This window comes from Filimonas effusa (genome assembly GCF_004118675.1).
Classification (GTDB): Bacteria; Bacteroidota; Bacteroidia; order Chitinophagales; family Chitinophagaceae; genus Filimonas; species Filimonas effusa.
The window spans coordinates 1,095,759-1,153,429 of record NZ_SDHZ01000001.1; the positions used below are offsets into that span (position 1 = coordinate 1,095,759).

Sequence of the window (57,671 nt, forward strand, 5' to 3'; positions counted from 1 at the left end):
CACTGTAATAAGGATATTGCTGTTGAGCATAGCTGGTGCCCAAAGCACAGATGCAGATAATGACAGCTAAAATTCTTTTCATGACAAATTGGTTAATAGTTTCGCTTTAGCATATAGTGTTTAAATGCTATCAACTTACCCCATCATGAAAGTTAAAAATTTTACCTGGAACTGCGGGTACGCATAATAATAGTGCTACTGTCCCGTTTCACTACTTCCGTATTCAGTATGGTCGAAAGAACAAAGAGGGCGTCGTCAAGCGTAGAGATAAGAATAGGGCCGTTCACGGTCCTGTTGCTTAACTCCCGGTCTTCTATAACGATCTTCTTGCCAAAATTGTCTTCCAGGTAAAGGAGTATCTCACTCACCTTGGGATCCTGTAAAATAAGCCGGCGGTTCTTCCATGCACTGAACTTTTCGGGCGAAGTGCTGTCGGTAAATGATCGCTCATCCCGGTCACTGTATGATACGATCTGCCCCGGGGTCATGATAATATCCTGCTGTTTGCCGTTGACGAAGGATAATTTTATTTTCCCGCTTTCCAGCACAATTTCGGTTTTGCTGCGCCTTTGCCTGATATCGAACACGGTTCCCAGAACTGTAACAGTAAGTGCCCTGGTATGTACAAGAAACTGCCTGGCTGTATGTGCCGGGTTGGTAATGTGTTTTACGTTGAAAAGCGCTTCCCCTTCCAGCCAAACCTCCCGGCTGCCGCCTTTATCCCAGTTATTACGGTAACTGATCTTTGAATTGGCATTCAGGTCAACCTGCGACCCATCCGGCAGCACTACCTGTTTTATTTCTCCGAAACCGGTACTGGCAACAATTTGCGCACCGTGTCCCTTGTTCAGCATAAACCAGGCGCCGACAACAAGCAATACACCCGTTACGGCTGCCGCAACCCTGAACAATACCCGGCGTGAAAGAATACGCACATTAACCGATGATTCCGGTAAGGCCTGTATGAGCACTAAATGCTTCTGCCAGCTTGTTTCTACCGCTTCTTCCGTTGGAGTATGGTTTACAAACGACAGATTTTTCAGGTATAAGCGGGCGTTTTCTATGGTTTCCTTTTGCTGGGGAATGGTGTCTATTACACGCTGCCAAAATGCTTCGCTATCCAACGACGGCTGGTACACCCATTCCTGGAAATAGGAATCCGCAAGAAAATCGCTTTCCTTATATTGAACATATTTATATGTTATCGATTCTCTTTTCATTCTATTATATAGTACCCTTTGTCGCCTGTTTTACCCCAAACAGTTTTATAAATTTTATATAAACAACAAATATTAGAAAAATAACAATAAGATCATAACCTGTTCTTTTAACGCCAAAAGACTCCTCGCTACTATCTTATAAGTGGCTTTAACCGATATATTAAGAATAGATGCAACTTCTTTATAAGATAACCCTTCGTAATATCTAAGGAATATGGCTTCCAGCTGGCGACCCGTCAGCGTCTTAACCGCTTTGCGCAGTTTGGCCTGCAATTCTTCATCCAGCTCCCGGCCCATGATCACATGTTCACTCGAAAACTCGTACTCTTCTTCTGCCGCCTCATTTAATACCATTTTGTCATGTTGCCTGATCTTTTTGATAAGGACGTAGCGGAAGGAGGAGTAGAGATAAAAATTAGGTGACGCTACGTGTGAAAGCTTATTCCGCCTATTCCACAGATCAAGGAAAACCTCTTGTATACTGTCTTCTATAAGGTGACTATTGCTGGTGAACTTTCTTCCGTAGTTGTAAAGCCGTTTATAATATTCTTTGTACAATCCGGAATAGGCATCAATATCGCCATTCATAATATGCTGAAAAACCGGATTGTCCATTTTAAATAAATAGTTATTGGAGTGGGTGCAAAAGTATCAAAAAAGAATACCACTTTCAGATAGCCTCTCTTTTAAAGAGGCTTTACTATGTTAAGTAATTGTTTCCTGGGAATAAACAATACTATAGCAAAAATAAATAATATAATTTTAATTGTCTGATTTTCAGACATTTGCATAGAGTTGTTTTGGGGGTTGGTTATAAGTGCCTTTTGTTGGCTTCTTAGTGCGGCGAAAAAACTATCATACAGTTGGGGTAAATTTTTCGATCCTCAACACTTCATCTGCAAACGGAACAAATCCTACTTTAAACAAACAAAAAAAGTCAACTATGACGCTGCGTTATTTTAAGCAGTTGCTTGTGATCCTGCTACTGGCGCTCACAGGTCAGTTGTATGCACAAAAAACTGTACCTGTAATCGATGCCTTGAAAGCTATTACCCGCGAGTACAAAACCGATTTTGTCTATGACCCGCAGATTGTAAAGAAAAAAACGACTACTTACAACGTCGGTAACCTGGCGGGAAAGAAACTGGAAGACGTATTAAAAGGAGTGCTCTATCCTAATGATCTCGTATTCCTTTACGTAAAACCTAACTATTACGCTATCGTAGAAAAAGATAGGGTAGGAGAATACCAAACGCCCGTAAAGAAGACAAACGACGAGAACAGGCAGGCTGTCCAGGCTGCTCCTGTTGCTCAAAGAATTAAGGTAAGCGGAATAGTGACCGATGGCGCGCTGCCTGTTTCTAATGTCGTTGTATTGGAAAAGGGTACCGGTAATGGTACACTTACTAAACCCGACGGCAGTTATTCCATCATTCCTTCAGGCCCCGATGCCACGCTGGTTTTTACACTTGTTGGTTTTGCCTCCCATGAAGAAATTGTTGGAAAGCGTACCAGCATCGATGTAAAGCTCGAAGCCGCCGCCGCAGAACTGAGTGAAGTAGTAGTAACTGCACTGGGCGTAAAACGTGACGAAAAAGCGTTGGGTTATGCTACGCAATCCGTAAAAGGCAGCAGCATGCAAACCATCAAAGGAGTTGACCTGGGAACTTCTCTTACCGGACAGGTGGCCGGTCTTACCATCAAGAACTCTACTGAGTTCAACGGTATGCCCAAACTGGAAATGCGCGGCGAAACCCCGCTGCTGGTGATAGATGGCGTTCCTTATGGTAATATGACCATGCGCGATATTCCAACAGATGATATTGAAAGCATCAACATGCTGAAAGGCCCTACCGCTGCCGCCTTATATGGCGCCCGGGGTGCAGCTGGCGCGGTAATGCTTACCACTAAACGCGGCAAAGAAAATCGCCTTACGGTCGATGTAAACAGCAATACCATGTTTAACCTCGGTTACCTGGCATTGCCCGAAGTGCAAACTTCTTATGGCCATGGCCTCGATGGTAAGATCGCTACCGATTATGTTTGGGGCCCCAAGCTTGATATAGGTCAAACTGCTACCCAATGGAATCCTGTTACCAAACAGAATGAAACAATGCCACTGGTTTCAAGCGGCAGAGATAACCTCAGGAATTTCATGCAAACAGGTATCATCACCAACAACAGTATCAGCGTTACCAAAGGTGGTCAGAATGGTTTCTTCAGGGCAGGGCTCAACCATATCTATAACAAAGGTCAGTTCCCCAACCAGAAACTCAACATCCTCAACTATACCATGAGCGGTGAACTGAAAGCAGGTGATAAATTTACCCTGGAAAGCCATATGGGATACACCCGTACTACCGCTCCTCAGCTCTGGGGCAGTGCATACGACCAGCAGGGTTATATCTACCAGATCCTTATGTGGACAGGCCCGGATTACGATATCCGCCAGTACAAAGATTACTGGGTAACGCCAAACCAGAAACAGAACTGGTTGTACACTGCCTGGTACGATAACCCTTACCTCATCGCTTACGAAAAACTGAGAAGCACAGAGCAGAACAAGCTTAACGCAAGCCTCACCATGAACTATAACTTCACCAAAGACCTGAAGCTGATGTTCAGAAATGGTTACGACTATTACAAGAACGAAGATATCATCAGGAACCCTGCCGGCATCAACTCTACAAGGGGTATGACAATCGGAAACACCTTCGGATTCGACTTCAGCGGTAAAGGTTTATATGGCCAGAACCAAAGCTGGGGTAACAGTATCAACAGCGACCTGTTACTCACCTATAACAAACAGGTAAGTAAATGGAATTTCGATGTATTAGGTGGTGCCAGTATCTTCTACTATAAACAAAGAGAACAGGGCGCCAAAACAAGAAACGGACTGGCTGTTCCGGGGTGGTATTCCCTCGCCAACGCAGTGCCTTCCACCACGGCCGGTGTTGATGGTATCATCACCAACTACGGCACCTGGGCAAAACAAACCAATTCTGTTTATGGAAAAGCAACAGCTTCCTGGAACAACGCAGTATTCCTGGATGTTACCGGTAGAAACGACTGGAGCTCTACCCAGGCAGAAAATCAGCGTTCTTATTTCTATCCGTCTGTTGCCGCCAGCGTGCTGATATCTGAGTTTATCAAAATGCCCAAATGGATCGATATGTGGAAAGTCAGAGGTTCATGGACAATGACCAAAACGCCGCTCGATGTATATGCCAACAACCTGGCCTATACCATTAACAACAGCTGGGGTACGCTTAGCGCTACAACGCCCGATAACCTTACAGGAAACAGCCTGTTGCCTACAACTTCAAGAACCTGGGAATTTGGTACAGCCGGCTACCTCTTAAACAAACGCCTGCATGTTGATGTGGCTTACTTCACCAAGCTATATTACAACAACCAGATCAAACAAAGCGTAGCGCCTTCTTCAGGTTATGCCACCACCCTTATCAATACAGGCGAAACCTATGCACGCCGCGGTGTTGAAATTACCTTAGACGGTGCAATCATCAACAGAGGTAAGTTCAAATGGAATGCTATGGTCAATTTCTCTACTCAGAACAGGTACTATGTAAATATTGACCCGATGTATTCCGCGAAGAACCTTTGGACAAAAGCAGGCGGCCGTATGGATGTATTGGCTTATACACAGAAAGCCCTTAGAGATCCCCAGGGTAATGTGATCCATCAGGCTGGCCTACCCATGCTGAGCAGCTATACAGAACAGTATGGTTATACCGACCCTAAATTTGTATTCGGATTTATCAACAACTTTAGTTACGGTAACTGGACGCTTGGTATTGGCCTCGATGGTCGCATCGGCGGCCTCATGTATGATTATGTCTGGGCTAAAATGTTCGACACAGGCGCGAACCCTGAAACTGATAACAACAACCGTTACGATGAAGTTGTAAATGGTCTGAAGAACTATGTTGGCCAGGGTGTGAAAGTAGTTAGCGGTACAGTAGCCTACGACAACAACGGGAAGATCACCAGCGATACCCGTCAGTACGCACCAAACGATGTGGCAGTAAGCTACCAGGCATATGCACGTAAATGGGGCAACTCCTACGAAAACGGCGTAATGAACAAAAGCTTCGTAAAAGTGCGCGAAATATCCATCGGCTACAGAATCCCACAAACTTGGTTAGGCAAATCAGGTATCAAAAATGCATCAGTAGCGTTAACAGGACAAAACCTGTTCCTGTTTACGAAATTCAAGTTCTCAGATCCCGATGTCGACACCGAAAACATGAACGCGCCTGCACAACGTATGGTAGGCTTTAACGTTAAGGTTGGCTTCTAAAAATATACTAATATGACTAAGCATATCTCTAAAATAGCAGTTATAGCGCTGGCCGCCGGTATAGGTTTCAGCAGCTGTACTAAAGATTTCGATAGCATCAATACCAATCCCGATAAAGCAACTTCCGCTTCATCAGAATGGCTGGCCAACAATATCCTCACTTCCATAACGTCGAAAGATATTTCGTTTAACAATAACTTCCGCCAGCCTTTTACCCTTGGTAAATATATAGGCTGGACAGAGAAGGTGAGTGAATACCAGTATAACAAGATGGTTCGGGTCGATTTCGGCCGGCTACTGGTACTGCGTGATGTAGAACCCATGATTAAAAATGCGACCACGGCAGAACTGAAAAATACGTACGAAGGCTTTGGCCATTTCATCCGCGCATGGCAGTTCTTTCAAACTACCATGCAGGTAGGTGATATCCCTTACTCCGAAGCAATACAAGGCGCCACGGGAATGATCAAAGCGAAATACGATACACAGAAAGATGTTTTCAAAGGCATCCTGAAAGAGCTCGATCAGGCAGACGAACTATTAGCGAAAGCCGTAAACTTTACCGGCGACTTCATTTACCAGGGCGACGTCGACAAATGGAGAAGACTGGCCAACAGCTTCCAGTTGTACGTATTGATCAACCTTAGCAAAAAGACAGGTGACGCCGATCTGGACGTGATCAATAAATTCAAGACAGTTGCCGCCCGCCCGCTGATGAGGGATTATACCGACAACTTCGCAGTAACTTATACAGCATCTGCAGGTTACTGTTATCCCTGGAGCAATACGGCTGCGCAGCTGAACTCTTTCCTCGATTACCCGGTACTTTCCAGCTACCTGTTAGATCCCATGAAAGCAACAGCCGACAAGCGCCTGTTTTATATGGCAGAACCTTCGAAGGCACAGATCGCGGCAGGTAAAACAGCATCCGATTACAGTGCTTACCTTGGTATCGATCCGGCTGATGAGTTGGGTGTGATCGTAACAAATAAAAATGCCGGTAAATCCTGCGCCGTGAACAAACGTTACGAAGAAATGTACAATGCCGAACCAGTTGGTTTGTTGAACCATTGGGACATCCAGTTCATCCTGGCCGAAGCAACTGTTCGTGGCTGGATCTCCGGTACCGATGCACAAACCTATTATGCCAACGGTATCAAAAGTCACATGAACTTCCTGGCGAAATACACACCTGCATCATATACGCATGGCATGGCAATGGATGCCACCTACATCAACGCCTTTCCCGCAACAGTGGCATTGACCGGTTCTGCCGACAACCAGATCAAACAGATCATCACCCAGAAATATATTGCAGGTTTCTTTCAGGATGCAGATTACAACGCCTGGTACGAAAACAGGCGTACTGGATATCCTGTGTTTACACTTAACACGCTTACCAATCAAAACACTCCTGCCTCTGTATTTCCTTTGAGGTGGATGTATCCCCAAAAAGAACTGGATTATAATGCTGAAAATATCACAAGATCATTAGCTGATCAGTTCAGCGGAAATGATGACCCGAGTCTGGCAATGTGGTTGCTGAAATAGCCCCTTAAAAAGTAAAGGAGCCGCCCAGGTTAACAGGGCGGCTCCTTCTTTATTTTAAAACACCTTATTGCTTATCGCGAATAGCCTTGAATTCAGAACCAGCCTTCCATTGCGCCATCTTCTCCTCAAACGCCAGTCTTTTACCTACACGAAACAGCAGTTGCAGGTCATCCACTGCACCGGATAGCATATAAGTATCCGCATGATATTCATCGGAAGGGCGGTGGTAATGTTTCTCACGGAATTCTTCATCCAGTTTCTGGCCATAACCTTTGCCTTTACCAAAAACGTCGATACCCGTTTCCGTATACAGCGCAGGAATACCCACTTTCGCAAAGTTGAAGTGGTCCGAACGGTAATAATATCCTGCTTCCGGATGCGGTTCATACGCTACATAACGTCCTACCCTGGTAGCTTCTTCTTCCAATAGATCTTCCAGGTCCGATTGTCCGCGCCCTACCACTACAATATCTTTGGTTTTGTCGTGCGTGCTCAGCATATCCATATTAATGTTGGCCACAGTGCCGGCAACAGGATATACCGGGTTTTGCGCATAATAAGCCGATCCCCATAATCCCTGCTCTTCGGCAGTGACAGACAGGAATACGATCGTTCTTTCCGGCTTGGGATTAAGGCTTTTAAAAGCGCGGGCCAGCTCCAGTAACCCGGCGGTAGCGCTCGCATTGTCAGCAGCGCCATTATAAATAGAATCACCGGTAGCATCAGGCTTGCCAATGCCAAGATGATCCCAATGCGCCGAATAAATGATATACTGATCAGGATGTTTACTGCCGGTGATCTTGCCGATAACATTGTGCGACACATTATATTCTGATCGCACCTGTATACTGGCGGATATTTTAGTATTTAAGGCAACGCCCTTAAAGCCACGTTGATCTGCTTTGGCAAGCAGGGAGCTATCCTGTCCGGCAGCGGCCAGCAACTTATTGGCAGCGGGGCCTGATACCCAGCCGATCATATCACAATACTGCTGTGGCTTGCTCCGGTTGTCGAGATGGAATCTCGATCCGTTCCAGTTGTTCTGCACCACTGCAAAAGGGTAGCTGGCTGCATGGGTATTATGAACAATCAAACAACCTTTGGCGCCCTGCCGGGCTGCTTCCTCAAATTTATATGTCCAGCGCCCGTAATAGGTCATGGCCTTCCCTTTAAACAAGGTAGAGTCGCCGCTGTTATAGCCGGGATCGTTTACCAGTACCAGCACCACTTTCCCTCTAACATCCAGCCCGGCATAGTCGTTCCAGTTATATTCAGGAGCTACTACACCATATCCCGCGAAAATGAGCTCACTATTTTTGAGGCTGATAACTGAGTCGGTTTTATCGGTCCAGATCACATAGTCTTCAAATCCTTTCAACGTAAAATTACCTTTGGCCGATTGCACCTGCATGGCAGGGGAGGCCATGGTGGAGATCTTTACCATAGGTACCTCCTGGAAATAACCATCCTTATTACCCGGTTCCAGTCCCGCCACCTGAAACTGTTCTTTCAGGTAATTAATAGTTCTGGTTTCGCCTTCGCCAAAAGGTTTACGGCCCAGAAACGAATCCGATGCCAGTACTGCAAGGTGTTTGCCAAGGCTGTCGGTATTAATGACATTCACACCATCATCAGCGGCAGGTTTATGGTTGCCACACGATGTAGCCATTAATGTCATTACAGCCAATGAAGCCGGTAAAAGTGATCGACGCATAGTTAGTACATGGTTTAAGGCAGAAAAGTTACAGTAAAATTGGCAAAGGCAATTATCCGGAGAGGCGTAGCGCTTCTTTGACGCGACTGCTTTTTAACAGGGAAACCACCAGTGCATGGAATAAAGTTTGCCCTCTTTCAGGAATAACCTGATCTGTCCGTCTGAAACATTGTTGTTATCTTCTCTTAATTGAATTACCTGTAATTTGCCATGTTCATACACCTCCATTATGCTCATGTGAGCCACTGCATTTGGAAATAGCTTCCGCAGATCGTCAACTGTGGTGCCCGCGTTAAGAGAAACCTGGCGATAGATGATAAAGTCGCCATGGGTAAAACTAATTTCATCAATGGCTACTTTATCCTTCGCATGCTCGTACCTTGATCCGTTTTTATACAGGTAACTGGCCATGGGATCAACAGAACCATCTGCCTCCTCAAAAATAGTGGTGCAAGGCTCCTCATCACGCAGCAGTTTGGTGCTGTCCGGTTCACCAAGTACAGCCCGGAATTGGGTTAGGCTAAAGTATCGTTTCAATTTGCCATTCAAACGTATTTCTTCGGCATTTAATACCTCGATGGCTGTGTCACCCGTTGCTGTTGCCTGCCTCTCCGGCTGCAGTAAAGGGCCTGTCAGGGCAGCCGCAGTGTCTTTATCCAATGTCGCTTTTTGCAAACTTTGCTGCGTACTGTTACAAGATGCCGATAGCAGGCAGGTTATAAACAGGAACCCGACTGTGGTAAGGCAGTTGAAAAGGGGTGGTGTTTGTATCATAGTTGCGAATAGGTTGATTTCAACAGGAAAGAAAAAGCCTCTTTTATCTCAGCACGGCCCGATTCTTCGTTAACATTTATTCCGCAAAAGGTACTGCCGTTTACGGCGCCATAAAGGTTCAGGTAATAAGCGCCGGAGATAAGTATGGCCATAATGGCCCGGAACCTTGCCCACTGGTCGCCGAAATGCGGATCGGTAATATCCTGAAGCAGTACTTCTCCATTTGCCTCCTGTGCATCTGTTAGCTTTTGCAAAACGTCCCGCTTTTCGGTTAGCCGCCACAATAATACTTTCTGAAAGGCGCTATCCCGGAATACATAATCAAACTGCGATAACAGCATTTGTTCTACGAACTTGTGCCCTCCGTCACCAATCGAAGGCGGTACTTTCTCTCCCTTGACATTACTCCAGAAGTCTTTAGACAGGATGTACGCATCGATCAGCTGATCGGCGCCGCCAAAATATTTATAGATAAGCTTTTTATCCAGTCCGGCAACTTTGGCAATGTCGTTCACCTTAAGTCCGGCCACTCCTTTCGTGATAAGGATCTCTTCCACGGCGTCCATAAATTTTTGCCTGCTTTGCACTTTATTGCCACGGGAGCCTTTTGTTGAACTGTTATCCATAGTTATGCTTTCCTTTTCATTCCGGTAAGTGTAAAAATAAAACAATCTGCTTCCCGGTGACAGCCCACAGTAGGCCGCGTAGCTTAAACATAAAGTTAATGGAAATGGTCACCATTTGGTGACTTAGGCATTGTATTTGTTCCACGCTTTAATATCAATACTTATCTGTTAACCATTTGCTAGTTGTGTATGATGAAAAAACGCCAATTCAGTAAAAATCCGCTGCACTACGTGTACGCGCTTATCTGGCTTTCTCTTTTTGTAGCATTTGCCGTGTATATTTTTTCCGGAAAGATGTTTCTGCCCGATGAAAACGGGAAGATCAGCCTGGTAGCCATCCTCGTCGGATGGGTAGCAGAGTACCTGACGCAGGTGGGCACAGGCATATTGGTTGTTCTGATTGGATTATATGTGGCTTTTAAAACGGCCACAGAGAAAAAGGTGTAATAAACGATGCAGTTAAATTACTTCATGCTCATTTTTGCCGGCTTGTACCTGGCGGGAACAGGGTTTTATGATGCCTTTGCAAAACGTAAAGGCATTGTTTTCAGGTACAAACCCATTACACTGCTTATCGTGGCATTATTATTCCTGGTTGCATTATATGGTGTAATAACAGGTAAGCCATTTAATGAAATATTGCCTTTTATAAGGTAACTGTTACCCTGCAATAAAACGAAACGATGAAGATAATTTTAACGTTAATTTCCTCTGTGGTACTGGGATTAACGGCAACTGCTCAGCTTACAGAAAAAAACATGCGCTATAAAGAATATGCCGGCAGATATGGCGGTAACGACGGCATCTGCCTGTTTGATGATGGCAGGTTTATGATCTACGGTTACGCCACCGCCGTTTTTGGAAACTACCTGTTCGAAAAGGATCATATGCTTTTCTATCCCGATAAAGAAGATAGGTTCAACGTATTCGCCACCCACAATAAAAGCATAGGAGATACTGCCCGGATCAATTTCGCGGGCTTCGACAGGGGAGGAGCTACCTTTGTTCGTTTTGATACAAACAGTGTACGCCGTGTTTTCAATAAAGACGCCAATTGTTTTAATGGCCCCTTTGTATATGAGCTTGCCTATACACCTGCAACATTTACTTTAATTGGCGTAACAGACGACGATGGCTGGTACCGCGGCAATAAACTGGAGGCATGGACTTTCGAAAACACCGAAGGATATAACGATTTCGTTTTCTCCTATATCGCCCCCAAACTGGAATACGAAGATTTCAGCGGAAATATTTCAGCTGAGGGAAACAGGGCAGTTATCAGGCTCTCCAATTACGGTGGCGACCGCGGATACGTTAAAAATACGCCCGATGAAGAGGAACAGCGCCAATGGAACGAGATCCTTGCTATGAAAGCCGGATACGACCTGCAACGGAAAACGGTTATTAACAGCATCTATGCCAATAGACATTACCGTGTGTTTTTCCCGGATAGCAGCAGTTATAATTTCGATAAGGGAACCAACCAGTATATCAGTCGCGATGCCGCCGGAAATGAAGACTATTTCCGGGCTAACCCTTATAACGATGACAGGTATCTGCGTCGTTATAGTAAACTGAAGTACGCGGCGCGAAACAGCAAAAAACTGGCGAGCAATGAAGTGGCCGATACCAGTATCTTTTTTACCACTTGTGGGGAAGGTTCAGAAAGGTCGTATCGTTACAAACACCTGCAATACGATTCCGTGGAAAGGTACGATGAGCCTATACGTACCCTTAAACCCGCCCCTATCCCCGAAACGCTGGCGCCCGGTAAAGTTATAAAGGAATACATCAAAGATGGGCTCAGGTATTCCGAAGAGTATGAAAAGGGAGAACTGGTACGACGCGAAGCCTGGGATACGGATAAAAGCAAGTCTACGGTTCAGTACTTCAAAAATGGTAAGCTTGATAAAAGGGAAGAAATTACCAACCGTTATAACATCCCCGGAGAAGTGATAAGAACCTATGATAAAAACGGAAAGCTGCTGCAGCGCAAGGTGGCATCGTTCGAAAATGGTGCTGTTATTTACCACATCTACGATGCGAAAGGAAAATTACTAAAAGTGGATCGTCATTTACAATAAACCAGCAACGAATGCTGGCTGTGAACACTAACAGCAAATGACGTTAACTTATCAGAGCAAAAGGTGGAACCTATGGCGCGAAACACTGTAATGCTTCGGCACCCCGTAAAGGATCAATTGCACTCGTTCCAATAGTAACTATCAGGCGTTGGCCTTTCCCCGAAAATGGCGGTACCAACGCGTATAATAGTTGCACCCTCAGCAATCGCAATTTCCAGGTCGCCACTCATACCCATGGAAAGCTCCTGCATATACACTCCTTCTATCTGCAACCTGGCTACCTGCTGTCGTATATCCCTGAGCAGTCGGAAACATTTACGCACCTTTTCACCTTCTGCGCTTAACATGCCTATGGTCATTAAACCTTTTATGGTTAAGGTGTCCAGCCGGGCAACCTGTTTTACCAGGTCTATAGCCTTATCAGGACTTACGCCAAATTTGCTTTCTTCAAACGAAGTGTTCACTTGTATCAGCACGTCCATTGTTTTGTTTTCAAACTGTAAGCGCTGGTGAAGTTTTTCAGCTAAATCTAAACGGTCCAGGGACTGAATGCACGAAACATCATGTTTTAGCAGGTCTTTGATCTTATTGGTCTGCAAATGTCCTATGAAATGATTGGTGTGCGGAATCTCCCGTAACATTTCGTGCTTTTCTTTCAGCTCCTGGACCTTGTTTTCAGCAATGAGCGTATATCCTGCCGCCAGCGCTATTTTAATACGTGCTGCTGGTACGGTCTTGGTGGCTAATAATAACTTTATATCATCAGGGTTCCTGCCATACCTGGTACAGGTATTATTTATCCTGTTGTTTATAACAGCAATATTTGCTAAAATATCTTTGCTCATGCATCTGCTTGGTTAATGAAATGTTCTGAATGCTGCGGTCGTTACTTCCACCAATAGTAATAATTGTGCAAACCATCGTATTCAAAACCACAACGCGGATACAGTTTGTTGCCGGTATCATTCGTTTTTTCGGTTTCAAGCATCAGCCCGCACGCGCCGGTTTCTTCGCACCACTGTTTACTGCGGTCGATCAAAGCAACGGACAGTCCATTGCCACGGTAATCAGGATGAACAAATAAGTCACTTAGCAGCCACTGCTTTTCAAGTTTAATGTAATGGTAAAGCTTATAGAGTTGAACAAACCCAACCGCCTTGCCACTCGCATAAGCAAGGAAGATATGCGATTGTTCGTTGTTCAATCGTTCCTGTAGAAACCTTTTACATTTCTCATAATCATCCGCCTGGCGATAAAAGACCCGGTAAAGATTAAATAATTCCGCAGCGGTGTCTAGGTGCTCAAGACCTGCCTTCCTGATTTCGTAATTCATACCTTGAATATTTTTGTTACTGAGCGCAAAAGTATGAGCCGGCAGGACTACATTCGTGATCCAGATGCTATATAAAAGGTAGTCCAGATGTTTCCATACGAACACACGATACACATCAAGAAAGAAAGCAAGATCCCGGTTTACCGGCAGATAGCCATTTCAATAACAAATGCCATCAGGAACGGCACTTTTAAACCAGGCACGCATTTACCCGGTACCCGTGAATTGGCCAAAACTTTGGGTGTGCATCGCAAAACGGTGATCGCCGCCTATGAAGAACTGGATGCGCAGGATTGGATTACGGTTGTACCCAGAAAGCATGTACAGGTATCGGAACGGATCCCTTTGCTAAAGCCAAAAAAATGGGGCGACACGGGCATAAAAGCGCCGTATGAAAATGACTTAACTCTGCCTTTCAGGATGATAGAAGAGAACGCAGGCGACAATGAGGCTGCCGCTGCGCCTGGAATAGTGATAAACGATGGACATCCCGATGTAAGGCTGTCGCCAATAGACGGGCTATTGAAAATATACCGCTCACTCACCTCAAAAAAATATGCGATCAAAAATGCTCATATTGGAACTGCACAGGGAACGCCAATGCTAAGGCAGGAACTGGTCAATTATCTTTCGGTCACCCGCGGGCTTAATATCTCTGCCGGCAACCTGCTCATCACACATGGAGCACAAATGAGCATCTACCTTTCTGCCCGGCTGCTATTGGGGCGTTCCTCCCATATAGTTGTAGGATATCCCAATTATGCTGTTGCCAATAAAACGTTCCTTGAAACCGGGGCAAAAGTTATAGAGGTGGCTGTTGATGACAGCGGTATCGATACCAATGCCATTGAACAGCTGTGTAAAAAGAAAAAGATAGATGCTGTATATGTAATACCGCATCACCATTATCCAACAACAGTAACGTTAAGCGTGGAACGAAGAATGAAATTGCTGGAGCTTTCCAGGCGATTCTCGTTCGTGATCATAGAGGATGATTATGATTACGACTATCATTATACCTCTTCGCCGTATTTACCCTTGTCAAGCGGCAATCACAACGGCAACCTGATCTATATCGGCTCTTTCTCGAAGATGCTGGATCCATCTCTGCGGATAGGCTTTATGGTGGCCCCCGGAAACTTTATTGCGCAATGTACGGCCCTGCGGAAAACCATTGATGTAGGCGGGGATGGGTATATGCAGAATGCCTTGGCAGCTTTAATTAAAGAGGGAGAGTTGACAAGGCATCTGAAAAAAGCAAAGAAACGCTACCACGAACGCAGAGACTTCCTGGATACGCTGCTGAAAGAAACATTGGGAGCTTATATCTCCTATTCCTTACCCACAGGCGGTATGGCTGTCTGGATCAGGTTAAACGCCGGTTATACCGTCACCGGACTTATAGCAAATACAAATGTTGAAATCACCCGTTGGGACGAAGAACAAAATGCATTCCGGTTTGGCTTCGCATCAATGGATGAAACGGAACTGTCCGCCGCTGTAAAGGCACTGAAGGAAGGTTTTCTGAAATTGCACAACCTTTCGCGTAAACGGATGTAATTGAACCATACAGGCAATAAAATTGAACCGTGTACGACATATGCCATCAGGTAGAAAGCGGGACATTTGTATCATAAATAAGAAACAATGGAAAACATAAAAAGAATTGAATTAGGCAAAAACGGCCCGCTCGTATCAAAGCTTGGCCTGGGATGCATGCGTATGTCATCGGTTTGGGGTGGCCCCGTAAACGATGAAAACGAAAGTGTCGCTACTATTCAGGCAGCATTGGATAGCGGTATCAATTTTTTGAATACAGGAGACTTTTATGGTGCTGGGCATAACGAACTGCTTGTAGGTAAGGCCATTAAGGGTAGGAGAGACGATGCCTTCATCAGCGTTAAATTCGGAGCCATTTTTTACAACGGCCATATGCTGGGACTGGATCTGCGTCCTATAGCGATCAAGAACTTTATCAACTACTCTCTCGTACGTTTGGGCGTAGAGACCATCGATCTTTATCAGCCCTGCCGGCTGGATAACAGTGTTCCTGTTGAAGATGTCATAGGCACGGTTGCCGACCTTATCAAGGAAGGAAAGGTGCGTTATCTCGGTGTATCTGAAATAACCGCCGATCAGCTTCGGAAGGCCAACAGCATCCACCCTGTTACTGCATTGGAAATAGGTTATTCTTTGGCCGACCGCCAGATAGAGACCGATCTTTTACCTGCTGCCAAAGAACTGGGCATAGGGGTGGTAGCCTTCGCCAATACTGCGGAAGGACTACTTACAGGTGAGGTAAAGGTGCCGCTTCAGGCCAACGATTACCGCAATTACTTTTCCCGTTTCCAGGGAGAAAACCTGGTAAGAAACCTTGAAAAAGTGGAAGTTTTGAAAATAATGGCGGCGGACAAAGGATATACCCCTACCCAACTAGCCATTGCCTGGGTAAATTTGCAAGGCGACCATATCATGCCTTTGGTAAGCATGAGTCGCAGATCACGTTTGCCTGAAAACCTGCAAGCCATGCACATTGAATTCTCTCATGATGAAATGACCACGTTAAATGAAGCGTTTTCGGTAGGTTCAATTCTTGGAGGAACATACTTGCAGCGCTAGCAAAGGAAATGGTTCAATAGTAGTCCCTTTTTAAAAGTTGATAGTATGGTAAATCCAACTGAAATAATCCCGGGAGTAATCTTCTATTCTTATCTTTCTTCATCGAGAAAGGAAAAAGTAGGTTTCCTGAAGCATAATACCCTTGTGTTTCAGGTTTCAGGGCAGTTTACGTTGGAAACATCGAGCCAGAAGATTTCAATGAAACGCGGTGAGATGTTGTTGATTGGCAAAAACCAGCTGGCACAGCTCACTAAAACCCCATTGCCTGGCGAAGATTACGAAACAATAGTGATCTCACTTCAGGAAGATGTACTCAGAAGGATAGCATTGGAAGATAATATAGTGGCAGACCAGAAAAATACTGGCCCCGCAAATGTTCTGATTCCGGCAAACGCTTTCCTTCAGGGGTATTTTCAATCGATCATACCCTACGTTCGCGATCAGACAGGCTCCGTGCCTAAAGAACTTGGCATCTTAAAAGTAAACGAAGCAGTTAAGTTGTTGCTGCATGTTATGCCGGAGGTCAAAAATATGCTATTCGATTTTTCAATACCCTATAAAGTAGACCTGGAAGGGTTCATGCTAACCAATTATCATTTTAATATCCCGGTCGAAAAATTTGCGCAATTGACAGGAAGAAGCCTTTCCGGTTTCAAGCGCGATTTTCAGCAAACATTCAATATGGCGCCACGGCAGTGGTTGCAGGAGAAAAGATTATCAGAAGCCTGGTACCTCATAGAAAAGAAAAAGTTGAGGCCCTCGGCTATTTATCTTGACCTTGGATTTGAAAGCCTTTCTCACTTCACCCACTCTTTCAAAAAGAAATTTGGAAAAACACCTGCCGGGTAAATCGGATGGATGGAATGATATGCCGGTTAAACAGTTTTTTCTGAGGCTGTTTAACCGGCTTTTTTATGGGTCATTCGCGGCTGCAGTTTTGACGCCATGCGGTAGGTGTTTGCTTGAAATGAGCTTTGAAGTGTTCCCGGAAATTATCGACATCCCGGTAGCCTACCTGCCAAACTATTTCTTCGACCATTGTTCCGGGATTATGGAGTAACAGCTCTGCGGCCCATTCGAGGCACTGCAGGCGTACGAATTCGGCGGGAGGAATACCCAGTTCTTCGCGGCAATGTTGTTTGAAGGCAGAGATGCTTTGCAGGAAGTGGGCGGCCAACATTGCTACTGTAACAGGCTGGCCGGGGCGGTATGAGGGTATCGGAAAGGATCTTTTTTACATGGTGAATGGATACTATGAATGAGCGATGAATACGGCAAAAGTCGTCGCCCAACTTTTGTTCCATAGCGTTCAATGACATTAGGGATAAGAAGTTGCCATTGATGGTAAAGATGGTGGCATAGGAGTCGCCGGCTTCGACCATGATAAGTTCTTCGGCCTTGAGGCTGATAAATGTTCCTTTTTCGAGCGGGATAAAGAAATGCTGGTATTGATCCATAGCGCATATTTTTAGGATGGCTAAGGTGATTATGAACGTTTAATAGGGGACGGGGGATAGGGGTATATCTGGGGCAGGGGAGATGGGTGGAGGCGCCCTTACTGGCGGGTAGCCAATATGCCGGCGTTTTGTGAGGCAGGTAGCTTAGGTAGTAGCTGATTTGCTGAAGGTTATTTTTCATAATTTTTCATTTTTTTGTTTAGCCGGTTAAGTTCGCTAAGGAACTTTTGCAGGCATTCGTATTTAAACAGTATTTCGCTGTTTTCTTCGCCGGTTAAAACCTGCTCGCCATTATAAACGGCAGAGGTGTAAAATTCCCATAATACTTTTTTCCATTTTTTATGTGGATCGTTCAGGAAAAAAGAGTTGACGGTGCTTAACATCCGGTTAAGCACATCATCCGGTATTTGTCTGGCATCCATTTGTCAGATGTTTTTGAATTGATTAAATGCCTGGATGCTAGGTGTAGGTATTATGGGGTAATAAGTATATAGTTGGGCAGGCTTCTACGCGCTTTGAGGGGCTTATGACGCGTTGTGAAGAGGGTTGAGGTAGGCTATGTTTAACGGCGGATTGTCATGTTTTTCGATTTGTTCGCGCCATTTGGAGGTTTCGTGGAGATATATTGTTTTAGCCTGCTTCATGAGTTCATCTGTACGGGTGTACAGGATTTGTGCTGTTGCCGGAGGGATATGAAAGTCGTCGGTATAACGGGTATCGGAGTAGCTTCTTTTCAGGATGGAGAATAGTTCTTTTTCCTGTTCTGTGTTTTGAGGAAAGATGTTGTTGATGCATAGGCCGGCGTGTTCCATTAATGGGAGTAGCCGGGATAAATTGTGCGAATCAGGGCGGTAGCTGGTTAGTGCACGCAAAAGCGCTATGGCTGTTTGTTCAATAGCCTGATGGAGCAAGAAGCCTGTTGGGTTGGTTGCATTGTTTTGCAGATAAAAACCGGCACCTTTTAAATAGTCTTGTGCTCTTCTGAATATTGATTCCCAGATAAATTCCGCCGTTTGCAGACGGGTTTGTACTGAATTTTCTTTTGCTTTCAGAGCAATTGTTTCCCTGCTGTTGCCATATAGCTGGTAACCGCTTTTGTGTAATGTTACAAAGAACTGGTGGCCCTGCATAATTGCATCGGAAACAAAAGGCTCATGATGAACGATGCAGAATATGGATAAAGCCGGCGTATTATATGTAGTGACCGCCTGTATAATATCGTGGCTTGAACGCGCCTCCTGTTTCGCAGGTATTATCAGAAGATCGATGGCTGCTGATGAATAGAATTTATTACAACTATCCAGTGCGCTACATGACCAGTGATAATTGTTTTTAATGCGTGAGCCGTAACATATGATTTGGTCTACCGCAATAGCTGCAATAATCTTTTTTATGATGATCGTGAGTTCATTTTTTTGCTCAAAGCTGAGGTGTTCTAAAGTGGTACGCATATAATATTGTTGATGCCGGCCAGCTTACGATGGTGCGGGTTGGTTAACAAATAGTAGATGAATGCGTAAGAACTAACTGAGCACACGTACGATAAAAAAACAGACGTGGGTTAGTTCTTACATCTCCGAGGGCTACGACACCCTGACCACGAATAAGAACGCCCACGCCATAACATGAGCGATTTCTCTTATTTCTCGTGGCCTTGAAGGTCGTAGTTTCGGAGAACGAGAATAAAAGCAAACGCGCTTTGACTATATTTGAAAAAAGATAGAGACTAGGAGGTGTTAATGTAGTCTTTCATAGTTTTTTCTTTACAAGGATAAAGGTAGTAGTTTTTTGAATAGACTTCATTAGAGAGGAATATTTTTTTAATAAATCTTATGTTGCATGCGTAAGTTGAATGACAATGGTAGAAGGGCTTTAAAAGTTTTCGGAGAAAATATGAAAAAAGCGCGTGAAGCTAAAGGGCTGACAGCGCGTTATTTTGCTTCTACAGCAGATATTGCTTATAGCCAGGTTTGGAAATTAGAAAATGGATTGGTTGAGCCGGCGCTAACTACACTGGTTGCTATTTCTAAAACCTTGGAAACTTCTATTGATGAGTTAGTGTTTGGAGCAAGTGGGTAATTGTATATAACAAAGATCAGCTTTTTAGTTCTTTTTAGAAAAAGCACAATATGTATTGTGTCTTAAAACTTGATTCGTAATGACAAGTCTAGGATTGTATTTGGCAAGAAAGTCAGTTAGCAAATCTGAAGTGGCCCGTAAAACAGGTTTAAGTAAAGCCAGAATAAGTGAGTTAACCTTAAACCCTACTACTAAATTACAGGCGGAGGAATTATATAAGATAGCTTTAGCTATAGATGTTAATCCTTGTGAAATTTTAATGGAGCTGTTTAAAGATGTTAAGCTAATAGAATAAGAACGCCAATAAGCAACTGAATCGCACAATGTAATCACCAACTAATTAACAGTTAACTCTGCTTGATTTTTTAAATTGGCTAAGCATCAATAAATTCTCGATATATTGCTAGTCAAATAACCCAAAATAATTTTATGTCTGCAAGTGTCTGGATAAAATAAAATTCAAAAATGAACAAAACATCGTTTTAGACAAGAATTCGATTGTAGTATTTGTTGGACCAAATAATGGCGGAAAGAGTACTACGTTAAGAGAGTTAGCGTTGGGGCGAAACCTTCATCATCAAAGCAGATATGTGATTAACGACATTGAAGTTGGTATTACCGGTACTCACAACGAGGTCGTTGAAAAGATGCATAATAAACAAATTGGCAATACTTATTATATCATTAACAAAGATGACTACCAAAATCCAATTGGTTATGGGCAGAGCGATTTTCTTAAAAATTGAGAGCAGGCTTTGAAGGGCGATGACTACTCGTTCAGTAGTATATTTCGATTCTTTGTAAATGAGTTAAAAACAAAGGATCGGCTTAAATTAGTTGAGCCGGCAATCAATATTGACACTTTTGAACGGCCCTGCCATGATCCAATACATATTATTAAAGCAGATGGAAAGTAAGCCTCCGTCCAAGTACATCTTTTGGATCTGATTTATTTATGGTATCTGTGCGGTAATAGTTCGTGTACCCTGTTGACGGGGTGATCAGCTATTTTTTTAAGGACATCTCTTAACCATTCATATGGCTCAATGCCGTGCATTTTGCAGGTGCCCAACAGCGAGTATAGCATCGCGCTTCTTTTAGCGGCTTCGTGGCTGCCGGCGAACAAATAATTCTTTCTGCCCAGAGCAATGGGGCGGATACTGTTCTCAACAGGATTATTATCGATGTTTAGTTTGCCATCATTAACATAGGCAGACAGTCTTTCCCAGCGCTGCAGGCTGTAAGCTATGGCTTTACCGATAGCACTTTGCGGCAGAACTTGTATATATTGCTGTTGAAGCCATAATCCCATATTCTTCAGGATAGGAACAGCCTTAATCCTGCGCACTTCCTTTACTTCGGCAAAGTTCAGTTGCTGTTCTTTGCAGATACGCTCAATGATATACAATTTCTGGATCTCTTCCATAGCATGGGACGCACGGGCTTCATCATTATCTAATGCGTCATTGAACATGCGTCGGGCATGAGCCATGCAGTGGATCAGGGTAATATCCTGTCTCCTGGCAAAAATCTCATACCCAACATACCCATCGGTCTGAAGATATCCTTTAAAATCTTTCAGTATATCCACCGGACCTTCTCTTCCACGGCCTTCCTGGTAATCGAACAATACTGTTTTATCGATACTGTTCTGGTACACCCAGTAGTAGCCGCGGTGAGTTTCGCCCTTCTTATCCTTGTCCATTACTTTGATTGGCGTCTCGTCGGCATGCAGGTAGTTGCTTTGTAACACTTCCGTTTTTAATGCCTCAAATAATGGCGTTATAAGCTGGCTGGCGCCACTTACCCAGTCGGTTAACGTAGAATAAGCCAGCTTAACGCCAGTTCTTTCAAAACGCTGCATCTGCCTGTGCAGTGGCAAGTGATCTATATACTTGTCAATAATTATCTGTGCTAAGAGTCCTTCGCCGGCCATTGCCTTATCTAATGGTCGTGAAGGTAACTGACCTATCAGAACTCCGCTACTATCCGGTTTTGCATATTTGACCCTTCTGTATTGTTTCACGTATAACTCTCCTGGTTCATACTCCAGGACTTCTGTTATCTCTTCCCCCATCTTTTTACAACCACTTGTATCGCAGGCGGGCTCGATCAGGATTTCTTCCCGGCGAAGACTTTCCGGCAGTTTCATGCGGCCAGGATGCTGCAGAGGTTTGGTTTCAACATTCACCGTATGCCGGGTATAGCTTATTTGTTTAGTTGCAGTGACAGCGGCTGAAGCAATAGCTTCAGCAGAAAGGTCTAAAGAGAGCTGAGGATGCGTTGTGTCGTCTGCTACAAAACGTTCGTGTTTAGAACCAAAGATCATTTTTTGTAACTGGGCGAGTTGCTGAGACAGCTGAAGCACCTGCAATTGCAGGCTGGCATTGAGCGCCTGGCCTTGCTCGTAGAGTGCTTTATAATCTACTTCAGCTGTCATGGATACAAATATGTTACACTATCAGCTATGCCAATAATTTTATTTTCAACCGGCAGGAGCCCTTTGTTGATATCTTTTGCGGTAACGGATCGTTTGTAGAGAGATGCCTTGTAATATGAAGTGTAACTGGTCGACAGTCAGCACCATACTCTTTGCATCCAGGTCAAAGGCTGGCACCTCAAAAGCGCCTTGCTGTAATCGACGATAGAAGATCGTAAACCCGCCCTGTTCATAAACAAGTAATTTTAAATGGGTGCGCGGGCGGTTAATAAATATAAACGCATCGCCTTGTGTAACCTGCCTGCCCAGCTCATTGGTAATGATCCCGCACAATTGATTGAACCCTTTGCGCATATCGGTTTCTTTGCGGTACAGGTGATAAGACCGGTGGGTACCAAGTTGTAAAAGACTGCTCATGAGGCTAATTCTTTTAGGTAAGCCGGGCTAACAGGTTGATAAAGTTTTATGCCGTTTACCTCAGCAAATAAACCTGTCGCTGCAACGCTCAACTGGAGACGGGTAAATGAATCGCTGCCGGATTTACTCTCCTTTTCATAACGCTTCCGCCAGTTATGAAAACTTCCTTGAGGGATCGATCGTTCTGCGCAAAATGATTTTATGCTTAGGCCGCTCTGGTGATAAGCTTCTAATAAATTCAGGATGACAGACCTGCTCCTAAATTGCCGGCGGTTGGATGGTGATAATCCTTCCATGCTTTTGACAGCTAAGCTACACCGTCAAAATCTCCCGAAAAAGATGTACTTAGCCGGGGGCTTACGATGGAAAAAAGGAAGAATTATTTTCAGAGTATTTCCGAAATGCATTTGGCCAAGATGTTATCATAAATCATTCTGCAGGAGACAAAGTGCCTTTACATGTTGGCACCAGGCCTACGGTTACTGCTGAAAATGATAGAGTATCTTCTTTCTATCAACAAGAGCTTAGAAAACTTCCATATCTGCATGATCAAGGAGACGGAATGAAAACTTTTGCAGGTGTCTTTATGAGTTTATTCGCAGAAGAGTATAATATTAATATCATAGATGAGCCTGAGGCATTCCTCCATCCTCCCCAAGCTCTTTTATTGGGCCAAATGATGGGGCGAGAGCTTGATTCAGATAAACAGCTTTTTATTGCAACTGTAAGTCTGACTCATTACATGTTTTACTATCAAAGTAAAAAGGGTAGTGCAGAAGTAATAGGTAAGCTAGAGGTATTAACCAGGGGTTACCCGACATGTGGCTTTTTAATAATTATTTCCTTATGCTAACCTTATATCCATCGGTAATCAGATCTGCTTTTTGAAGGTCTACCATTTCCCAGGAGGGAGTGCCGAAAATATCCCATACTCTATACAATCTGTATTTGTTTTTGTTAGTTTCGTAGAACCTGTATTCTGATGATGATAGGAAAAATGTTTTCCCAAGTGGATGTTTCCTGTCCAAGGTAGTCGTTTTTACCTCAATGTAGATTTCCGTTCCATCTTGCTCGTAACTTAAAATATCGTATCCTTCATTGTCCGACTCAAGAGAAACATGACGAGGAGGTCGCTTTTCTGCATTTGACCACGCTGCTGTTTTGTTTCGCTCTATATCCATAATGTATTCTTCTCCTTTAAGGCCAATAAATGCCAGTCTTTCTGCTTTTTGGGCCCTTTGTTCTGGGGTGAGTGCATTCATTTTTCTTTTGGAGGGCATAAAATTGTTTACTTTTTCAGGTATAACCCCTAATAAAGGAATTACCAGGGCTACATAAAAGTCTATGCTTTCTAGATCGATATAGCCGAACGAATTGGGACATATTTTGATGGTCACAGAAGAATATGTTGGATCAATAGAAGCATTAGACAACCACTCTTCTGGGCTAACAACACTGTCTTTTATTTCAGCACGAAATCCTATTTCAAAGAGGTCATAATATCTTTTCCTTAATTTGTTGTCGTTATTTAGCGCCATAGATAAAAGGAAGCCAATTTTTTTCAATTCGGCTTCGTATTTAAGTCGCTTGTCTTTATCAAGACGAAAAGAAGAAGCTCTGCCAAAATAAAATCCCACATCCAAGCTGCCATTTAAACCGTCTATAACAAAGCTTATTTGTGCAGCATATTGCTTATTGTCAGAGCCTTTAAAGATTCCCGACCACACCCGCCTTAAGCCGCCACCACGCCCTACAGGATTTCCAGTCGAGTGTTCTGAGCGAAGTACACCAAAATCTTGTTCATACTTTTGCTTAAAAAAATCTGACATTACTTTTAGTCTTCGCCTCAATTCCAGTAGCTCATTAATTTCGTTTTTAGGAACTGAAGTATTTAAACCTTTGGTTGGATAATGCTCCTTAGATAATTTTTCGACAAGCGCAATATCCTTCTTTGTAATGTGGCTGATCATATATCAACTGGTCTGTTCACTGAAGATACGAAAACGAGCTTTATAAGCTTTCCAATACTATTATAGATTTCACATCATACTTATCTTAGATGCGAGAAATAGTTAACTCAAATTAAAGCATTGTGCCGAATCACAACGCTGCTTATTAAACGATAATAAAAAAAGAAAGGATTGATAAAACGAGATAAAGGAATTGTGTTGTGAGTTTGCACCGAATTGAATAAAAAAGCTGCCTGTCATTGGCGCGTTAAACAATAATTGGGAATAGGCTTAGGAATACGCAAAAAAAACTTCAAAAACAAAAAAGGTTGCAAACCTCTCGATTTACAACCTTTTAAGTGCCCAGAAAAGGATTCGAACCTTCACACCCTTGCGGGCGCTGCGACCTGAACACAGTGCGTCTACCAATTTCGCCATCTGGGCATCTCTGATTCTTTAAGAACTTCCCCATTTTCAAGCTGTTATGCTATCGTTTGGGGTTGCAAATATAGGATTATCTTTATTCCCGCCAAAAAAGATTCAACTTATTTTTCAAATTGACTTATTTTTTTTCTGATAGCCTTCTTAACAACTCATAACGATTCTCCTGCACCGCAGGTTTTAACCGGCTGTCTACATCAATATACATTACCATAGGTTTTTTAGATGTAGAAGGTAACCAGGTGGGTAATGTTGGCGCAGCAGGATTCCCGTTTTTTATGAATGCCTCAAAATAGGCCTGCATTGTCTTTGATACTTTATAGTCGTCTTCCGTCCATGCATACACTTTGTTGGTAGATAAGTTGCCCATGGCATATTCTATTTCCGCAGAATGTACTGCGCCTTTTGAAGCAGGTGCCGGCTTAGCCTTAGCTGTCTTCTGAATGCCGCCTGCAAGTCCTGGTGTAGCCCCGGCCATCTGCGGGGTCATCGCTGGCCTTGCTTTGGTATAGTAATAACGGAATACAGGATGTGCGCCGGTTTTCGAATGAACATCTATCCATTGCCAGGTGCTGAACGATATAAACCTGTCGCCCGCCAAATCGGTGGCAACCTGTTCTACTGCTTCATCAGTACCGGCTTTATAAACTTCCAGAATAGCAGCGGCATCGCTGCCATATAAACGCCGGACGGCTTTTTCGTAATTGGTTATAGTTGGTTTTTCATTACCCAGGATCATCCTGTAGTTCATCTCCTCATTATTCCAACCCGCTAATAACGGAATAGAGGCCTGATTACCTTTTGCATAGATATCTTTAGGACTCTCAGGAAAAAAATAACCATCTACCACAGATGAAAAGCGATATGCTCCGGAACGCGCAGCTGCCTGTAACAATGTATCTGCATTCATCTCGCGTAATGCCTGTAATGAACCGGCATGTACCAGTTGTGCAAATTGTTTTCCTGTTGTCTCTCCATTTTCAAGCGATACCGGTGGAAATGCACCCAATAGGGAGCCGCTTTCTCCTATAGCGCCAGCCAGCAGATCTTTGGAAAGGGGAGAGGCCATCTGGGCGCTTACAGAAATAGAGCCCGCCGATTCTCCTGCTATCGTAATTCGCTTTGGATCGCCGCCAAAAGACGCGATATTCTCATATACCCATTTGAGGGCGGCAGCCTGGTCGAGTAACCCATAATTGCCGGATGCATGGTAAGGGGCCTCCGCAGACAACTCAGGATGCGCCAGAAAGCCAAACACGCCCAGCCGGTAATTGACGGTAACCGTTACTATACCACGACGGGCCATACTTTCTCCATCGTAGCGCGGTTCCGATGCGTCACCCGCTATAAACCCGCCGCCATAAAAATAAACCAGCACCGGCAACGCCGCTTTAGACGGCGCTTGCGGCATCCAGATATTAAGATACAGGCAGTCTTCACTCATGCCGTTTGATCTTGAGTTCATATCTCCATAAACATTGGTCTGCATAGGCTTTGCTGCAAACTGGTAGGCCCTGCGAACACCCGCCCAGGAAGGTAATGGCTGTGGCGCCTTCCACCTGAGTGCGCCGATAGGTGGCGCTGCAAATGGAACGCCTTTGAAACTTGTGACGCCCTCGGCTTTAAGTCCTTCAAGCATGCCTTTAGCTGTCTTTACCTGTACCGGAATTCCCTGCGCAAAGCTGCTTATCATGAGGAGCAGGCAAACGAAAACGGCAAGCTGTTTCTGTATCATACAAAACGATTTAATGCGTATAGGTAAATTTACATATATAAAACTTACCTGCAACGCAACAAATCGAGCTGGTGCATTCAACCATTGGTAAATGCCGGATTTGTTTTGTTTGACTTTCCGCGACTGTAGCTACTGATAATAGGTGGATGGTATTCCGGTTTATCGGGAAGGGGTTAACGCATAAGCAAAACAGTACCCTTTTCCTCCTGCAGAGGCTGCCCTTCGAGTTGATAACGGCAAAGCCATACAAATGCACCTGGCGGCTGGATTTCGCCTTTAAATAGGCCATTCCAGCCTTTTCCGTCATATTCGCTGGTTTGATGTACTACCTGGCCCCACCGGTTATAGATCGTCAATGCATACTTTGCTATTCTTCCGAATACCAGGGGCTTAAAGTAATCGTTACGGCCATCCTGGTTGGGCGTAAATGCGGTTGGGGCATAAAATCCTTCTATACATTTCCGGAGACCTACCACCACCGTATCCTTCCCTACACACTCGTGTTCATCAGTAGCCTGAAGCCAGTATATGCCGGGTGTAGTAACTGTAAGACTGGCAGCAACAGACGCATCGCTCCAGGCATATTGCCGGAACCTGGTAACCGGACGAATAACAATGGTGCCATAGGAACACATGCTTGTATCCTTTGGGAGAAAACCGGAAGGCAACGGCAGCCACCTGTTGATGGAGCGTGTTTCGGTGGCTTCACAGCCGTGCTGATCTGTTACCTTCACCCAATAGTTACCCAGCGATGAAATAGTTGTCGCTGTGCCTGTGGAGCCATCGCTCCATAAGTAGCTGGTGTAGCCGTCCCTCGCTTTTAATACTTTCGAAGCTCCGGTACAGATGGTATTATCCGACCCTAAACCTGCCACGGGCTTTGCCAAAATGGCTTCGATGATCAGTGTATCACGGGATATACAGTCATTGGTATAAGTAGCCAGCACACTATAGCGGCCTGCGGCGTTCACTGTAATGGATGGCGTGGTTGCTCCTGTGCTCCAGAGATATCCCCGGAAGGAAGCGCCTGCATGAAGGGGCAAAGAGGTGCCCTCGCAAAGACTGGTATCATTGCCAAGCCTGATATCCGGTGAATACAATACTTTCACCTCTATTGTATCGTAGATAAAACAATCCGGGCGCTTTTGTGCAGTCAGCATATACTTTGTATCGATGACGGGATTTACCACTACATGCTGCATTGACTGTGAAAAGCTGTTACCGGCTGTACGCCAGTTGTAATTTATAAATCCATTGGGGGCATTGAGGTGAAGTGTGTCGTTGTTGCACTTCTGCCGGTCTGTGGCAGGTGTATAACCAAGGTTCGTTTCTGTTGTCACTATAATATCGTCGGTCGAAATATTGCCACAGCCATCTTTCACTGTAACACTGTATTTGCCGGGCGCTGTTACGGAGCGCAGAGAGTCCGTTGATCCGTTGTCCCATAGATAGGATGCATAGCCTTTTTTCGCGTTAAGCACGATTGTATTATTGGGGCAGAGCGCAACATCGGCGCCAAGGTTCACTTTTGCCGGTAGGTTTGTGGCTTCAATGACCAGTGAGTCTGTTAGTAAACCGCAGGTTGTATTCAGTGTCGCGTATATCGTTACTGTTGCAGCACTGTTACAGGTAATGGTAGCCTTGTCGTCCGAAGCCTGGGAAATGGTTACAAGCGGCGAGTTGCTGCTAAAAACAACGCGGTCTGTACAGCCGCCATCTTTTTTTATCTGATAGGTATTGGCTGTTCCGGTGCAAACGATAGACGGGCCGTTTATTCTGCCAAGCCGGCAGGTTCTGAGCTGTCCGCAAGTAATATCCCATGAAAAACCGCTGCCATCAAAGACCGGGAAATCTGCATTCGGGGCGATGTCATATTTAAATGTGCCGCCATTCAGCGATACCGGCTCTATGGGCACAGCCAGATCGGTAACGACCGTATTGTTTGCTACTGCATTGCAGGTGCCTATTGTTCCACCCGGAGAGGTTTGCATTAACATCGCCTGCTCTACTACATTACCGCCGCCCGGATAAGTGACATGTCTTCCTGCCATGACAAGCGCCCCGGCAGGTGTTACGGTGATGTCATCTACCGTTTCCTGACCAGCATTGGGATAGTGCCAGCTCCATTCGGGCTGTCCTGCGCTATTGAGCTTGTAGGCGTATAAATCGTTTTGAACATTGTTCATGAAGGTTTGCCCGGGGATAACGCCAATACGGGCGTAAGGATCAAAAAGTTTACTTCGGAACAACGATGCTAAAAAAGCCCCGCTTTGCGGATTGGTGATACGTTGCGCACTGATCAGCTGCCCTTCTTCATTAAGCCGGACAATAGCCTGTGCCGTTTGATTTGTTCCCCGGTAGTTTGTAGATGTGCTGCCACTCAACACCAGCTCTCCGTTTGCATATTCCATCCAGTCGAACGCAAATTCTGCCTGCCCCTGCGCGGAAGATGCTTTTAAAAATGACTTCGCCCACAATAAGGCGCCAGTTTGTTTGTCTAATTTCGCGAGGATATTTTCGGAGTAGCCAGTAGAAGACCAATTATTGTAACTGTAACCTGTTGTATAGAATCCGGACGGGGTTTCCACTACGCAACGTGCGTTAAGGTAGGAGTTCAATGTCATTCTCCGGCCCCATTGCTGTTCTCCTGTAGCATTCAGCTTCATGACAACGCCGGTACTTGAATGTACACTGGATAAAATGAAACCTCCATCACTGGTTTCCTGTATCTGTTCAATGATCGGCTGGTCTACATATACTACGTGTTCCCGCTGCCACACTTTATTGCCGTTACCATCGAAACAAAAGATATGTCGCATCGATGCCACAATAATAAGATTGCCCTTTGTAATAGTTGAAGCATTGAACCGGGTATCACTTTCGTAGGCGGCATCTTTCAGTCCTGCAAATTTTACCCACTTCATTTGCCCGGTGGCCGAAATGCGCATGACCATCCCATATACTTTATAATAACTATCACCAGCCAGGTTGGGCCTGATAGAGCCTACTGCAATATAATCCCCATCTACATACTGGTGAATTCTGCGAAAACCCGAAAAGGAATATTGACTGGTATTTTGGATGGAAGCTGTAAATGAATTATTCACGCAGCTATCTGACCACTCGCTGGCACCCGGACCCGGAGTTTGTGCCATACAACGATGTCCATAAATATATCCTGCACCTGTTATAAGAAGGGTCAGCAGCGCTTTTTGTAGAAAATTCATATTTACCGGACGGCTAACTTGAATGGGTTGACTAATGGTTGTCCAAATGTAGATAAAATTGGATCATCTCCCATAACCCCGTAAAACCATGTTTGGCATTACCCGGGAAGATTGATAAAGGCATAAATATTTCTTTTCTCGTAAACCCATTTTCCCGATAGGGTAATAGTCCGGCGCCTGAAAATTGCAAGTTTTGCGCGGCTTAAAAATGCCAGATGTCTATGATTCTAAAAACTAACATGAGATGGCTGACTGCTTGCGCATTCTTCCTGCTCCTTTTGCAGTTAACAACTTTCTCCACCTTTGCCTATACAGGAGACGAAAACGGAGATAAGAACGGCCAGATCAAAGGAAAAATAAAAACAACAGACGAAAACCCCGCATCAGCAGTATCTGTCCTCATTAAAGGAACAAGAAAATATGCAATATCTGCTGCCGACGGCAGCTTCAGCTTCGATAACGTAAAACCCGGTAACTACCAGCTGGAAGTGAGCCTGGTGGGATACGACAATACGGTAGTGCCCGTTACTGTAACAGCAGAAGCCACCGCCACTGTAGATATTACGCTTACCGTATCCGATTTACAGCTCCAGGAAATTATTGTGAAATCGGGAAAAAGCGCCTACAACACAAAACAGTTGTCTTCAACCTTACGATTGAATGAACCGCTGCTGGAGACGCCTCAGAATATCCAGATCATCAGCAATAAAGTCATGGCCGATCAGCAGATCATCTCTATGAGTGACGGCCTGGTTCGCAATGTGAGCGGTCTTATGCGCCTCGAACACTGGGGTGATATGTATACCAACATCACTGCACGTGGCAGCAGGTTATCTGCGTTCCGTAACGGCATGAATGCTATTACCTCGTACTGGTCTCCACTTACAGAAGATATGAGCTTTGTTGATCATGTTGAATTTGTAAAAGGCCCCGCCGGCTTCATGATGTCTGTTGGCGATCCCGCCGGTATCTACAACGTAGTAACTAAAAAGCCTACCGGGGTAACCAAAGGAGAAGCCAGTATTTCGATGGGTAGTTACGATTTCTATCGCGCTGCACTGGACTTCGATGGCAAACTCGACAAACAGGGTAAACTCATGTACCGCCTGAACCTGATGGGGCAGGAGAAGAAGTCGTTCCGTGCGTACGAGTATAATAACCGTTACAGTATTGCCCCGGTTATTAGCTATAAACTTGATGAGAATACCACGCTTACCGCAGAATACATTCACCAGCACGTTAAAACTTCGAACGTAGGCAGCTATTATGTATTTTCTACGAAAGGTTATGCCGTAATGCCCCGCGAATTCACCACATTGGATCCGGGAATAGAACCTACCTATATCAATGAAAAAATTGGTACGGTAAGTTTATCGCATAAGTTCAACGACAACTGGAAATTATTTGCACAGGCTTCGTATTACGATTACTCCGGTACCGGCTCTTCCATGTGGCCTGCAGCTGTAGGCGCCGATAGTATGATCCGCAGCGTTAGCATCTGGGATGCTAAAAGTACTGCGAAATACGGGCAGATGTACTTGAATGGCGATGTACAAACCGGCCTCGTACATCACCGTATACTCGCTGGCATCGACGCTAACGACAAAGGTTACATGGCCGACTGGAACCAGGCGCATAACCTGGACAGGCCCGATGCGAAGTTTAGTTTCGACAATCCTTCTTATGGCGCTCCGTCTAACGGTTATCCTGTTTGGGATAGAACTACGCCGCTGGTACAGCGCGCTGGTAAATATGGAACCGTAGATCAAAGTCTCGTAGGTTTATATGTTCAGGATGAACTGGGATTCCTGAATAACCAGCTTCGTTTAACACTCGCAGCACGTTATACGCATGTAACCCAAACGGAATACGGCGCTACTGCAAAAAAGAATAAGTTTACTCCCCGTATCGGATTAAGCTATTCTGTTACCCCCGGCACATCGGTTTACGCTTTATATGATCAGGCTTTTGTGCCGCAGTCAGGTGTTCGTAAAGATGGAAAGGATGTACAGCCTTTAACAGGCAACAATATGGAAGTAGGCATTAAACGTGATTGGGCCGAAGGTAAATGGAGCACCAACCTCTCTGTTTACCGCATCCTGCGCAATAACAATAATACTACCGACCCCAGCGATATCACCGGCGTTTACATTGTTCAGCTGGGACAAACAAGAGCACAGGGACTGGAACTGGATATCCGCGGCGAAATTGCATCGGGACTAACCCTTACTGCCAACTATGCTTTCACCGATAACCAGATCACAAAAACCGACACCAGCGCAGCCAGCAAAGCAACCATTGGCAATAAAGTGCCTGGTTTCGCAAAACATACCGCTAACGCATGGCTGAACTATAAACTACAGGAGGGCGCGTTAAAAGGACTGGGCTTTTCTGCCGGCTTTACTTTCATGGCCGATCGCAGTACATGGGTGTGGAGCAGCAACAGGAACGACGCCCTGCCCGATTATACTAAATTCGATGGCGGCATTTTCTGGGAACACGACAAATTTCGAGTTAACCTGAATGTATTCAACCTGGCCGATAAATACCTCTATACCGGCTCTTCTTACGGAAGCTACGTGTACTGGCAGGCAGAAGCCGGACGTAACTGGCGTATGAGCATCAACTACCGTTTCTAAACAGAAATTGTAATAACGAAGATCGGGAGGCCGTATCATAAGTGCGATACGGCCTCGTTTTATTCGGGTACCTGATGGAGCCGGGTTCGCGTTTAAGCAATTCTCAGCGGCTATTTTTATTTATGACCCACCCTCTTTTTTTAAAAAATGAAACGCCGCTTTTTTTAGCAATTCCATTCGTTTACCCGCAATGCTAAGATATTTAGACAAAGCATCCTTAAAGCTTCTTTAAAGCTTCCTAAGAGCTTCCTTAAAACCACCTGGAGAAGCCGCTGAATAGGGCCGTTTGCTAAAAAAAAGTACCCGGCGCAATCACGCGGGAACCGGAGAATATCATCTGTGCTTTTTGAAAGCAACCGCTTTAAACAATTGCTAAACCGAACCGCCAATGCGTGCGGCAACATTTTTACCCGTGGTCAGCGCCGCCTCCACAGTCCCCGGACTATTACCATCGTACAACGCTTCCCCGGCAAAATAAAGCGTATCTGCAACAGGTTTATTCAGTAACTGCCGCGCAGCAGCAGAACCCGGAAGATCATAACTATAGGCTCCTTTAGTAAAAACATCGTTCTGCCAGTTGAAGATGGCGCCATTGTCCAGGTGCTCCTCTAAGTCGGAGATCTCCAGGTCAAATATTCTTGCCAGGCACGCTAACGCCGTTTGTAACAGCATTTCGTCCGTGTAGCCCGCATACTCCTTCGCCGACGGCCCACCCAGCCAGCCGCTTAATACCGGTTGCTCATCGGGCGCCTGTGTCCACCAGGTGGGAATAACTTCATCACTGAATATAAATCCAATATCCTCCTGCTGTTTTTGCCAGAAGGCTGTCTTGAATGTTAGTATCACTTTTATAACCGTACCCCATCCAATCTGTTGCGCAGCAGCTTCATATTGCGGTAACCTTGGCGAAAAATGAATAGCGCCTTTCTGCAATAACCACAAAGGAATGGTAACTATCAACTTCGTTGCCTCATAAATGCTGCCATCTGTTGTAACTACCTTCACCTCACCTGGCCCCCACACAACTTCATACACTGTTTTTCCTGTAACTATCTCACAATCAGCATCATAACAGCATCTTGCTAAATAATCGATCAAAGCATTATAGCCGCCCGCTATCCTGAAATTCACCTCATCTTCATGCGACCATTCCCGGTAAAGCGCCTGTACGCTTACGGTATTGGGGTCTGCGAGGTCGTAACCCGCTACAAACGACTTTACCTCGTCCCGGAAACCGGCATAACCCGCTCCCGGATAGTGTATGTCGAGAAAAGAAGTCATGGTCGTATCTGTCTTAAGAGAGGCCATTTGTGCCAATAATCCATCCCATCCTTCAATCATATCTGCATCGGGTTGCCATTTCCCATCGCTTACATGAAAAAAGCGGCCCGCAACTGCCGTATAAGATATTCCTGCAACCTTCAGCAAGTCGAGGGTTAGGGGAAGCCGGCCATGTACAAATTCTGCTCCGCCGGCAAGCATCCGGCCGCCTATGGCAGGCCTTGCTTCAAGCACGGTAACGGCATGATCATTACACAACTCTTTCGCCGCCAGCAAACCTGCTGCTCCGCCGCCAACAATAATGAGTTTATCCCGGTTTGTCTTTTCCTTCATAACGGTTCCCTGATTGAATAAACGGTTTGCTTCAACTCTTTAATAAATTGTGCCAGCTTCTCCGGCAATAAGCTGGAATTCGATAATAACAACATGGGTACGGGCTGCCCACCCTCATGATAGGCAGGTTGGAAATAAACCTCCTCGTTGAAATGAAAACCTAGCCGCTGATAAAACCGGATCCTTTTTTCGCTGTCTGTGTCATGCGCATGCTCCACTTCCAGTAAACAACAGCCATTGGCCCCCTCAAGTAATTGCTGTATGATCTTTTTGCCAAATCCAAGGCTGCGGAAAGCGGCATCGATGGCTAGATGTTCTATAAAGACAAAATCATCGAATTGCCAGTAGATCACAAACCCTACGGGCGCCCGCGCCTCATTTGTTACTAATACAAGACGCATCTGGCTATTGAGCAGGAGTTCTTTTACAGCTGTAAATAGCCGCCTTTCCTCTATAGGAAAGCTGGCCTCATACAATTGCTGTATGAAGTCCATAACGCTGTCATCGGCCGCTGTTATCCGTTGCAATTGCATACGCACTAAAATACAACAATTATGAAAGAAGCATGAAGTGTAAAAGCTCCCCTTTGTTTTAACCGCCCCCTGGCACATACCTGCTCACCAATACCCGGCGGTTGCCAACATAAACAAGGAAAATTATAATACTATTTGTTACCTTGGTGAGGTGCTTTCAATACTTCGGTTGCTGAAACACTGATTGCTATAACATTCCCCGGCTCCAATCAACCTTTAAACCCCGGTTATGAAACAAAGTCTGTCTCTTGTTCTGTTCTTTATGGTACTTGATTATTGTTGTTATGCGCAGGATGTAAAGCCTGAAATAAAACAGTATGTAACCTTTGTAGCGCAACAGAACACTTCCGCTAAAGATTATATCCTCAATTTGTTCAAAAAATATGATATCGTAATATTATGCGAGCGGCAACACACAGAAACAACCCAGTATAACCTGATCTATGATGTAATAAACACTGAATATTTTCAAAAGAATGTCGGCGCCATCTTTACTGAGGTGGGTTCTTATAGCAACAGGCAAAATACATTCAATTTTACCAAGACCAGGTTTGCCAACGACAGTATAAAGCAACTGGAACAGGCAGTAATTTACAGAAATGGATTTTTCCCGCCCTTATGGAACAATACCAACTTTTACGATTTTACAGGACGAATAAATACCCTGAACGCCTCCCTGAAAGAAAACAGGCAGATCAACCTGCTTACTTGCGGAACTAAAAACCCCTCGGCAGAAGAGCAGGCAACGCCGGAAGCAATGAAAAAATACGTAAAAGACAACTTTAAAGCAAGGGATAGCCTGATGGCCAGCTACATTATCCATGATTTTGACAGCATGCAGCTGGTTTCAAAAAGAAAAAAGGCATTGGTGATTATGAACTACAGGCATGCGTTTTCTAAAAACCTGTTTGCCGGCGATGCCAATGTAGGCACATTCATTTTCGGGAAATATCCGGGGAAAGTAGCGAATGTCTTTATCAATCACCTGGCGCTGACCAATGAAGTGGATCAGCGGGATAAGGATAAACCAAAGATGTTTCAGGGAATGCAGATGACCCCGGTTCAGGATGGTAAATGGGATGCTGCTTTTAAAGCTGCCAATAAAGAAAACCTGGGATTCGATTTTAAAAACTCCCCCTTCGGTAATGACAATTTTGATCTTTGGCCCGCAGAAACAGAATATACTTACCAGGATATTTTTACAGGATTCATTTACTACCTCCCGCTGGAAAAACAGGAAAATGCCGCCGGGGTTAAAAACTTCCTGAACGGAGCCAATTTCGAAGAAATTGTCAGGGGATGGAATCTGTTCAATAAAGCCGCGGGCAAAAACGAAGAGAGAAAATACACCCCTGAATTTGAAAAAGCGATGATCCAGGAAACCTCAACCTTTAGGGTATGGAAGTACCAGGATCTGAAGAAATATCGTCAAATCATAGATCAATGGTTGAACAAATAAAAATACCCATTGATTATTAACGCTTTCTGCTTTCGCTATCTATTTGTCCGCTTTATTCTTAAAAAATAATCCCCCTTTTTAGCAAATTGGCCCCCCCAGGTTTTGGAGGGGCCAATTGTATTTTGAGCTAAATATAATTGGCTCCTGCCTTCCCAACGAACGTTTTAGCCTGTGATAACGATTGCGCAATTCCAATTATCCTGCGTACCTCAGGTACGTTACATGGTTGTTAGCCGAACAGCAAAAGCTGTCCTGCTTATTCTTGTCGATTAATAATAAGCATATGAAAAAAAAACTACTCCTCACTTCCTTGCTAAGCCTGTACTGTTTATCAAAATTGTTGGCCCAGATGCCCAATCTGCCCACAAAAGCAACCCTTGGCAATACCTTGCTCTCCTCGAAAACAATCACCAGCGCTACCCAGGTAGATACGGTCATGTATCCCCGGACACTCACTGATTACACCATCGAAGTAAAAGCAAAAATTACCTCCGTAACCGGCAGAGGCCTCGATATTGAAGGACGGAATAACGCATTCCAGGGCTTCCGGGTATCCCTTGCCGATACTGCCTTCCGTTGGAGCACTCCCTTAAATGCACTGCAGTCGCTTTCAACTCCCGCTGCCGGACAAGACCAGGTGATCCGCATAGCAGTAAAGAACGATTCCGCCTATATCTTTCACAACGGCGCATACATAAAGGTCAATCCCCTGACGGCGATAAACGATATCGTTAACGGTGTTGAAACAAGCGCAGGCATCACGAAAGATAGTATAAACCTGATCGCCGGCTGGGCAGGAACCGCCACCAATAATGCCGGGAAACCAGGCGATTACGGATGGGGATACACCGGCACTACCGTAACAAACCTGTTTAATACGGCAAACGGCACCAGTGGCGTAAGATATACCGATGTAAACGCCACCGTTAACACCCACACCCTGGATGGCAATACCTATAATGGCCGCCTGCTCTTTTTACGCTGGGATGGAAATACAACTTCCGGCACCGTGTACAACTATCCGGTTGTGCTGGAAGCCAATACGACCTACGATTTTTCACTTTTACACGCCTATTTTTCAAATGCCACAGGCGCAAGAACAATTACTGCTGGCATTGGAAAAACAACCGGCATCGCCGGCCGCATCGCCTCACACCAGTTTGTCACCAGCGGAACCAAAACCTTAAAAAGAGAAGAATTCGTGTTCACCTCGCAGGAGGCCGGCACTTATTATATTACCATCAATGGCGATTGGGGACTGTTTACGGTGGGAGAACTGTCGCTTAATAAAATTATAGGAGGCGCCCGCCTGGTCATTGGTAAAAACTACCCCAATGGCGCAGTAAATATGCAGATCACCTCCATCACCTGCGACGATGGTGCTTACGCGCCAACAACGCTCTTGACCGGCGCATTACAAAATGTAACTATTTCAGGGAAGGTGGTAAGTCGTATTCCCGCAACGAATACAAATTTTATAGTGCCCGGGAAAACCGATTTTCATCTCACAGGCGATTATGCGCCATTTATAAATGGCACTGTAGCACTCAACTCCCCGGACGCATGGCTGTTTTTCGATAATGTGAAGCCCGCTGTTGTATTGTCGAAATGGATGGGTAATATAAGTATTAACGGCGCCCCGGCTGCTAACAACGCCAACGTGCGCGTTGCCATTTATAAGAACGGCGCCGTGGTTATACCTGAAGGAAACCTGGTATCCGCCCGCGCAATGGAAATTTTCACCCAGCCCAACCTGGCAGGAACTACAAAACAACTCGAAATTCAAACCTACCATAACAACCTGGCCGCTTTCGATAATAAGATCCGCTCTTTTATCCTGCGACGCGGTTATATGGCTACCGTTGCCAACAATAGCGACGGCTCCGGGTATAGCCGGGTTTTTATAGCCAATGATAGCGACCTGGTCGTCAATAATATGCCTTCGGGCCTCGACACCTCCATATCTTTCATCCGCATTTTTAAATGGGATTGGGAAAGTAAAAAAGGCTGGGCCGGAGGAGGCACACCGGTAGACCAGGTGAATGCAACCTGGTTTTACGACTGGAATATCGGCGGTACACCAACTGCCGATCACAACTATGTTATGATCCGGCAAAATGGCGGCTGGCCTTCCTGGGAAGATATCCGCGCAAAACAAGGCGTGAACTCCCTGTCGGGTTTCAACGAACCCGATCAGGCCGAACAGGCTAATATGACAGTGGACCAGTGTATCGCGCAATGGCCGGATATGATGAAGTCCGGGCAACGTATCGGATCGCCTTCACCTGCCAATCCAACAAGTAGCTGGTTGTCTTCTTTTATCGGCAAATGCGACGAACTGAATTACAGGGTCGACTATGTCACGATCCACTGCTATTGGAATAGCCTTACACCGCAAGGCTGGTACAACAGGCTGAAAAGCATTTACGACGTTGTGAAAAGACCGCTTTGGATAACCGAATGGAACAATGGCGCCAACTGGACAGGTGAATCCTGGCCTTCCGATGAAAACGCCGCTTTCCAAAAACAACTGACCGACCTCAAAGGCATCTTACAGGTGCTGGATACTACATCCTTTGTGGAAAGATATGCGATCTACAACTGGGTGGAAAACAAGCGGGCAATGGTTCTTGCAGATACGCTTACGCCCGCAGGGAAATATTATGCCGCCAACAGGTCAGATCTGGCGTTTAAAACTGCTCAGGAGTTCACTCACCAGTGGCACCTTGTGGCGCCGCGTATAGATACTTCCATTAATGCGGATGACTTCTTCAAAGTAACGCTCTCATTTAAAGACCTCAACGGCGAACTGGGTTCTAAATATATACTCGAACGTTTGATCGATGGTCGCGATACCGGCTATACTGCTGTAAGCACCTATACAGGGTATGCCGTTTCAGGCACTTTAACTTTTACAGATAGTGTTTACGCAAAAGCAAGCTATCGGGTGAAAGCTTACAATAAAGCAGGCACCCAGTTTGTTTCTTCCGCGGTAATGATCGTTAGCAGAGACCTCACGCCGGTAGCCCCTGTTAGCCTTACAGGAACGGTATTATCTTCTACCCGCATCAGCTTGTCCTGGAACGCAGGCGCCTATGCCCGTGCCTACAACCTGAAACGGTCGCTTAATGCAAACGGACCTTTTACCACGGTACTGCCACGTACAAGAAGTTTCTCATTTACCGATACGGCACTTGCTGCCGGTACAACCTACTACTACATTGTCACCTCTCTTAATTCAGCAGGAGAGAGCGCTAACTCCACGGTATTGCAGATAACAACCAATGACCTGGTAGCGCCCGCCGCAGTAATGAATCCAAGGGCCGCATCGGGAGATGCAAAAGCCATTCTTACATGGGACTTCATCTACGACGCAAAATATGAGATAGCACGTTCCACCACGCTTAACGGAACATATGCTGTTATTGCTACAGATGTAGATGCCCTGCGCTTCGAAGATCTCAACAGAACCAACGGAACTGCGTACTATTACAAAATCGCCGCATATAATGCAGCAGGCCGCAGCACGCAAACTACATCGCTGGTGGCTACGCCGGTACTTGGCCAGCACCTTCATATCGGATTTAATGAAGCAACCGGCACCGTGGCTGCCGACGACTGGGGCGGGTATCACGCAACCCTGTTCAATAATGCAACCTGGACAAATGGAAAAGAGAATACGCCCGGCGCAGTATCGCTGGTAAAAGCATCCTCCTCCTATATGCAGCTGGCTTCCGGTGTGGTAAGCACCATAAACAACTTTACAATTGCTGCCTGGATTAAACTGCCGGCAAATCAGGGTAACAATACGCGGCTGTTCGACTTCGGTAACGGTACCTCTACCTTTATGGTCTTCGTTCCAAGAACCGGAACCAGTGTCAGGTATAAGATCACATGCGCCACCGGCACCTACGATCGTTATATCCCCTTCGAAATTCCGCTGGATACATGGGTACACGTCGCCATCAGCCAACAGGGAAATATCTTTAAGTTCTATGCAAATGGTGAATTGAAATATTCCGATAGCGCCGCCACAGTTAAGCCCGCCGATATGGGCATAACAACGCAAAACTTCCTCGGAAGATCCCAGTTTAGCGCCGACGCCTATAGCGATCATACTTACGATGACTTTAGGATCTATAACTATGCGTTGAGCGATCAAAACATAAACGACCTCGTAAACAACAACACATTGCTTGTTTCCGCCAGGTCTGTCATGAATCTTGACGATACCGTAAAACAAAAAACAAATGACAACAACGCATCAATTCAGCTTTATCCTAATCCTGCCCGCACTTATGTAAAAGTTGCTGGGCTGGATAGCCGGGTGGTCAATCATTATTCATTGTTCTCGGTATCCGGCAACAGAATTGCTGCAGGTATAGTGAAAGGAGGTACAATTCAATTGCCTGCCAACCTGCCTGTAGGAAACTACATTGTTCAGATCACAGACAGAACAAGGATCCTGGCCACAAGGCAAATTATTATTATACATTAAAAGGTCTTATCATAACCAGGCTTCGGAAGATCCGGAGCCTGGTTTTAACTAACTGATATGTTCAATAATCAATATGCAACAAACAGGCATCATCTTCTTAGGTGATATATAAATATAGACTAATACAAAATTGTATAAAGCGATCTGTCATGCCATTTTAAAGCCGGTAGGGCAAAACGCTGTACGTAATGAATAATAGACCTTGTAGCTGGAATGGTATTGATTTAAACTGCTGATCTGATATAGTAGTATTTTAACCCAAATAATTTAGGATTTGACACTTTTTGCTATATTTACTTACTTCAGGAAATCGATTGGCTTAATAATACTTGCCGGTACTGTAATTTTTTTGTGTCATATGAGAAGACTGTTATTGTGTGTGTACTGCTTAATGGCTGTAAGTTTCCTTTATTCCAGGGAACCTGGTGCAACAGAAAATCCGGTTATCTACAGGTTGGGCATCGACAGGGGATTGTCTAATAATTCTGTCAGATGTATCTATCAGGATCATAATGGCTTTATGTGGTTTGGAACATATGACGGATTGAATAGATACGATGGCTCCTCCTTTAAAATCTTCAGGAACAAACTGAATGACTCTACTTCTCTTCCGCATAACTATATCTACTCGATAGGAGAGGACGCCAATAACAACCTATGGGTAGGAACAGGGCAGGGACTTTGCTTTTTCAGCAACCTTACCGATAAATTCTCTCCCGCCTATTATCTGGAACGAAGTACCGGTAAAAGAAGGAAAATAACTTTTAACGTCAGCAATGTTGTTGCCGACTTAAACAATAACCTCGTCATAAGTACAGCAGGAGAAGGTTTGCTGCTCCAGGAAGCCCGGCAGAATGCAGCAGTAAAAATTCCGATAAATAAACAGGGAAAGCTTCAATACCAGTACACTTCTATACTTACAAAAGATCACAAGGGAAACATATGGGTCTTTGTTCCGGATTTTGGATTATGCCTGTTCTCGCCGGCTACCAAGAAAATGCAGCTCCTGATGACCAATATCAGTGGCGTTCATGCCATCAGGGCCGATACCATCGGTAACCTGTGGATAGCAACAGCTTCAGGTTTGTATCAGTATAACATCGCCGGCCGGTCTGTTTCTTACCAATATACATCAGCTAAAAATGAACTGACTTCCGACAATATCATGACGCTTGCCATCGATAGCGAAAATAATATCTGGGCAGGCACAGAGATCAGTGGTATCAATATCGTTAACCCCGCCACAAGAACTGTGAAGCATCTTTTACCCGGCGAGGGACGCGATGAACTAAGCAGCGAGTCCATCATGTCTATCTACGAAGATCGTGAACGCAGGCAATGGATTGGCACAGCCAAAGGCGGTATCAATATTATTGATCGCCAGAAAAAACTCTTCCAGCCTGTCACACATGATCCCAATAACAGGAATAGTCTTATCAATAACTTTGCATCCAGCTTTTGTGAAGATGGAAAAGATAAACTCTGGATTGGAACCGATGGGGGCGGCGTCAGTATCTGGAACAGGCAAACCAATAAGTATAGCAATTATAAACACGAACCAGTAAACAGCGCTTCGCTTAGTCATAATGCCGTAACCTCTATAAAAAAAGACTACCTGGGTAATATATGGATCAGTACTTACGGCGGAGGCATCAATAAATACAATCCCGCATCAAACTCATTTAGCCATTATGTTTGCTCAAACCCCGTGACCGGCAGGGAAAACGTGAATGTATGGGCCCTTTATGAAGACCGTGATAAAAACTTTTGGGCAACTACTTTTTCCTCGGGTAAATTGTATTTACTGAACAGGAGCCTGGATAAGTTCGAAGTCTTTGATCAGGGACTTTACGACCTTATCTCCATATACGAAGATAGCGGTGGCGCGCTTTGGGTAGGTAATTCCCATGAGCTCATCAGGATCAATAAAAAAGACAGGTCCTTCGTTGAGTTTGAAATAGGTAAACCGGTAAGGGATATTTTCGAAGACAGCAAAGGACGCTTCTGGCTGGGCACAGAAGGGGGAGGGTTGCTGCTGTTCGATCGCAGATCGGGCACCATTAAAAAACGTTTTTCTGATGCAGACGGACTATGCAATAATTCTGTCCTTAAGATCCTGGAAGATAGAGCCGGCAACCTATGGCTCAGCACATTTAACGGTTTGGCCCGGTTCGATTTCAACAAAAATAGTTTCAAGAACTTTTACCAGAGCGATGGCCTTCAAAGCAACCAGTTCCTATACAGTTCGGCATTAAAACTCCGCTCAGGCGAGTTGGTTTTTGGTGGCGTAAAAGGAATGAACCTTTTTGATCCTGATAGCTTAAGTGGCCGCTCCTTCATGCCGCCGGTATTATTAACCGGCATTTTAATCAATAACAATCCGCTCACGCTCGACCGGCATCTGTCTGTAGAGACGTCTAACCAGCTTTTTACCAAAGTAACGGTACCCTATAACGAAGCGGTGTTTTCATTTGAATTTGCCGCCCTGGAGTATTCTTCCCCAAGTAAGATCAACTATGCTTACATGCTCGAAGGCTGGGATAAATCATGGAACTACACAAACGCCGTGCGCACCGCCAACTACACGAACCTGCCGGAAGGCTCTTATACTTTGCGCATAAAATCAACCAATGTCGAAGGCACCTGGAACAACAAAGAAGCACAGCTGAAGATAGTGGTATTACCCCCATGGTACCGCTCCTGGTGGGCGTATTCAATATACTTATTAATGACAGTAGCCGCAGTATACGCCTATCAGCAGTATAAGAACAAGCGCACCAGGCTCGAGTATGAAGTAAGAATAGCAAAGCTCAATGCAGATAATGAACGTGCCGAGAAACAAAAAAGCCAGGCCGAACTGCAAACCGCTAAAGCCGAGCAGGACCGCCAGGCGGCTGCATTGGCACTGTCTAAAGCCGAACAGGAGAGGAGCACGGCAGAACTGGAAAAGCAAAAGGTGATCTATGAAGCCGAAAAGGAAATAAATGAGAAAAGACTATCCTTCTTTACAAGCATCTCCCATGAATTTAAAACGCCGCTGACATTAATTATAAACCCGGTTAAAGAACTCCTCGACCAGTTTAAACAAAACAAGGAGGCATCCAATCCGGTTGAAGCAGAACTGAATATAGTCTATCGCAATGCCCGCCGGATGTTGAACCTGATTAACCAGTTGCTGCTTTTCCGTAAAGCCGAAGCTGATTTCAACTTACCTAATCGTACTAACGTCGGCATCTTCCACCTGGTACAGGACGTTTACCTTTATTTCTCCCAGCAGGCAAAATCTAAAGCCATTGATTATGAATTCGACTGCCCGGATAAGAATATTGTATGCTCCGTTGACCGGGATAAACTGGAAGTGATATTGTATAACCTGCTTTCCAACGCGTTTAAATACACACCCGATCACGGCCGCATTTTGTTAAGCGTACGTTTCAGCGCAGGTCAGTTGAATATAAAGGTCAGCGACAACGGTACAGGTATCGATCCTTCGATCGGGGATAAACTGTTTGAACGGTTTTACCAGGCCGCGAATGCTAAAACCGGCTTCGGCATTGGTCTCTATGTGGTGAAACAGTTCGCCAATGCACATGACGGCGATATCACGTATGAAAGTGAGCCGGGTAAAGGCACCAGCTTCTTTGTTACAATTGCCGCCCCCGAAGTAGAACAAAAGGAATACCTCCCACAGGATAATCCAGCTGAGCTAAGTTTACTCGCAGTTCCCGAAAACGAGGAACAGGTGCGCCAGGAAGCCGCCGTAGAAGAAATTAGCACAAGTCCCATGGTCTCCGGGCAAAAGATCATTCTTTTAATAGATGATAACGAAGAGATCAGGAAATACCTCCGCCATATTTTCGAAACAATGTTTAAGGTTTATGAAGCCGGAAGTGGAGAAGAAGGTTTAAAACTTGCACACCTGCATCAGCCGGACATCATTATTAGCGACGTGGTAATGCAGGGTATCAACGGAATTGATCTTTGTAAAACAATTAAAGACGATAGCGGTCTCGGCCATATTCCCGTTATTCTATTAACAGGCAACGAATCTGCCGAAAGCAGGCTTAAAGGTGTAGAAGGCGGCGCAGATGATTACATTACCAAACCTTTTGAAAAAGACCTGCTCGTGGCAAGGGTGCAAAACCTTTTAAACAGGCGCACAAGCCTTCAGAAATACTTCTACAACGAGGTCACGCTCCAGCAGAATACACTACGCATTTCACAGGAATACAAGGAATTTATCGACCGCTGTATCGAAATCGTGGAAGATCATATTGAAGATGACCAGTTTTCGATTAAAACACTCGCTTACGAACTAAGAATGAGTTACTCGAAAATGAATAAAAAGATCAAAGCCATCTCCGGCCAGCCTGCTAACGCCTTTATCCGGTTCATCCGGTTGCGTAAAGCGGCAGAGCTTTTTATTAATGCGAATCATAATGTAAGCGAAACCGCCTTTATGGTAGGCATGAAGGATGTCAGGTATTTCAGAGAGCAGTTTTTTAAGCTCTTTGGCATGAATCCATCCGAGTATATCGAAAAATACAGGAAGAGTTTCGGTAACAATTATAGTCTCAACGAAAAGCTGATTAAATAAGCGCGAAAGCCAGTAAGCTTTCCCCCGGCTCATTTCCGGGAATGGGTTTACCTGTAAACACATATGTCTACGAATTAGCCCCCTTATTTATTTCCCCTGTTACATAGCCTAAGATCCTATCGGGTAAACGCGTGAACCTAAAACAGTATATAAAAAGCCGCCGCCGGGCTACATTTTACCCGGCTCGCGCCCCCGGCGCCTGTAGTTTTTCGTTTTGCACATAAGGAAACTGCAATATGCTGGGCCGCCGGGAAGCCGGCCACTGCCACTTCTTTATTCCAACGCTTCCAAACACGCAGACAAAACTTAACCGGATTTTTTATACGAGAGAAATGCAAGTTTACCCCCTTTTTAGCAAATCTACCCCCCCTGTCTTTGGCCCCCTCCAGGCCTATTTTGCACTGGACTTTGAGAGCGAAACCTGTTGCAGGCTTGCCTCAAAGCATTTTTTAGCCAAAGTAATTGCCATATGTTTTGTACCAGAAGTTATGCTTGTTTACCTCGTTTACCCGCGTCTTTAACCCTCGCTGATATTAAAACATCAGCTCAGTCATTTAAGCGCCTGTTCACCACGCGCATTCATGCTTAAGCCATAAAAAATTCAATTATGTTAAACAGTTTTACAATCAAACCGAAAGACGCCATGCTGCTCAAAGCCAGTGGACTCATTTTGTTTTGTTTCATCCTGGCCCTTCCCCGGGTTCTTTCACAAACGTCTAGACCTGCAAGCCCGCAAACCGAAACGGTTAAAGGCAAGGTGATCGACTCTGCCGGCAGCGGCCTTGCCGACGTAACAGTACAGGTAAAAGGAACCAATACCACCACAAAAACTTCTCCTTCAGGCGACTTTTCTATCAGGGCAGCCAGTGGCGCTGTACTGCTCATCACCCACGTAAGTTATAATAGCCAGGAAGTGAAAGTTACCGGCAGGGAGCTTATTACAGTAAGCCTCACACCAGCCGCAACCGCTTTATCCGAAGTGGTCGTTATCGGTTACGGTACCATGAAAAAGAAAGACCTCACCGGCTCTGTTGTTCAGGTACGTCCCGATCGTCTGGCAAATGAAAACCCCAATACCGTACAGGATGTTCTCCGCGGTACACCCGGCTTACAGGTAGGATACGATCCGTCGGCCAAAGGCGGCGGCAGCATGCAGATCCGTGGTCAAAGATCCGTTTACACCGAAGGCGGACACAACGACCCCCTCATTATCCTCGACGGTATGATCTTCTATGGTGAATTATCTGAATTGAACCCGGACGACATCGGCCAGATCGACGTATTGAAAGATGCCTCTGCAGCAGCTGTGTACGGCTCAAGGGCGGCAAGCGGCGTTATCATCGTTACCACTAAAAAAGGTAAGATCGGTAAGCCCGTGGTAAATGTGAGCGCAAACTATGGCGCTACCACAAAAAGCAACTACCGCGAAGTCTTTGGCCCCGACGCCTATATGAAATATCGCGAAGACTGGTACAAAAAAGACTCCTACGGCCTCAACGCCACTACAGGTAAATACGAAGCTTACCAGGCTTCCGCAACAGCAGGTAAATACGGTTATTACGATAACCCGGCTAACCTGTCTAAATATGGCATTTCATTGGAACAATGGCGCGCATATACAACCAATACTGCAGGTGAATCCGACGCCAGCATCTATGCCCGCCGCCTCGGCCTCGAAGGTGGTGTGCTGAAAGATTACCTGGCAGGTAATACTTTCGACTGGTACAAACATACTTTTCGTACAGGCATCAACCAGGATTACAATACCAGCATATCAGGCGCCAGCGACAGAATGAACTATTATATGTCAGTTGGTTACCTGCGCAACCAGGGTGCTGTGGACTATAACGATTACAAGGCAGTTCGCTCTAATATAAAACTCAGCGGTAAAGTAAATGACTGGCTCGAAATAGGTACCAACATTAACTTCCAGAACCGTAGCGATGGCGATCTTTCTCCAGGACTCGGCCTCAACTATTGGGACGCCAACCAGATCCGTAACGCGCCTTATAGTCACTATCGCAACGACGATGGCACCCTGGCGCAATACCCAATGGGCGATGCCAATATCAGGAGAGGGGTGAACCACGATTTCGATAAACAATACCTGGAACTGGAAAAAGGTTACACCGTACTGAATACCATCTTCACCACAAAAGTGAAGCTGCCTTTCAACATTACTTATTCTTTTAACGTTGCTCCACGTTACCAATGGTTCTTCAACCGCTACTTCATGTCTGCAGCCCTTCCTGAATCTCTTCCCGTAAACAGGGGCGTTGATCGCGAAACTGCCAAGAACTTCGACTGGTCGCTCAACAATACCATCTCTTGGGAACAAACCTTTGCCAAAAAGCATCGCTTTAATGTAACATTGGTACAGGAAGCAGAAGAACGCAGATCCTGGAGAGAAGTGATTAATGCCCGCAATATTCTTCCTTCCGATGCATTGGGCTTCCACAACATCTCTAATGCGACAAAGGAGAACAGCTCTTTCTCAAGCACCGATATGCACCAGACTGCCGACGCGTTACTGGCTCGTCTGTTCTACTCTTATGATAGCCGCTATATGCTTACTGCATCTGTACGCCGCGACGGCTACTCTGCCTTTGGACAAAACAACCCATATGCAACCTTCCCTTCTCTGGCGTTTGCATGGGGATTCACCAACGAAAAATTCTTCAAATGGCAGGATGTAATGAGCACAGGTAAACTCCGTGTATCATGGGGTGAAAATGGGAACCGCTCCCTGGCCGATCCCTATATCTCACTGGCCAACCTTGGCTCTGGTCAGGGCGCTACAATGGGCTATATCGTAGGCACCGGAATGGATGAAGTAAAATATCTCCTCGTAGATCGTCTGGCTAACCCCAACCTCCAATGGGAAAAAACAGCATCTATGAACATTGGCCTCGACTTCGGCTTCCTCAACGATCGTATCACCGGTTCTATTGAATACTATTCAATGAAAACACACGATATGATCATGGCACAACGTCTTCCTGGTTTTACTGGTTTCGGCAGCATCACAACCAACCTGGGTGAAGTACGCAACAAAGGCGTTGAGTTCTTCATCAGCTCAGCAAATATTCAAAACGATAAGTTTAAATGGAATACCACCTTTAGCCTTTCGTATAACCAGAACAAGATCACACACCTTTACTACCAAAGCGAAAATATTCTCGACGCAGCAGGTAATGTTATTGGTGTGAAGGAAATGGATGACAAATCCAACGGATGGTTCATTGGCAAACCCATCAGCGCTATCTGGGATTATCGCGCAACAGGTATCTGGCAGGCGAATGAAGTGGACGAAGCAAAACGCTATAACCAAAGACCAGGCGATCCTAAAGTGGCTAATAACTATACCGCCGACGATAAGAAAAATGCAGACGGTAGCATTACACCCGTATATAACGACAAAGACAGGGAATTCCTGGGTCAAACAGCACCGCCACTCAACTGGCAGTTACGTAACGACTTCACGCTCTTTAAAAACTGGAACCTCTCTTTCAACATCTATTCATACATGGGGCATAAAAGCCTGGCAGGTGAATACCTGAACAAGGACAATGGCGGTTCTTTGATCACCTATAACTACAATACGTTTGCTAAGGAATACTGGACGCCCGAAAATCCTACCGGTAAGTATGCACGTCTCGATGCCAACGCTCCCGCAGGCGCCGGCGCTAACAAACTTTACAACCGTTCTTTCATCCGCTTGGAAAGCATCGCTTTCGGTTACTCCTTCCCTAAAAGATGGATCTCTAAGTATGATATCTCTAATGTGAAACTTTTTGGCTCTGTCCGCAATGTCGCAGTTTGGCAAAAAGACTGGGAATATGGTGATCCTGAAACCGGTGGCCTCGCAACTCGTATCTATTCCTTTGGCTTGAATGTAACTTTTTAAAAACTACGGAGATGAATTCATTAATATATAATAATAGGAAAACGCTGTCGGCACTGGCGCTGGCAGCTGTTTTGGGAAGTTCTGTTTTAATGGGAGGTTGTAAAAGAAGTTTCCTGGAACCCGATCCGCTTTCATTCTACGAACCCGAAACAACCTTTAATACCGAATCAGGACTGAAAGCTGCACTGGCTATCAGCGACCGCCATATCCGTTCCTATTGGACAAATACCTCGGCCAACACCAACTCTGTTGTTATTGGTACTGAATACATGTTTTCCGATCTGGCCGTCTATGGCAAAACTGACGTGGATGGTAACTCTGTCAACTTCAACTTTGCAGACGGGTTGAAACCTACCGGTGGCGCAGCTGGCCCGGGTGGTAACGATGGTAACTATATCAATCATTACTGGGACGAAACATATAGCGGTATCAAGTACGCCAACACCGTGCTCAGTTATGTTGATAAAGTAGCCGGCTTAAGCGAAGCCACAAAAAATACGTATAAAGGCCGCGCCTATTTCCACCGCGCCTATCGCTACATGGCGCTGGTATTCCAATACGGCGACGTACCATTGGTTACCAAGATCCTGGAGGTCCCAAAACAAAACTACCATAGCACTAAAAAAGCGGCTATCCTGGATATGATCACGCAGGATATGGAATTCGCCGTTCAATGGGTGCCTGAGCAAAAGGATATGACTTACATAGGCACAGTGAATAAAGGTGCCTGCCGTATGCTGCTTGCCAAATGCTACCTGGCTACAGGCCAATGGCAAAAAGCAAAAGACCAGCTCGACATCCTGATCAATCAATCTGGCTACGCATTAATGCAAAACACTTTCGGCACCTTTAACGCCGGGGGAGAATCCAGGACATGGAATATCACCCGTAACGTGATCTGGGATCTGCATCGCTGCGAAAACAAACTCATTGCAGCCAATACAGAAGTGATCATGGGTATGCCCAACCGTGGCGCACAGTCGAACATAGCTTTTGCAACCATGCGTATCTTCGGCCCGCTTTACAACTCATCCAGCGTGAAAGCACCAGATGGTGTTAACGCACTCGACCTTTACGCACGCAATAGCAGCAACTACCGCTCCGACCTCGATTATGGCAGGGCCCTCGGAAGGGGTATCGGCACTTTCCGTCCCACGCCGTTTGCACAAAAAGCCCTCTGGTTCGTGAACGGAGTAGAAGACAACGACGACCTGCGCCATAATACTTCAGTAGGCAACTGGGCGAAAATGACCGCGCTGAAATATGGTACTTCCAATACTACTTACCGCGGGCAAAACCTCAGGTTGTATCATCCCACTACCAATGCGCTCCTGTGCGTTGATACCATCCGCTGCTGGTTCGATTGGCCACACTACAAGATCTTCATTACTGATGCCGAAGCCGAAGCCAACCAGGCCGCCAATGCCTACACCGGCGCCACCAAAGGCAGCAACGGCGACTGGTACCTCTATCGTCTTGCCGAAGCTTACCTGCTTCGCGCCGAAGCCAAGTTCTACCTCGGCGACGCTACCGCTAAAGATGATGTAAACGAAATCAGGAAAAGAGCTAAATGTACACAGCTCTACACAACCAATGTAACCATCGGCGATATCATGAACGAGCGCGCCCGTGAACTTTATCTCGAAGAATGGCGTCATATGGAGCTCAGCCGTGTTTCTTATTGTCTTGCACTCAGCGGCAAGTCCGATGAATGGGGAAACACTTACGACGTCAACACCTACGATAAAGCCTCAGGAACCGATCAGGCCGGCGGTAGCTACTGGTACAAACGTGTACTCGCAGGTGGCCTGTACAATAAAGGCGGCGTAAACTCCAACAACCGTCTTTTAAACTATAAAATGGATAAGTGTAATCTTTACTGGCCTATCCCCAACGCAGCGATCACCGCCAATAACCAGGGAGAACTAAGCCAGAACTTCGGTTACGACGGATACAATCCCAGCGTTAAAAAATGGGATACCTGGCAGGAAGCCGTTGCCGATGAAGATAAGGTTAAATAAATTAGGATACTAAACAATTGCCTGGTTTCCATAGCAATATGAGTTTTAAACCAACTTATTATTTAAAAGGGGCTGGCCTAAAAGAACGGTCAGCCCCTTTTGCGCTTAGCTATAGCTGGCTGGAATATAGATCAGTCTTTTGAACAGGCATTAACAGCCAAAAGCTGAAATATACAATAAAGCCGCTCTAAAGCCGTACTAAAGCCGTCTATAAGCCGCTCGAAAAATCAGTCGTTAAATCTCAGGCAGGCTTACAAAACGTTATATCTTTTCTTTAAACTTATGCCCCGAAACTGGATCTCTTAGCTCAGGGTATAAGGCGCGCTTGAGGTAAGAAATATCAGGAACGAACAAATGGGCAAATAGCAACATGAATGATCACTTGCCAGTTGATCATTCGCAATCGATAAACAGGGATATAAAATGTAGATCCATGAAAAAAATCATAACGCTCTTTACAATCTGCTGCTGCTTAGGCCACGCTTCCATAGCACAAAAAGCAAACAACGCCAGATTAGTAAAGAGCCCAACAGGTATAGATGACCGTAAGTTCTGGTTAGCCGAAATGGATAAAATGGTGCGGCCCGTCATGCGCAGCCTTGCCCACGATAGCCTGAGGATAAATATGCCTGCCGTAGTATCCATAAAAAGCGACAACCCCGCATCACGCCGCGAAGTGGCTTATCTCGAGATCCTGGGCCGGACTTTAAGTGGCATAGCCCCCTGGTTACAGCTCGAGGGCGGCAGCAAAGCCGAAATGGCATTACGCACCCAATATCGCCAATGGGCCATACAAGGGCTACAGCACGCCCTCGACTCAACGTCAAAAGACTTCATGCGTTTCGACCTCGCAGGCCAGCAGCTGGTAGATGCATCTTTCCTGACCCTCGCCTTTATAAGAGCCCCCTGGCTTTGGGATAACCTCGATGCCACCAGCCGTCAGAGACTGGTGGCCGCTGTAAAACTCACCCGCCGCGTAAAGCCCCCCATGACCAACTGGCTCTTATTCTGTGCCATGAATGAAGCTTTCTTTGCCCGCTTCGATCTCGAATGGGATCCCAAACCCGTCGACTTCGCTATGACACGCCTCGAATCCTGGTACCGCGGCGATGGCATGTACTCCGATGGCGAACGTTTTGCATTCGATTACTACAACAGCTATGTTATCCACCCATACCTGGCCGCAATAACCGAAGTATTCGAAAATAAAAAAGATACCACCTGGCATTACCTCAGCAAAAGGATCCACGAACGCAACCAGCGATATGCTGTGATCCAGGAACGCCTGATCAACACGGACGGCACCTTCCCGCCAACAGGAAGATCTATCATCTATCGCGGAGCTGCCTTCCATCACCTGGCCGATATCGCCTGGCGCAAAAAATTACCGGAATCCTTAAGCCCCGCCAGCGTGCGTTGTGCCCTTACTGCCGTCATCCGTAAAACACTCGAAAGCCCCACAACTTATTCAAAGACCGGATGGCTTACCATCGGGCTCTATGGATCACAACCCCATATCGCCGATTGGTATAACAACTCCGGAAGCCCTTATCTCTGCTCAGCCATCTTCCTGCCACTGGGATTGCCCGGTACCGATGCCTTTTGGACAGCACCGGCAGAAAAATGGAGCGCTCAGAAAATTTGGACTGGCGAAGACTTTCCCGCAGATCATGGAATAAGATAAATAACGGCACATCCCTTCTTTTTCCAAAACCAAAGATCTGCCCACAGGAAGTCTTACTTTTACCCCCGCTATGAATACAATATCGTTGCAGCAACGTGGCGGCCGCGCCGTAGCCAACTGGATCCTCATAGGAGTTGGTATGTTACTGATCCAGGTGATCCTCGGAGGCATCACCCGCCTCACCGGTTCAGGCCTTTCTATTACAGAATGGAATGTGGTTACCGGCACCATACCGCCGCTCAACGAACAGCAATGGCTGGAAGAGTTTAATAAATACCGTCAAACGCCGCAGTATAACCTGCTGAACACAGAATTCAATCTCGATAACTTCAAATTCATCTTCTTCTGGGAATGGTTCCACAGGTTCTGGGCCAGGATGATAGGTGTGGTGTTCGTGGTAGGCTTCGTTTACCTGCTGGCAAAAAGATACCTGAAGAAGGAAATGATCGGCCCGCTCGTGACACTCTTCCTCTTTGGCGCCCTCCAGGGAGCCGTCGGCTGGATCATGGTCGCCAGCGGCCTTACAGGCGACGCCGTTTATGTAAAACCTACACGCTTGGCCCTGCACTTCATCTTTGCCCTGCTGCTCATCAGCTATGCCTATTGGTTTGCCCTGCAGTTGCGTATACCCTCAAATCAAAAGGTCAATCAGCCTGCCCTGCGCCGCTGGACAATCTGGATCACATTACTGCTGCTGATTCAATTGATCTTTGGAGCCCTTATGGCAGGCCATAAAGCAGCTCTTGCAGCCTCCACCTGGCCTGCCATCAACGGCAGCTGGCTGCCCGATGGCCTGCTTAGCCACCAGCCAGCACTGCTCAACTTTATCGACAATAAAATTACAATCCACTTTATACACCGCAACCTGGCCTACCTCATCCTTGTATTGATTATCCTGTACACCATAAAAGCATACAAGGTCTCCTTTGCCGGTAACACCTTCCGGAAAGCAAGGGTATATCCCATCCTGCTGGTGACTGTTCAGGTGCTATTGGGTATCCTCTCGTTGCTGACAGCTCCTTCCATCGTCCCCAACAAATGGGGAATGTTCGAATGGATGGCCCAACTGCACCAGGTAGTGGGAATGTTATTATTGTTAAGTATGACGGCTATGCTTTACCTGCTGCCATCCAGGTTTGCAAAGGCCTGATGAATTATCAGCCTTCCGGTACAGAAATAAACCCGGACGCTTGAATAAAGCGGGTCCGATTACTGATCTTAGCATCTTCTCCGCTGCAATACGCCGCAAGGCAAAAAGTACGGGGAACCCCATATATACAGCCCGCCCCCCGGTGATGCCTGATAATAAATAGGTTAGTTGGCTTATCCGGTAACATTTGGGCCCCTTATCTGTATCATTTCATACCGTTTTGGTTAGTAAGGGTGCCGTAGTTTTAGGGTAGTCAATTAACGATAGAATTGCTTAGATATGAAACAACGGATTCTCTTTTTACTTGCCATGCTGTTTAGTGTATATCACATTTTACTGGCAGCGCCTCCCTCGTATACCCAACTCAAAGACGGTGTGATCGTTTTTACCGACCCGGCCTATACCGGCACATCCGGTGCCGTAAAACTTGAAGTCATCTCGGAAAAGATCATCAGGGTAACAGCAGCCCCGGGTAAAGACATTACCCCCGTTACCAGCCTCATAACAGTTTATCACAAGAACCCGGGTATCAACTGGGAACTCACCCCCGTAGGAGAAGATAGCCTGAAATTGAAAACCACCGCGCTCACAGCAACAGTATCGCTTAAAACGGGTGCCGTCTCATTTTACGATCGCAACGGCGAAAAGATCGTAGCAGAAAAAGCAGCGGGCAACCGCCTCTTCAAACCGGTCATATTCGATGGTAAACAATACCATAGTATCATACAATCCTTCCAAACCACGCCCGCAGAAGCATGGTACGGCCTCGGTCAGCACCAGGATGGTATCATAAACTATAAAGGTCAGCAGGTAACTTTCTTTCAGAATAATACCGAAGTCGCCATCCCATTCCTGGTATCCAGTAAAGGTTATGGCATCCTATGGGATAATTATTCATTATCTGCCGCCGGGGATGTACGACCCGCACAGCCACTGTCTGCCCTGCAGCTTTTTGCAAAAACAGGAGAGGAGGGCTGGCTCACGGCTTCCTATTTCAACAGCAACGATAAGGAACCGGTTATGACAAGAGCGGAATCGAATATCAATATGGAATTCCTCGGAGAAGCAAAGATCCGGCTTCCGCAGGAATTTAACCCGGTCAATGGCAGGGTTACCTGGGAAGGCGATATCGTAAGCCATATTTCAGGCCTTCATAATTTCCGCTTCACTTTTGGCGGTACGCTTAAAGTGTGGCTCGATGGAAAACTGACCCTCGAACACTGGCGCAAAGCCTGGAACCCCGCACCGGCATTGCTTCCCTGTAACCTGCAGGCAGGAAAGAAACTGAACATAAAAATAGAATGGTTCCCCGAAGGAACAGAATCCTATATCGCATTCAAATGGCTGCCCCCATTGAACGAAACCGAAAAAGACGTCTTTAGCTTTTCTTCCGAAGCAGGACACCAGGCCGACTACTACTTCGTATACGGTGATAACATCGACGATGTCATCGCAGGATATCGTTCCCTTACCGGCAAAGCGCCAATTGTACCCAGGTGGGCATTGGGATTCTGGCAAAGCAGGGAACGCTATAAAACACAGGAAGAGATCCTTTCCACAGCCCATGAGTTTCGCAAAAGAAAGATTCCCATCGACAACATCGTATTGGATTGGAGCTATTGGCCGGAAAAAGAATGGGGCAGCCAAAACTTCGATGCCGCCCGTTTCCCCTCTCCCGAAACCATGATGAAAACCCTGCACGGGCAATACAATATGCAGTTGATGATCTCCGTATGGCCAAAATTCTATGAAGGTATTCCCGCTTATAACGACTTCTATAAAAAAGGATGGCTCTATAAAAGGAATATAGCCGATCGCCAGAGAGACTGGATAGCCCAGGGCTATATCTCCACTTTTTACGACGCTTTCAATGAAGATGCAAGAAAGGCCTTCTGGCAGCTGATCAATGAAAAGATCTACAGCAAAGGCATCGACGCCTGGTGGATGGACGCCAGCGAACCCGATATTCTTTCCAATGTAGATCCTTCAAAACGGAAGCTGCAAATGACCCCAACCGCACTCGGCAGCGCAGCAGCATTCCTGAACGCCTACCCGCTGCAGAATGCAAAAGGTATCTATGAAGGACAACGCTCTACCAGTCCCGGTAAAAGGGTGTTCTTGCTCACCCGCTCAGGTTTTGCCGGCTCCCAGCGATACGGAGCAGTAATATGGAGCGGCGACATCGGCTCCACCTGGCATGATATGAAAGTGCAGATCTCCGCAGGCCTTAACTTCTCTATGTCAGGCCTTCCTTACTGGACCATGGATATCGGAGGTTTTGTGGTGCCCGCGAAATTTGAAAGGCCCAATGCCGAAGGACTGGAAGAATGGAGAGAACTCATGACCCGCTGGTCACAGTTTGGTGCATTCGTTCCTTTATTCCGCTCACACGGCCAAACGCCTTTCCGCGAAATATATAACCTGGCGCCAGAAGAACATCCCGCTTATAAAAGCTTCCTTTATTACGATAAACTCAGGTATCGCCTGTTACCATACATCTATTCCCTCGCCGGGGCTTCCTATCACAACGACTACACCATCATGAGAAGCCTCGCAATGGATTTTGCCAAAGACACCGCCGTATTGAACATCGCAGATCAGTTCCTTTTAGGCCCCTCTTTACTGGTGAATCCTGTCTATGAATATAAAAAGCGCAGCCGCGAATTGTACTTGCCCGCCGCCGCAGGATGGTACGATTTAATCTCAGGAAAATGGTTCAAAGCCGGCCAGCGGATTACAGCAGATGCACCCTACGAACAAATGCCCGTATATGTAAAAGCAGGCTCCATTATTCCATTCGGCCCCGCACTTCAATACAGCGCCGAAAAACCAGCCGATACCATTATACTCAACATTTATACAGGAGCAGATGCCAGCTTTAATTTATATGAAGATGAAGGCCTGAACTACAACTATGAAAAAGGAGCTTTCTCCATAATTCCTATAGAGTACAACAATACAACCGGAACATTAACTATCGGCGATAGAAAAGGAGCATTTAATGGAATGCTGGAAAACAGAACCTTCCTTATCAATATCATTAGCCCCGATCGCCCCCAAAGCCTGAACTTCAACGGTAAGTACCACAAGAAAATATACTACAAAGGCAAACAGGTAAAACTGAAACGCTGATAAAACAGGCCGCCTGACCTAAGAGCAGCCAATTGTTGAACCCGTAATACAAAACAATGAAATATTTAGCAATAGTCTTTTTATCTGTGGCCTGCATTACAGGGTCCGCACAACAAAAGAAACCAGTTTACCTGGATGTGAACAAACCGCTGGAAGAGCGGATAGAGAATGCACTTTCTATAATGACCATACAGGAAAAAGTAGCGCTCTGCCATGCCCAATCCAAATTCAGCTCAAGAGGTGTGCCACGCCTGGGTATCCCTGAAGTATGGACCGATGACGGCCCGCACGGTATCCGCGAAGAAGTGTTCTGGGATCAATGGAGCGGAGCCAACTGGAGTAACGACTCCTGCACAGCCTTTCCCGCATTAACGAGCCTCGCAGCAACATTCAATCCCGCCCTCTCATTGGCCTATGGTAAAGCAATAGGTGAAGAAGCCCGCTACCGGA

Annotated in this window: 41 protein-coding genes and 1 tRNA gene (2 of these 42 cut by a window edge); 21 read left to right on the forward strand and 21 right to left on the reverse strand. The window is 45.7% G+C overall.

Annotation, left to right across the window (positions count from 1 at the left end; translation table 11 throughout):
* The 3 genes from ESB13_RS23900 to ESB13_RS04010 form a co-directional block, all read right to left on the reverse strand.
* Positions 1 to 82, reverse strand: the 5' end (the start) of a protein-coding gene (locus tag ESB13_RS23900; RefSeq protein WP_220399541.1) for an endonuclease/exonuclease/phosphatase family protein. It extends 1,364 nt beyond the left edge of the window; 82 of the gene's 1,446 nt are visible here — the first part of the coding sequence; the start codon lies at positions 80 to 82; the stop codon falls past the left edge of the window.
* Positions 83 to 161: 79 nt separating this feature from the next.
* Entirely contained in the window at positions 162 to 1,220 is a 1,059-nt protein-coding gene (locus ESB13_RS04005) for a FecR family protein (RefSeq protein WP_129001733.1), read from the reverse strand.
* Positions 1,221 to 1,292: 72 nt separating this feature from the next.
* Complete coding sequence (locus ESB13_RS04010) at positions 1,293 to 1,835, reverse strand: RNA polymerase sigma factor (RefSeq protein ID WP_129001734.1); 543 nt, start codon at positions 1,833 to 1,835, stop codon at positions 1,293 to 1,295.
* Positions 1,836 to 2,163: 328 nt separating this feature from the next.
* Here ESB13_RS04010 and ESB13_RS04015 point away from each other — a divergent pair, with 328 nt between their 5' ends.
* Both ESB13_RS04015 and ESB13_RS04020 read left to right on the forward strand, forming a co-directional pair.
* Entirely contained in the window at positions 2,164 to 5,541 is a 3,378-nt protein-coding gene (locus tag ESB13_RS04015; protein ID WP_129001735.1) for a SusC/RagA family TonB-linked outer membrane protein, read from the forward strand.
* Positions 5,542 to 5,553: 12 nt separating this feature from the next.
* Positions 5,554 to 7,092, forward strand: coding sequence for a SusD/RagB family nutrient-binding outer membrane lipoprotein (locus ESB13_RS04020; RefSeq protein ID WP_129001736.1), 1,539 nt, complete (start codon positions 5,554 to 5,556; stop codon positions 7,090 to 7,092).
* Positions 7,093 to 7,156: 64 nt separating this feature from the next.
* Here the strand turns inward: ESB13_RS04020 and ESB13_RS04025 are convergent, their stop codons facing one another.
* From ESB13_RS04025 to ESB13_RS04035, 3 genes are all read right to left on the reverse strand, one after another.
* Positions 7,157 to 8,806, reverse strand: coding sequence for a M28 family metallopeptidase (locus tag ESB13_RS04025; protein WP_129001737.1), 1,650 nt, complete (start codon positions 8,804 to 8,806; stop codon positions 7,157 to 7,159).
* A gap of 93 nt (positions 8,807 to 8,899) precedes the next feature.
* Positions 8,900 to 9,580: a hypothetical protein gene (locus ESB13_RS04030; RefSeq protein WP_129001738.1), complete on the reverse strand. Its 681-nt coding sequence runs from the start codon at positions 9,578 to 9,580 to the stop codon at positions 8,900 to 8,902.
* Positions 9,577 to 10,206 carry a TetR/AcrR family transcriptional regulator gene (locus tag ESB13_RS04035; RefSeq protein WP_129001739.1) on the reverse strand — a complete coding sequence of 210 codons (630 nt, stop codon included), beginning with the start codon at positions 10,204 to 10,206 and terminating at the stop codon, positions 9,577 to 9,579. Before ESB13_RS04035 ends, ESB13_RS04030 begins: the two co-directional genes overlap by 4 nt.
* Positions 10,207 to 10,395: 189 nt before the next feature.
* Here ESB13_RS04035 and ESB13_RS04040 point away from each other — a divergent pair, with 189 nt between their 5' ends.
* The 3 genes from ESB13_RS04040 to ESB13_RS04050 are packed head-to-tail and all read left to right on the forward strand — an operon-like array spanning position 10,396 to position 12,290.
* A complete protein-coding gene (locus tag ESB13_RS04040) occupies positions 10,396 to 10,653 on the forward strand; it encodes a hypothetical protein (protein WP_129001740.1) in 258 nt (85 codons plus the stop codon).
* A 6-nt stretch (positions 10,654 to 10,659) separates the two neighbouring features.
* The gene (locus ESB13_RS04045; RefSeq protein ID WP_129001741.1) at positions 10,660 to 10,863 is read left to right on the forward strand and encodes a hypothetical protein; all 204 of its coding nucleotides are present in this window, start codon (positions 10,660 to 10,662) and stop codon (positions 10,861 to 10,863) included.
* 26 nt (positions 10,864 to 10,889) lie between these two features.
* A complete protein-coding gene (locus tag ESB13_RS04050; RefSeq protein ID WP_129001742.1) occupies positions 10,890 to 12,290 on the forward strand; it encodes a hypothetical protein in 1,401 nt (466 codons plus the stop codon).
* A 113-nt stretch (positions 12,291 to 12,403) separates the two neighbouring features.
* Here ESB13_RS04050 and ESB13_RS04055 read toward each other — a convergent pair whose 3' ends face one another.
* Together ESB13_RS04055 and ESB13_RS04060 are read right to left on the reverse strand one after the other, a co-directional pair.
* Entirely contained in the window at positions 12,404 to 13,135 is a 732-nt protein-coding gene (locus ESB13_RS04055) for a YggS family pyridoxal phosphate-dependent enzyme (protein WP_129001743.1), read from the reverse strand.
* A gap of 41 nt (positions 13,136 to 13,176) precedes the next feature.
* Positions 13,177 to 13,623, reverse strand: coding sequence for a GNAT family N-acetyltransferase (locus ESB13_RS04060; RefSeq protein WP_129001744.1), 447 nt, complete (start codon positions 13,621 to 13,623; stop codon positions 13,177 to 13,179).
* Between the two features lie 87 nt (positions 13,624 to 13,710).
* Between ESB13_RS04060 and pdxR the strand changes: the two genes are divergently transcribed.
* From pdxR to ESB13_RS04075, 3 genes are all read left to right on the forward strand, one after another.
* Positions 13,711 to 15,183, forward strand: coding sequence for a MocR-like pyridoxine biosynthesis transcription factor PdxR (gene pdxR / locus ESB13_RS04065; protein ID WP_129001745.1), 1,473 nt, complete (start codon positions 13,711 to 13,713; stop codon positions 15,181 to 15,183).
* Between the two features lie 87 nt (positions 15,184 to 15,270).
* A complete protein-coding gene (locus tag ESB13_RS04070; protein ID WP_129001746.1) occupies positions 15,271 to 16,242 on the forward strand; it encodes an aldo/keto reductase in 972 nt (323 codons plus the stop codon).
* Positions 16,243 to 16,287: 45 nt separating this feature from the next.
* Entirely contained in the window at positions 16,288 to 17,091 is an 804-nt protein-coding gene (locus ESB13_RS04075; RefSeq protein WP_129001747.1) for a helix-turn-helix domain-containing protein, read from the forward strand.
* A gap of 70 nt (positions 17,092 to 17,161) precedes the next feature.
* Here ESB13_RS04075 and ESB13_RS24260 read toward each other — a convergent pair whose 3' ends face one another.
* The 4 genes from ESB13_RS24260 to ESB13_RS04095 all read right to left on the reverse strand — a co-directional run bounded on the left by ESB13_RS24260 (position 17,162) and on the right by ESB13_RS04095 (position 19,150).
* Positions 17,162 to 17,404, reverse strand: a complete 243-nt coding sequence (locus tag ESB13_RS24260) for a helix-turn-helix domain-containing protein (RefSeq protein WP_407920863.1) — start codon at positions 17,402 to 17,404, stop codon at positions 17,162 to 17,164.
* Positions 17,292 to 17,699 carry a LytR/AlgR family response regulator transcription factor gene (locus ESB13_RS04085; protein ID WP_129001749.1) on the reverse strand — a complete coding sequence of 136 codons (408 nt, stop codon included), beginning with the start codon at positions 17,697 to 17,699 and terminating at the stop codon, positions 17,292 to 17,294. Before ESB13_RS04085 ends, ESB13_RS24260 begins: the two co-directional genes overlap by 113 nt.
* Before the next feature lie 170 nt (positions 17,700 to 17,869).
* Positions 17,870 to 18,121 carry a hypothetical protein gene (locus tag ESB13_RS04090; RefSeq protein ID WP_129001750.1) on the reverse strand — a complete coding sequence of 84 codons (252 nt, stop codon included), beginning with the start codon at positions 18,119 to 18,121 and terminating at the stop codon, positions 17,870 to 17,872.
* A gap of 102 nt (positions 18,122 to 18,223) precedes the next feature.
* Positions 18,224 to 19,150, reverse strand: coding sequence for a HEPN domain-containing protein (locus ESB13_RS04095; protein WP_129001751.1), 927 nt, complete (start codon positions 19,148 to 19,150; stop codon positions 18,224 to 18,226).
* 388 nt (positions 19,151 to 19,538) lie between these two features.
* Between ESB13_RS04095 and ESB13_RS04100 the strand changes: the two genes are divergently transcribed.
* Both ESB13_RS04100 and ESB13_RS04105 read left to right on the forward strand, forming a co-directional pair.
* Positions 19,539 to 19,778: a helix-turn-helix domain-containing protein gene (locus ESB13_RS04100; RefSeq protein WP_129001752.1), complete on the forward strand. Its 240-nt coding sequence runs from the start codon at positions 19,539 to 19,541 to the stop codon at positions 19,776 to 19,778.
* Positions 19,779 to 19,857: 79 nt separating this feature from the next.
* Complete coding sequence (locus tag ESB13_RS04105) at positions 19,858 to 20,073, forward strand: helix-turn-helix domain-containing protein (RefSeq protein ID WP_129001753.1); 216 nt, start codon at positions 19,858 to 19,860, stop codon at positions 20,071 to 20,073.
* 654 nt (positions 20,074 to 20,727) lie between these two features.
* Here ESB13_RS04105 and tnpC read toward each other — a convergent pair.
* The 3 genes from tnpC to tnpA are packed head-to-tail and all read right to left on the reverse strand — an operon-like array spanning position 20,728 to position 22,931.
* Positions 20,728 to 22,218 carry an IS66 family transposase gene (gene tnpC / locus ESB13_RS04110; RefSeq protein WP_220399543.1) on the reverse strand — a complete coding sequence of 497 codons (1,491 nt, stop codon included), beginning with the start codon at positions 22,216 to 22,218 and terminating at the stop codon, positions 20,728 to 20,730.
* A 45-nt stretch (positions 22,219 to 22,263) separates the two neighbouring features.
* Positions 22,264 to 22,635: an IS66 family insertion sequence element accessory protein TnpB gene (gene tnpB, locus ESB13_RS04115; RefSeq protein WP_129001754.1), complete on the reverse strand. Its 372-nt coding sequence runs from the start codon at positions 22,633 to 22,635 to the stop codon at positions 22,264 to 22,266.
* Positions 22,632 to 22,931: an IS66 family insertion sequence element accessory protein TnpA gene (tnpA, locus tag ESB13_RS04120; protein WP_129001755.1), complete on the reverse strand. Its 300-nt coding sequence runs from the start codon at positions 22,929 to 22,931 to the stop codon at positions 22,632 to 22,634. The genes tnpB and tnpA overlap by 4 nt, the downstream gene beginning before the upstream one ends.
* Positions 22,932 to 23,083: 152 nt before the next feature.
* Here tnpA and ESB13_RS04125 point away from each other — a divergent pair, with 152 nt between their 5' ends.
* The gene (locus ESB13_RS04125; protein ID WP_281275032.1) at positions 23,084 to 23,488 is read left to right on the forward strand and encodes an AAA family ATPase; all 405 of its coding nucleotides are present in this window, start codon (positions 23,084 to 23,086) and stop codon (positions 23,486 to 23,488) included.
* Here ESB13_RS04125 and ESB13_RS04130 read toward each other — a convergent pair.
* From ESB13_RS04130 to ESB13_RS04145, 4 genes are all read right to left on the reverse strand, one after another.
* Entirely contained in the window at positions 23,472 to 24,605 is a 1,134-nt protein-coding gene (locus ESB13_RS04130; RefSeq protein ID WP_129001757.1) for a DUF3883 domain-containing protein, read from the reverse strand. The two genes, ESB13_RS04125 and ESB13_RS04130, sit on opposite strands and share 17 nt — an antisense overlap.
* Before the next feature lie 339 nt (positions 24,606 to 24,944).
* A tRNA-Leu gene (locus ESB13_RS04135) sits at positions 24,945 to 25,028 on the reverse strand.
* A 118-nt stretch (positions 25,029 to 25,146) separates the two neighbouring features.
* Positions 25,147 to 26,760, reverse strand: coding sequence for a carboxylesterase/lipase family protein (locus ESB13_RS04140; protein WP_129001758.1), 1,614 nt, complete (start codon positions 26,758 to 26,760; stop codon positions 25,147 to 25,149).
* Between the two features lie 173 nt (positions 26,761 to 26,933).
* Entirely contained in the window at positions 26,934 to 29,987 is a 3,054-nt protein-coding gene (locus tag ESB13_RS04145) for a T9SS type B sorting domain-containing protein (RefSeq protein WP_129001759.1), read from the reverse strand.
* Positions 29,988 to 30,226: 239 nt separating this feature from the next.
* Here ESB13_RS04145 and ESB13_RS04150 point away from each other — a divergent pair, with 239 nt between their 5' ends.
* Positions 30,227 to 32,626 carry a TonB-dependent receptor gene (locus ESB13_RS04150; protein WP_129001760.1) on the forward strand — a complete coding sequence of 800 codons (2,400 nt, stop codon included), beginning with the start codon at positions 30,227 to 30,229 and terminating at the stop codon, positions 32,624 to 32,626.
* 372 nt (positions 32,627 to 32,998) lie between these two features.
* On the opposite strand, the gene ESB13_RS04155 is transcribed toward ESB13_RS04150, so the two are convergent.
* The gene (locus ESB13_RS04155) at positions 32,999 to 34,240 is read right to left on the reverse strand and encodes a flavin monoamine oxidase family protein (protein WP_129001761.1); all 1,242 of its coding nucleotides are present in this window, start codon (positions 34,238 to 34,240) and stop codon (positions 32,999 to 33,001) included.
* Positions 34,237 to 34,773, reverse strand: coding sequence for a GNAT family N-acetyltransferase (locus tag ESB13_RS04160; protein ID WP_164974088.1), 537 nt, complete (start codon positions 34,771 to 34,773; stop codon positions 34,237 to 34,239). Before ESB13_RS04160 ends, ESB13_RS04155 begins: the two co-directional genes overlap by 4 nt.
* A gap of 229 nt (positions 34,774 to 35,002) precedes the next feature.
* Between ESB13_RS04160 and ESB13_RS04165 the strand changes: the two genes are divergently transcribed.
* From ESB13_RS04165 to ESB13_RS04205, 9 genes are all read left to right on the forward strand, one after another.
* Positions 35,003 to 36,232, forward strand: a complete 1,230-nt coding sequence (locus ESB13_RS04165; RefSeq protein ID WP_129001763.1) for a hypothetical protein — start codon at positions 35,003 to 35,005, stop codon at positions 36,230 to 36,232.
* A gap of 283 nt (positions 36,233 to 36,515) precedes the next feature.
* On the forward strand, positions 36,516 to 40,730 hold the full coding sequence (locus ESB13_RS04170) for a glycosyl hydrolase (protein ID WP_129001764.1): 4,215 nt from the start codon (positions 36,516 to 36,518) through the stop codon (positions 40,728 to 40,730).
* Positions 40,731 to 41,088: 358 nt separating this feature from the next.
* Complete coding sequence (locus ESB13_RS04175) at positions 41,089 to 45,327, forward strand: two-component regulator propeller domain-containing protein (protein ID WP_129001765.1); 4,239 nt, start codon at positions 41,089 to 41,091, stop codon at positions 45,325 to 45,327.
* Positions 45,328 to 45,934: 607 nt separating this feature from the next.
* Positions 45,935 to 49,234, forward strand: a complete 3,300-nt coding sequence (locus ESB13_RS04180) for a SusC/RagA family TonB-linked outer membrane protein (RefSeq protein WP_246022436.1) — start codon at positions 45,935 to 45,937, stop codon at positions 49,232 to 49,234.
* Positions 49,235 to 49,245: 11 nt separating this feature from the next.
* Complete coding sequence (locus ESB13_RS04185) at positions 49,246 to 51,255, forward strand: RagB/SusD family nutrient uptake outer membrane protein (RefSeq protein ID WP_129001766.1); 2,010 nt, start codon at positions 49,246 to 49,248, stop codon at positions 51,253 to 51,255.
* Between the two features lie 433 nt (positions 51,256 to 51,688).
* Entirely contained in the window at positions 51,689 to 52,939 is a 1,251-nt protein-coding gene (locus tag ESB13_RS04190) for a DUF2264 domain-containing protein (RefSeq protein ID WP_129001767.1), read from the forward strand.
* A 70-nt stretch (positions 52,940 to 53,009) separates the two neighbouring features.
* Positions 53,010 to 54,089, forward strand: a complete 1,080-nt coding sequence (locus tag ESB13_RS04195; RefSeq protein WP_129001768.1) for a COX15/CtaA family protein — start codon at positions 53,010 to 53,012, stop codon at positions 54,087 to 54,089.
* Between the two features lie 279 nt (positions 54,090 to 54,368).
* Complete coding sequence (locus ESB13_RS04200) at positions 54,369 to 57,221, forward strand: TIM-barrel domain-containing protein (protein ID WP_129001769.1); 2,853 nt, start codon at positions 54,369 to 54,371, stop codon at positions 57,219 to 57,221.
* 56 nt (positions 57,222 to 57,277) lie between these two features.
* On the forward strand, positions 57,278 to 57,671 hold the 5' portion of the coding sequence (locus tag ESB13_RS04205) for a beta-glucosidase family protein (protein WP_129001770.1). 1,802 nt of this gene lie beyond the right edge of the window; 394 of the gene's 2,196 nt are visible here — the first part of the coding sequence; the start codon lies at positions 57,278 to 57,280; its stop codon lies beyond the right edge, outside the window.

Coding starts and splice junctions, on each gene's coding strand:
- ESB13_RS04005 (WP_129001733.1), bottom strand. CDS start 1,220: ATGAAAAGAGAATCGATAACATATAAATATGTTCAATATAAGGAAAGC.
- ESB13_RS04010 (WP_129001734.1), bottom strand. CDS start 1,835: ATGGACAATCCGGTTTTTCAGCATATTATGAATGGCGATATTGATGCC.
- ESB13_RS04015 (WP_129001735.1), top strand. CDS start 2,164: ATGACGCTGCGTTATTTTAAGCAGTTGCTTGTGATCCTGCTACTGGCG.
- ESB13_RS04020 (WP_129001736.1), top strand. CDS start 5,554: ATGACTAAGCATATCTCTAAAATAGCAGTTATAGCGCTGGCCGCCGGT.
- ESB13_RS04025 (WP_129001737.1), bottom strand. CDS start 8,806: ATGCGTCGATCACTTTTACCGGCTTCATTGGCTGTAATGACATTAATG.
- ESB13_RS04030 (WP_129001738.1), bottom strand. CDS start 9,580: ATGATACAAACACCACCCCTTTTCAACTGCCTTACCACAGTCGGGTTC.
- ESB13_RS04035 (WP_129001739.1), bottom strand. CDS start 10,206: ATGGATAACAGTTCAACAAAAGGCTCCCGTGGCAATAAAGTGCAAAGC.
- ESB13_RS04040 (WP_129001740.1), top strand. CDS start 10,396: ATGATGAAAAAACGCCAATTCAGTAAAAATCCGCTGCACTACGTGTAC.
- ESB13_RS04045 (WP_129001741.1), top strand. CDS start 10,660: ATGCAGTTAAATTACTTCATGCTCATTTTTGCCGGCTTGTACCTGGCG.
- ESB13_RS04050 (WP_129001742.1), top strand. CDS start 10,890: ATGAAGATAATTTTAACGTTAATTTCCTCTGTGGTACTGGGATTAACG.
- ESB13_RS04055 (WP_129001743.1), bottom strand. CDS start 13,135: ATGAGCAAAGATATTTTAGCAAATATTGCTGTTATAAACAACAGGATA.
- ESB13_RS04060 (WP_129001744.1), bottom strand. CDS start 13,623: ATGAATTACGAAATCAGGAAGGCAGGTCTTGAGCACCTAGACACCGCT.
- pdxR (WP_129001745.1), top strand. CDS start 13,711: ATGTTTCCATACGAACACACGATACACATCAAGAAAGAAAGCAAGATC.
- ESB13_RS04070 (WP_129001746.1), top strand. CDS start 15,271: ATGGAAAACATAAAAAGAATTGAATTAGGCAAAAACGGCCCGCTCGTA.
- ESB13_RS04075 (WP_129001747.1), top strand. CDS start 16,288: ATGGTAAATCCAACTGAAATAATCCCGGGAGTAATCTTCTATTCTTAT.
- ESB13_RS04085 (WP_129001749.1), bottom strand. CDS start 17,699: ATGGATCAATACCAGCATTTCTTTATCCCGCTCGAAAAAGGAACATTT.
- ESB13_RS04090 (WP_129001750.1), bottom strand. CDS start 18,121: ATGGATGCCAGACAAATACCGGATGATGTGCTTAACCGGATGTTAAGC.
- ESB13_RS04095 (WP_129001751.1), bottom strand. CDS start 19,150: ATGCGTACCACTTTAGAACACCTCAGCTTTGAGCAAAAAAATGAACTC.
- ESB13_RS04100 (WP_129001752.1), top strand. CDS start 19,539: ATGCGTAAGTTGAATGACAATGGTAGAAGGGCTTTAAAAGTTTTCGGA.
- ESB13_RS04105 (WP_129001753.1), top strand. CDS start 19,858: ATGACAAGTCTAGGATTGTATTTGGCAAGAAAGTCAGTTAGCAAATCT.
- tnpC (WP_220399543.1), bottom strand. CDS start 22,218: ATGACAGCTGAAGTAGATTATAAAGCACTCTACGAGCAAGGCCAGGCG.
- tnpB (WP_129001754.1), bottom strand. CDS start 22,635: ATGAGCAGTCTTTTACAACTTGGTACCCACCGGTCTTATCACCTGTAC.
- tnpA (WP_129001755.1), bottom strand. CDS start 22,931: ATGGAAGGATTATCACCATCCAACCGCCGGCAATTTAGGAGCAGGTCT.
- ESB13_RS04130 (WP_129001757.1), bottom strand. CDS start 24,605: ATGATCAGCCACATTACAAAGAAGGATATTGCGCTTGTCGAAAAATTA.
- ESB13_RS04140 (WP_129001758.1), bottom strand. CDS start 26,760: ATGATACAGAAACAGCTTGCCGTTTTCGTTTGCCTGCTCCTCATGATA.
- ESB13_RS04145 (WP_129001759.1), bottom strand. CDS start 29,987: ATGAATTTTCTACAAAAAGCGCTGCTGACCCTTCTTATAACAGGTGCA.
- ESB13_RS04150 (WP_129001760.1), top strand. CDS start 30,227: ATGAGATGGCTGACTGCTTGCGCATTCTTCCTGCTCCTTTTGCAGTTA.
- ESB13_RS04155 (WP_129001761.1), bottom strand. CDS start 34,240: ATGAAGGAAAAGACAAACCGGGATAAACTCATTATTGTTGGCGGCGGA.
- ESB13_RS04160 (WP_164974088.1), bottom strand. CDS start 34,773: ATGCAATTGCAACGGATAACAGCGGCCGATGACAGCGTTATGGACTTC.
- ESB13_RS04165 (WP_129001763.1), top strand. CDS start 35,003: ATGAAACAAAGTCTGTCTCTTGTTCTGTTCTTTATGGTACTTGATTAT.
- ESB13_RS04170 (WP_129001764.1), top strand. CDS start 36,516: ATGAAAAAAAAACTACTCCTCACTTCCTTGCTAAGCCTGTACTGTTTA.
- ESB13_RS04175 (WP_129001765.1), top strand. CDS start 41,089: ATGAGAAGACTGTTATTGTGTGTGTACTGCTTAATGGCTGTAAGTTTC.
- ESB13_RS04180 (WP_246022436.1), top strand. CDS start 45,935: ATGTTAAACAGTTTTACAATCAAACCGAAAGACGCCATGCTGCTCAAA.
- ESB13_RS04185 (WP_129001766.1), top strand. CDS start 49,246: ATGAATTCATTAATATATAATAATAGGAAAACGCTGTCGGCACTGGCG.
- ESB13_RS04190 (WP_129001767.1), top strand. CDS start 51,689: ATGAAAAAAATCATAACGCTCTTTACAATCTGCTGCTGCTTAGGCCAC.
- ESB13_RS04195 (WP_129001768.1), top strand. CDS start 53,010: ATGAATACAATATCGTTGCAGCAACGTGGCGGCCGCGCCGTAGCCAAC.
- ESB13_RS04200 (WP_129001769.1), top strand. CDS start 54,369: ATGAAACAACGGATTCTCTTTTTACTTGCCATGCTGTTTAGTGTATAT.